Raw genomic sequence first — 57,578 nt, 5'->3', positions numbered from 1 at the left:
GACTTTACTTGTGGTGAGTTTAAGAAAAGATCATAAGCTTGAGAGGCGTCAAGCTTATGCTTCCACTATCGAGAACTTCGCACTGTCCAGTTTAAATGTATCAAGTGATTGGATGATATAAAAGTTGTATACAAGTATGTTTGTGAAATTTGGCTTTATTTTTTCATTTTTAAGATGGGGAGCCGTTATGGGTATGCTGGCCACTGTAAAATGAGTTGTTGTGGTCTGTGCGCATTTGGCCAGCTTTACTGTCGTAATAGTCAATATAAGAATGGCTATGAATCTTCTGTGACGTTTCAATGGGAACAGGTGCGCGCGAAAGAGGCTGACCTGATTATTATAAAAATGAGCAGGTCAGCTTAATGCCATCATATCTTAGGGATAATCATCACATCAGCCCATATTCGTGGGATATCAGGTCTTCATAGCTTTCTCGCTGGCGAATTAAGCGGCAGTCATTTCCTGATACCATGACTTCAGCCGGACGTACTCTGGAATTGTACTGACTGGCCATACTCATGCTGTAAGCACCACAGGAAAACACTGCAATCAGATCTCCGCTCTGCATAGGAGGCATCTGACGACCCAGAGCAAAATAATCACCGGTTTCGCAGATGGGTCCTACAATATCGGTACACTGTGTTTCCGTCTGCGCAGAAATCAGCTCACTCCAGTGGCCGTTAAACCCCTGACATGATGCAGGCCAGATCACATGATCGGCATTGTACAGAGTCGGGCGCAACAGTATATTCATGCCTGCATTCAGAATAGTGATCTCTCTGTCCCAGCCTTGTTTTACGTACTCCACACTGGTCAGCAGAATACCTGAATTGGCACTGATTGATCGTCCGGGTTCAATAATAAAGGTTTTTCCTTTGTTTCTGAGTCTCTGCAGGCGTTCGCTGATCTGCTCCCCTATTGATGAAATGCTTTGAGGCACGGTGTTATCGGTGTGGTAAGCCGCCGGATACCCGCCGCCAATATTCAACAGTTCAATTTTTGCTCCCTGACTTTCTACCTCATCAATCAGAGCTTCTACCCGGTCAATTGCCCGCAAATAGGTCTCTGTAGATGGGATTGGAGAGCCCAGATGAATGTGAATTCCGGTGATGTCGACAAATGGGTATAAATCAGAGCAGAACAGTACTCTGGCTCGCTCCAGCGGTACACCAAATTTGGTATGACGCCCCCCGGTACTGGTTTTTGCATGTGTACCTGCATCAGAGATATCCGGGTTGATACGAATAGCGGCTTTAACTGTACGACCCGCTTCTTCAGCCAGAGCTGCCAGTCTTTCAAGCTCCGGTTCTGACTCAATATTAAACAGGTATACCCCGGATTCAATGGCGTATCTGAGTTCATCGTGGGACTTGCCCACACCAGCAAAAACAATTTTATCTGTGGATACCCCGGCTTTCAGTGCCCGGAATAGTTCTCCGCCACTGACCACATCCATGCCGGAGCCCAGGGAAACAAGATGCTTCAGAACACTCAGATTACTGCAGCTTTTGATCGAAAAGCAGATCAGAGGATTGATTCCGGCAAAAGCAGATTCAAATGTGCGGTAATTCTCTGTCAGGGTTCGTTCTGAATAGACATAGGCAGGGCTGCCGAATTGATCGCAAATGCTCTGTGCTGATGTCTGTTCAACAAACAGTTCGCCGTTCTGGTAACTAAAGTGATCCATGGGGACTCCGGTATCTTTGCAGTAAAGCCTTTCTTTTACGTTTTACTCGCCGGGCAAGGGCTGCCAAACCAGTGTCAGCCAGTATAGGGAGCTGTATTGCATGTGAAAAATATCAATTTTTATATAGTCTATTCATAATTGATATGGATGTTTTCCTTGATGCAGGCATGGGCGTTCAAAAGACTGGATTATCCGTTAATCCATCAACATTAAGCTGGAAAAGTAAGATGAATCAGGCAGAGACAGATGAACTTTAAATTCAGGCAGGTTGAAATTTTCTGGGCGGTGATGACAACCGGATCGGCAACAGCAGCAGCAGAGATGCTGCACACTTCCCAACCGACGGTCAGTCGGGAACTGGCCTTATTTGAAAGAACCACACAGTTAGAATTATTTCGACGCCAGGCCGGTAAGCTGGTACCAACTGAGCACGGACTGATGCTGTTTGAAGAGGTTAAACGTAATTATGCCGGGCTGGAGCGGATAAAAAATGCGGTTGAGAGGATACGTAATTTTCAACAGTCAGGTCTGCAACTGACCTGTCTGCCTGCTTTTTCTGTCGCTTTATTGCCTGCGGTATGCAAGCGCTTTCGGCAGTATTATCCTCAGGCCAGTATCAGTATTACACCACTGGAATCTCCCGTGCTGGAAGAGGCTGTATCAACACAGCAATACCATATGGGTATTTCTGAGCATAGTATGCAACCGCCTGGGACTCAGACAGAAGTACTGATGAAGCTGGATCTGGTATGTGTCCTGCCAGAAGAGCATCCTCTGGCCTGTAAGTCTGTTTTGATACCGGATGACTTTCTGGCTCAGGATGTGATCAGCCTGGCGGCTTCAGATCCTTACCGGATAAGAGTTGATACTCTGTTCAGTCAGCTGGGCATTGAACGTAATCTGGTCATTGAAACGGACAGTGCCAGTGCAGTCTGTGCCTCTGTATGTCTGGGAGAGGGCATCGCTGTTGTGAATCCTCTGACCGCTTTGCACTATGTCGGGCAGGGGTTGGTTATTCGGCCATTTTCAGAGCAGATCGTGTTCTCTGTCTGTCTTATTCGTCCATTACACCGGCCATATTCCTCCGAAACTGAGTATTTTATTCAGGTGCTCAGAGAGTATTGTGAACAGGTCTGTATTCAGCTGGAGTCTTTGTGTTTTTCCCGAGGAAGATACGACGCAAATAATGGCTGATACACAGCAGAACAAAAATATATTGATATGCTTCCATCGCTCATCCGGAAAGAGTCTGCGCTTTTGCAGAGATATCTGTGTTCTGGCGTAGGTCATAGTCTGGGGTATTTTTTCAGTATGTTATGCGCAAATGTTACATAAATACAAATGGCTACTTTGTGACTACCCGGCGTTACCTGTTCGGGACTTGCTCGCTCAGGACAGTACATGAGAGTTCGCCCATTATTATCGGGCCAGCTGACAAGTGGAGTAGCTGGTTTTTCTAAGACACGCATAATATCAAGGAACTATGATCATGATGCTTACCCGAAATAATGATGTTCGCACTGAAAATAATAACGCGGCAATTGAGCCTGCTACTCTGGATCTGAAAGCTGGGCTGATTGAGCCTTTTCCAGTTGATGCCGAACCTCTGACATTGATGCCATTGATTGAGCCTTTTCCGGTTGACGCAGAACCTCTGCCATTGATTGAGCCTTTCCCGGTTGACGCAGAACCGCTGATCTTCATGCCGGTTGATGGAGGTATTCCAGAGCCTGTTGATGCTAATGGAATTATTGGTTCTTGTGTTATTTTCCCGGAAAGTGAAGAGATCCAGGCTCTGTATAAGCAACTGGATGAAATTTTTGGTACGCCGGATTTTGATCTGACTGAAGATGAACAGAAACAGGTTGATGCGCTGTACGAAAAAGCGAACGCATTTTTTGAACCGAATGATAATGGTGAGTGGCCAGTGTTGACTGAAGCTCAGGAAAAAGAGCTGGAAGCCATTTACGATCAGATTGATGATATTTATGGCATCGTTAATTATGACGACCTGAGTGAAGAGCAGCAGAAAAAAGTTGATGATATTTATGCCGAACTGGACAAGCTGTGGGCTGATCAGATTAATACTCTGCCAGTAGAGCCGATTGATGAGGAAGCTCAGGCTCTGCATGACCGTCTGGATGAAATTTTCGGCACTTACAAGCAGGAGCTGACGGAAGATGAACAGAAGCAGGTTGATGAGCTGAACAATAAGATTGAAGCGATTCTGTCTCCTGATAAAGATGGCAACTGGCCAGAACTGACCGAAGAGCAGCAGGAAGAGCTGAACGGTTTATATAAGCAGGTTGATAAAGTGTACGGTGTTGTTTCTTATGATGATCTGTCTGAAGAGCAACAGAGGGAGGTCGACGGTATTTACGACAAGCTGGATGCAATCTACCTGAAAGACCTGGATATTGATGGTTCCGATGGTCTGGTCACTATTCTGCCTGTATTTGATGAGAAAACTCAGGCTCTGTTTGATGAGCTGAATGAGATCTTTGGTACGCCGAAGTCAGAGCTGACAGAAGAAGAGCAGGCAGAGGTAAATGCTCTGAATGATAAAGTTGATGCGCTGTTGGCTCCGAATGATAGCGGTGAATGGCCAGAACTGACAGAAGAGCAGGAAACTGAGCTGAGCGGCTTGTTCAAACAGATTGATAAAGTATATGGCGTCGTGACGTATGATGATCTGACGGAAGCTCAGCAGCAGCGCGTTGATGCTATTTACGAAGAGCTGAGTGCTGAGCCTCTGATTACTGAAGAACCTGACTCAGATATAATCGATGGTGAGCCGGTAATTTCTGTTGTGAGTCCATTTGATAAGGATAAAGATGATCTGCTGAATCTGGATGATTTTGATTTCAGTAAGCTGGAAACGGTCTCTCAATTGAATACTGGCACAGACAATGACGATAACTGGATCGATTTCGGTATGTTTGAGTTTGTTGATAATGCTGATGGCCAGGAAATGCCTGGTATCCAGACGCTGGAGCTGACTGGTCTGGCTGACTTCGATTTCGATTTTGCTGGTTTCTGATCAGATCTGAACCAATGATAGCGGGTCAGGGGGCTTAAACGCTTTCAGCTAGTCCCAACAAAACTGTATCCGCTATTACAGGCATGGCTTACCTGTTTCATATCTGTACCCTGTGACTTCGGGTTGGCCATGTCTTTGTATATCTGCTCTGATAGTTCGTTTTGTCTCTGTTGTTTTTTGATCTGAGTAAATATTCCTCGTTATTTTTGCTGTTTTTTTGTTGATAATAATTCTTATTTTGTTTAATCTTAAATGACATTGATTCTCATTTGAGGGCGGGCGATGTTATTCCTATGGACAGAACACCACAGAAAGTTACTGGATATGTCTCCGGTAAAACAGAGTGAAACCTGGTTTGAATGGATGAATCTGGGGGCTTTGCATTACGATTTACAGCAATGGCAGGAAGCGATTCCTTATCTTGGTTGTGCGTTTGATCTGAGTTGTCAGCAGCTATGTCGTCACGGGTATAAGATGTCTGAACAGGAGCTTAAAAGTACGGCGACTCAGCTGACTTTATCGGCTATTTATCTTACTAATGCCTTTCAGCACTTTGGCAACCGGGATAAAGCCTGGTTTATTCTGGCAAAAGCGCTGAGGGTTCTGCATCAGGATGAACAACGGGTTAATTGGCAGACAGGGTGGGCGCAGGAGTGTGTGCAGGCTCTGGTCAATCAGGAACGGCACGAGGCTTTTTTTGAGCGTTATCTGAACCTGCCTTTTGCCAGCAGTTATCTTCATATGGAATCTCACTTCCACTGATATCATGACAGACAGATTATTCGGCTTATGGCATAACCGGTAACGTCTTCTCTTCCGATTTAATGAAAACAGAGGGGAAATGATCAGAGATTACCGGTAGCTTTCCCAGATTCGGTTATAGGTGCCATTAAAGCGAATAGTACGCAGCCCCTTATTGAAATCCTGTACGATATCTTCGATATCTGGTCGGTTGCGGGAAAAACACAGATAATAGGGCTGGCTGTTAAGCTCGTAATAACGGATATGCCGGGTTTCTGAATTCATGGCCATTCGATAGAGAATGATATCTCTGTAGGAGTAGATGGCATCCACCCGGTTAGCCAGCAGCAATCTGAGTAGTTGGGTGTCATCATTGGCTTCTACTGCACGAATATCTTTTTTATCCTGCAACTCCTTATGTACTGCATAGCCTCTGACGGCAGCAATACTCCGGCCTCTCAGGTCATCCAGTTGTTCAACGGTGTGAAAATCCGATTCTTCATTAATAAATATTCCCTGACTATGAAGCCCAAGCATATCGGAGTAGATAAAGCTTTTTCCCCGTTCTGGTCTGTAGGCACACCCGCATAATGCATCGGTTTGCCCCCTTTCTGCCATTTTCACGGTACGCTTCCAGGGGTAGAAATTAAAATCAACCTCCCGGCCTGCCACTGAGAAAGCAGCCTGTATGACTTCAAGATCGATACCGGAGTGAGGTTGTTTCTTATTCTTACTTTCTATTTTGTAAGGAGGGAACATAGCGCAAGCCATACTGACAGGGCGTTTCTCCGATGACTGGTTGAACTCCTCTAACTGATCCTCAGCTTGTGCAGGCGTGGATGTCGGGTTGAAAAGTAGCAGGCTATAAATGGCCAGAACAGATGCACACTTCCTCATAATATACTCCGGATATATGGCCGCTGTTCCGTGTCGCCAGTTATGTTTTCTTGCTGAATAAGTCTAGTCTGAAATAAGCTGCGTTTCTTCAGTTCAGACGTCCCTTTGCCCGTTAACATAATATAATAACAAGAAGTTTCATTTTTTATTCCGCTTTATTGAGCAGAATTTTGAAAGCTTGTATATGCTTGTAAATAAGGCATTTATTCTGAAATCTGTGGAGGCCTGTCTGGTATGGGGTTTTGGAAGGTTCGGATTATCCTCTTATCCGGGGGACAACCTGCTTCGGTGGCGGGAGGCTTCAAACAACGCGTTGCGGCATTATGCCGGCAAAGATCTGATGAGTCGGCGTATTATTGATCAGAAAAAGCAATTTAAAGTGCGTTACGATAATTACTATCAATGGTTTGGACTCTACGACAAATAATGTTCAGTAAACCAGATGTTCGTTTGTTTATCATCTTGAGCCTTATCACTTTTCTGATTATGAGTGGGTTTGTACTGGTACGCTATCAGCAAACCCGGGAACTGATGATTAGTAGCCTGGAAGAACGGGGTATGGCTGTTGCCAGTCGTGTCGCCTATGCGGTCAGGCCAGCAGTACAGGATTTGTACAACAAAGAACATGACGAAGCTTACTCTATTAGTATGGTATCGGCTATTCTGGATTCTGAAATGCACACGGAATTTGTGCAGGGTGTAATGGTGTATGGTAATTTTGGCCAGTTGTATGTCGGAAAAGTCCGGGCCGGGTATCAGGTTGAGACTTTTAATAAGACTATACATGGTGGCTTCTGGTCTTCTCTGAATAACAGAGTGGGTTATCCTGTGCAATCAGGCCTGGTGACTATCGGCCAGGTTGAGGTCCGGTACAAGGATGATGCGTTCAAGGATGATCTGTATCAGAGCCTTATGCTTGAAGTGGCACAGATACTGGTACTTGGGAGTATTTTGGTCGGTTCTTTATTTCTAAGCCTTCGCCATGCTCTGGTGCGGCCAATGCAGGCACTGGAAGTTAATAATAAAGCGATGGATGCGCTGACAGAGGCTGTCTTCGTTACTGATTTACAGGGGGCTCTTCTGGATGCTAATCCGGCTTATTGTGATATGACTGGCTGGCAATCAGATAATACGGAAGAAGCACCTGCAATTTACTTCTCAGGATGGCCAGAAGGTAATTTCAAAGAAGCACTGCGCTTGTTGAAACTCGGCCATGAAGGCTGGTCAGGAGAGGTTATTGGCCATCGGCATGATGGCAGAACTTTTCCGGCCTGGCTGAGCCTGAATCTGGTCGAAATCAAAAATACACAGAGTACTCTGGTTGGGGTCTTATCCGATATAACGGAGAAAAAGGAAACCGAGTCCCGTCTGCTATCCCTGGCGTACCTGGATACTCTGACTCAGATTCCGAACCGGCATTCTTTTCTGAGTCAGCTGGATGTTGAAGTGAGCAGGGCTGCCAGAGAGGAAAGCAGTGTCGGTTTAATCTATCTGGATCTGGATAATTTTAAGTGGATTAATGATCGTTATGGTCATGATATCGGAGACCAGGTCCTGATTGCGGTTACCCGTATCTTTAAGGAACGCTTGAGAGAGTACGATGTGTTATATCGTATTGGTGGTGACGAATTCACCATCATTATCACGCATTATGGCTCAGAACATGATCTGGCGGTTATTGGGAAAGATCTGGTTCGGCTGGCAAATCAGCCATTGCTCATTGGTCAATGCTCTGTCAGGCCTGGTGCCAGTGTTGGGATCTCCCGCTTTCCTGAAGAGGCATCCAGTGCCAGTGAACTGATTACCCAGGCTGATTCGGCCATGTACCAGGCAAAAGATTCAGGGCGTGCCCAGGTCAGATTTTATTCATCAGAACTGAATGAACTAAGGAAGAAACAGCAGCAAATAGAAGATAAATTGAAAGAAGCTATCCGCCAGGATGGTCTGCAGCTGCATTTTCAGCCAAAAGCCGATCTGACGGGAGATGACATCTGTTTTACCAGTGCTGAAGCTTTAATCCGATGGCAGAATCAGGGGCAGACGGTCTTTTATCCTGATGAATTTATTCCGGTTGCTGAGCGTACAAATCTGATTTGTGAGCTGGGTTACTGGGTAATACGCCGGGCGTGTCTCCAGATAAGCCAATGGAAGCAAGCAGGCTATAAAGGGGTATCCATTGCGGTTAATCTGTCACCTAAGCAACTGAGTGACCAGGGGTTGTTTCCATTTATTCAACGGCAGATTGAAGAGAATGGTATTGAGCAGGGGGAGCTTGAACTTGAAATTACAGAGTATGCGGTAGTGGAAGACTTTCTTGAGTCGGTTTCCCGGTTAAATAATCTTAAGCAACTGGGTATTTCTGTCACTATGGATGATTTCGGTACTGGCTATTCCTCTTTGAATTATCTGAAAAAATTGCCTATTGAAACTATGAAGATCGACCGGAGTTTTATCTCTCGTTTACCTGCAGCTCCAGAGGATTCTGCAATCGTTATTGCTATTTTTGCTATGGCTAAGGCACTGAATCTTAAGGTAGTGGCAGAAGGCGTTGAAACTCAGGAACAGCTGGATTTTCTCAGGCAGCATGGTTGCCACATGGCGCAGGGATATCTGTTCAGTCCTGCGCTGCCATCCGGTGAGTTTATACACTGGCTTGAGAATCACAGGCCGGATATATCAGAGGCTCGTTGAGTCAGCGACATAAGCTCCTCTTTCTGGATGATTATTTTTGTTCCGGTGCATATGAATGCCTGCAGAACGTTTTTTTTCCTCTATTCTGAATATTAATCATGGATGATTACCGGAAGCATTGGCTTTCTGGCCTGACTAGTTTTGTCGTGATGTCTTTCTGGAGTATCTCCTGCCAGTACCGATATTTCATTTTTCAGAGGATGTCTATGCCCCCTCAACACTGCGGGTACTAAGGTAACGGCTTCTATGCCAGATGACACCGATGGTATGAATTTTAATGTAATAGCGTATGTATTAAATGGGGCAGAGGAAAAACAGGCGCTTGAAGATAACTGGCTGAAGATATATCCGCGTTAGCGAAGGGTTAAGTATTCTGGACTGGTCTGGATGGCTGGTCGTTTTATTGATTGCAGTCCGGATGCAAAAATTCTGCTCTGAGGTGCTCTGAATATGCTGATCAGACATAAACTGATTCTGAATACTGCGATTGCTATGGGAGCAATGGCAGTGATGTATTCTCTGTTTACTTTTACTCTGAACAAAGTGGATGACCTTAATACAGGTAAAGTTTTTGCGCTTAAGCTGGAAGCGGACATGCTACAGCTCAGAAGAGATGAAAAGGATTTTCTGGCCAGAAAAGATACGGCATATCAGCAGAAATTTGACCAGAAAATCGAGTTGATGCAGGCAGATCAGAAAACATTGCAGGATATTCTGGAACGATATGAATTGGTTGTTCGGGAGTTACCTGAATTGCAACGTATTGTTCTGGATTATCAACAGCGATTTCATGAGGTGGTCGATGCTGTGGTTGAAATGGGGGTGGACCCTGAGTCGGGACTTACCGGAGATCTAAGGCAGGCAGTACATGCCATCGAGTCAGAGCTGAAAAAAAATGAGGCGGATTCAGTTCTGGTCACTATGTTGCAGCTGAGACGAGCCGAAAAAGACTTTATGCTTCGGAGTGATCTGAAGTATCAGGACCGGTTTAAAAAACTGATCGCTAAACTGAATCAACAGATAGCAATGCTTCCGGTCAGCAATGAAGAAAAGCAACGTTTGTCTGATCTTTCCAGTCAGTATAGTCAGAAATTTATGGCTTATATTGCTGGTGCGCAGCGGCTGGGATTAAGCAGCAAAGAGGGCTTACGTATGGCTATGCGCAGCACTGTACATAAGACAGAAGCTCTACTGGCAAAGACATTTGGGCAGGTGCAGCTTATGTTGAAGTCCAGTATTGACAGAGCTCGGCTGATTTCGATACTGGTTTTTTCAGGTATGCTGATTCTCAGCTCTGTAACGGCCTGGTTGATTGCCCGTTCAGTCTTTAATCCGATTAAAGCCATTCAGGGTTCTATAATGGATATTCATCAGAGTCATGATCTGAGTCTGAGAGTGAAAGAGCAAGGGCGTGATGAAATTACAGAAATGGCAAAAGCGCTGAATCAGATGCTTACCAGTTTTCAGAATGTGATTATCAGAGTGAACCATGCTGTGGACAAGATGAATCATTCTACCGGAGAGCTCTCAGAAAATGCAGGCCGGACGGCTAACGATATGGATCGACAATTGGCAGAGACCGATCAGGTGACCAGCTCAGTTACTGAGATGGTTAGTACGATTGAAGAGATTGCTCTGAATACTGAAAATACGGCAATGAAGGCTAATGCCACTCATAATAATGCAAAAGATGGGCAGGAGAAGGTTCAACAGGCTATAGATAGTATCCGGGTGCTTTCTGATCAGCTGGAAGGTTCAGGGCAAACTGTCAGCGATTTATCTGAGCAAAGTGAGACAATCGGATCGGTACTGGAAGTTATTCAGGGAATTGCTGAACAAACTAATTTACTGGCTCTGAATGCTGCAATTGAAGCGGCCAGAGCCGGTGAGCAAGGAAGAGGGTTTGCTGTGGTAGCTGATGAAGTGCGTGCTCTGGCAGGGCGTACTCAGGAGGCGACTCAGGAAATTGCTGTTATTATCGGATCACTTCAGGAAAAAACACAAAGTATTGTCCGGTTGATGGGCCAGTGCAGACAAAGAGGTTCAGAGAGCCGGGAGCAAGCCGCTCAGGCTGAATCTGTACTGATTGCTATTACCGGGGATGTAACAGAAATCTCTGATATGGCCACTCAGATTGCAACGGCTATTGAGCAGCAGAGTTGTGTCGCTAACGAAGTTGGCCAGAATGTGACTGTTATCCGGGATATTACCATTGATGCTTCGGCTGCCGTGCAGAAAAACTCTCAGGCCAGTGATGATATTTCAGCTCAGGCGGGTGAATTAAAGCAGGCCGTGTCTATTTTCAGAGTCTGAACAATCAGATGTGAACGGTGCTTGTAAAGAAATTAAGGGAGCTGCTGTTACTTGCAGCTCCCTGTGTCGTTTTACATTGGGGTAAACCGAACCAGAATGCCAAAGGCCGGATGATCGATGTAGTGGAGTTCTCTGCTACGCATCTTCCGGGTTTGTTTCATTGGAATGACCTGGCTGGTGCGAAAACTTCTCTGGCCATCTGCAGTTTCTGTCGCACTGAATTCTGACAGGTACAAGTTCGTCGATACATGGAGGTAACGGGCAATAGATATGCTGATAGTACCATCCAGTTCATACTGATTGCCAAAGCGTTGGCCGCCGCGAATACGGATGGGCAGACTTTTTCCTTTTCCACGTGCTGTCATATGCCAGGATTCATGGAACAGAATCCGATGATCGCCATTGCGCTTCAGGCGGTTGGCCTGGCCGTTAAGTAAATGGCGGTGGTTGGCATAGATGAAATACTCTGGTGTTGTGCCATTTTTCAGTGCGCGGATCTGTTTTCCGCTTAAAGGTGCCAGCCCCGTTGGTGCCGCAGAAACAGGCTGAGAAGCGATGGAATCCAGCTCTGACATACGGATATCAGAACGTTTATAGAGTGCCTGATAGTAAGATGGCAGTTCTATTTGCTGATTCTCTCGCCATTTCTCTGATAAACCGGGTTCTTTGTTTTCATAACTGAATACCAGTAACTCTGCGATATAGCGTCGCCCCTCATTATTAGCCGTCGCTGTCAGGGGAGTGCTGGCCAGTATCAGAGTTGTTAGCCAGGCGATGACTCGCAGAGTTTTATGGGTCTCTGTTTGGGTCACAATATTCAATCCTGAGTTTATTTCCATTCGGGTTATGCTGACTGAGGTGTCAGCTTCTTAATCAGGTCTTCCACGATCCGGAAACGGCTTTCAGGTTGTTTCATCAGATCGGTAAACTTCAGCTTGCTGGCGCCTTCCAGTTTAAAGCGCTGTGGAGCTGATTGTACCATTTTTACAATGGCCAGGGGTTCAACCTGTGTTTCTGCAGCAAACTCAAACATGCCACTTTCAGGCCCGCAATCTATCCGGGTAATGCCCAGATATTCTGCTTTAAGTTTGAGCTTTGTCTGATTGAACAGGTTTTTCAGCGCATCAGGCAGTAAGCCGAAGCGATCAATCATTTCGACTTGCAGCTCTTTCAGTTCGCTATCATCTCTGGCATTAGCAATTCGTTTGTACATAATCAGGCGGCTATGCACATCGGGCAGATAGTCATCGGGAATCAGAGCCGGGATACGCAGGTTGACTTCACTACCGGTGTGCAGAGGTTTATCCAGATCAGGCGTTTTCCCCTGTTTGATGGCCTGTACGGCTTTTTCCAGCATTTCCATATACAGACTGTAGCCGACCTGCTCCATCTGGCCGCTCTGACCTTCGCCCAGTAATTCACCGGCTCCACGAATTTCCATGTCGTGAGTAGCCAGAGTAAAGCCCGATCCCAGATCTTCTGCCTGAGAAATAGCATCCAGGCGCTTCTGTGCATCCGATGTCAGCTTTTTCCCTTCCGGGGTCATCAGGTATGCATAAGCCTGATGATGAGAACGTCCGACACGCCCTCTTAACTGATGCAGCTGTGCCAGGCCAAATTTATCGGCACGTTCAATAATGATGGTATTAGCGCTGGGAATATCGATGCCTGTTTCAATGATGGTAGAGCATACCAGTACATTGAAACGTTTATGATAAAAGTCTGACATCAGCTGTTCCAGCTGGCGTTCCGGCATCTGACCGTGAGCGACTCCAACACGGGCTTCTGGCACCAGAACACGCAGATCCTCTGCCGCATTTTCAATAGTTTTCAGGTCATTATGCAGGAAATAAAGCTGTCCGCCACGCAGGATTTCTCTCAGCACCGCTTCTTTTATCGTGGCTTTATCAAACGGCCGGACAAACGTTTTAACGGATAATCGTTTAGCCGGAGGTGTGGCAATAATCGACAAATCCCGAATACCGGACATGGCCATATTCAGAGTACGCGGAATGGGTGTGGCTGTCATTGTCAGAATGTCGACTTCAGAGCGTAAAGATTTCAGTTTCTCTTTTTGCTGGACGCCAAACCTGTGTTCTTCATCAATGATCAGAAGACCCAGATTGTCGAAGTTCATATCTTTCTGAAGCAGTTTATGGGTACCGATAATAATATCGACCTGACCCTTTTCCAGTTTTTCCAGAACGATTTTTTGTTCTTTGGCTGATTTAAAACGAGACAGCACTTCAACCTGCACCGGCCAGTCTGCAAAGCGATCACGGAAGTTTTCAAAGTGCTGTTGAGCCAGCAAAGTGGTCGGCACCAGAATGGCAACCTGTTTACTACTCTGAACGGCAACAAAGGTAGCGCGCATGGCCACTTCCGTTTTACCAAAACCAACATCACCACAAATGACCCGGTCCATCGGTTGCCCTGATGTCATGTCTTTAATTACGGCAGCAATAGCGGCCGCCTGATCCGGGGTTTCTTCAAAGGGAAATCCGGCAGCAAAAGCTTCATAGGACTGTTCCGGCATATCATGACTGAAACCTTTTCTGGCGGCTCGACGTGCGTAGATATCCAGCAGTTCTGCTGCAGTATCTCTGATCTTTTCGGCTGTCTTGCGTTTGGCTTTTTCCCACTGTTCTGTGCCCAGTTTATGTAATGGAGCATTATCATCGGTTCCACCTGAATAGCGGGAAATCAGATGCAGTGAAGCAACCGGTACATAGAGTTTTGCTCCATCAGCATATTCCAGGGTCAGAAATTCTGCTTTTTGCTGGTCGATTTCAAGAACCTGAAGCCCCAGATAGCGTCCGACACCGTGGTCAATATGTACAACGGGAGCTCCTTCCTTCAACTCCGTAAGACTGCGAATGGTGTATTCACCAACATCGGTTGCTTTTTGCTGGCGACGGCTCTGGAATACTCGCTGGCCAAACAGCTGACTTTCACTGATTAGTTCAATTGCAGGCTTTGTGCAATGGACTCCCGATAACAGAGGGGCGACACCAATACAGATTTTTTCGTCAGATTCACAGAAAGCCTGCCAGCTATCAACCTGAACAGGCCTGATACCGATGCGGGCCAGAAGTTCCAGCAAGGCTTCCCTGCGACCGGCAGATTCTGCGCAGAACAGAATCCGGTCCGGGCTATTATTAATATGTTGTTCCACCCTGGCCAGAGGCTGACTTTGCCGGGCATCAATGGGCAGTTCTTCTGGAGGGGTGAATGGCAGATTTATGTAGCCTGCTTTACTTTCATCCAGCGAATCGGTATGGGTCTGGATACGTGCAAAGCGCTTCAGGCGTGAAAAGAGTTCTTCAACGGGCAGAAATATATCTGCAGGGGACAGAATTGGTCGCTGGATATCATAGCGCCGGTCTTCATAGCGTCGTTCTGCTTCCTGGAAAAAATTCTGAGCCGGCTCTTCAGGGTGAGCAGTATTGACCAGCAAGGTGTTATCCGGAAAGTAGGAAAACAGATCGGCGGTCTGTTCAAAAAACAGAGGCAGGTAATATTCCAGTCCGGGCGAAGGGATGCCTTTAGTGACATCTTCATATAAAGGACACTGGCGAAAATCGATGTCAAAGTTGTCCTGGAAATTCAGACGAAACTGCTGAATGCCTGATTTATCCAATGGATATTCCTGCGCTGGCAGAATACGTATGCTATCTGTTTTCTCTCTGGAGCGCTGGGTTTCCGGATCAAAGGTTCGCAGTGTATCGATTTCATCATCGAACAAATCAATACGAATAGGCTGATCGCTTCCCATTGGAAACAGATCCATCAGGGAGCCACGTACAGTATATTCTCCATGACTATAGACATTGTCTACGCAATGGTAACCGGCCTGTTCCAGCTGGCGGCTCATGGCCTGAGCATCAAACTTCTGTCCGGCTTTCAGCAGAAAGGTGGAAGCGCTGATATAACTCTGCGGTGGCAAACGTTGCATCAGAGTAGATACCGGAGCAACCAGTACGCCTTTATTCAGCAGAGGCAATTGAAACAGTACCTTCAGGCGTTCCGATATAATATCCTGGTGGGGGGAGAACGCATCATAAGGCAGGGTTTCCCAGTCAGGCATGCGCAATACCGGGTAGTCAGCCGGCAAAAAATACTCCAGCAATTCTGCCAACTGTTCTGATTCATTCTGGGATGATGTGATGACGCAGACCAGGGAGGAATGTGTCCGGGCCAGCTGGCTGATAACCAGCGCATTTGCGCTGCCGGAGAGGTTGCCCCAATGGCGGGTATCTCCGGCTTTAGCCGGAATGGAACGACTGGAAAGCTGCAATTGCATGATGCCTGTCCATTGCTATTGATTGAAATCGAATGTGATGTTGAGCTTCAGAACACCGGCACAGGGAATATCCTGAAGACTGTACAAATAAATAGTACTCTGTGGCGTAAGTCTAAGGCGAGCTGCCGGAATGTAAAGAACTGAGTGTATCACTGGTATCGCTAATGTCTTTTTAAGCCATTCAGCTTTTAACGTGTGATAAACGATGACAGATCATTAAAAAGAGTTATCAGAAATGATTTAAATTGAATTTTTTTAATGCTCAGGTACCTGATTATCCTTCTGACGTTGAAAATTTACGTCTATAAATAGACTTTGGCAGCAAAATGTCGCTTAAAATTTGCCTCTTGGGGCAACTGCTTTCATAATACGCGCGCATTTTCGGTTGAGATTTTTTAGACTTTTAGTGAGGCCGCCCGTGAGTCAAGAAGTACTTGATAACTGTTTCCAGGATTGGCAAGAGCGTGAAGCTCTGGCTGAGGCTATGATTCCGCTGATTGGTCAGCTGTATCGTAAAAACAATGTTGTGACTTCACTGTATGGCCGCGCCATGGTGAACCAGTCTGTGATCCGTATTATGAAGGATCACCGTTTTGTACGTCAGGTAGAAGGCACTGAGCTGTCTGTACGCGATACTCACCCTATTCTGGAAACCATGGCTCGTCTGAACCTGGGGCCGGCTCACGTTGATATCGGTAAGCTGGCTGTTAAGTTCAAGAACGAAGGTGGTGATCTGGAGACTTTCCTGCGTAAAGAGCTGGAAAGTGCTGTTGACCAGCACCAGGATGGTGCTGATGCCGGTTATAAAGATGTTGTACTGTATGGTTTCGGCCGTATCGGTCGTCTGCTGGCGCGTATCCTGGTAGAAAAAGCGGGTGGCGGTAACAAGCTGCGTCTGCGTGCTATCGTTGTACGTGGTGGTAAAGAAGGTGATCTGCAAAAGCGTGCCAGTCTGCTGCGTCGTGACTCTGTACACGGTTCTTTCCAGGGCACGATCGCTGTTGATGAAGATGCAAAAGCACTGATCATCAACGGCAACTACGTTCAGATGATCTACGCAAACTCTCCTGCTGAAGTAGACTACACTACTTACGGTATCAACGACGCGATTGTTGTTGATAACACGGGCATGTGGCGTGATGAAGAGGGTCTGGGTCAGCATCTGGCGTGTAATGGTGCATCCCGCGTTCTGCTGACAGCACCGGGTAAAGGCGATCTGAAAAACATCGTTCACGGTATCAATAGTGATATCATCAGCGATGACGACAAGATCCTGTCAGCAGCATCCTGTACGACTAACGCTATCGTTCCGGTACTGAAAGCGGTTGAAGACAAGTTTGGTGTAGCGCACGGCCACGTTGAAACCGTACATGCTTTCACTAACGACCAGAACCTGATCGACAATTTCCACAAAGCGAAGCGTCGTGGTCGTGCAGCGCCGCTGAACATGGTGATCACTGAGACTGGTGCAGCGTCTGCGGCGGCTAAAGCATTACCTTCTCTGAAAGGTAAGCTGACGGGTAACGCGATTCGTGTTCCTACGCCAAACGTTTCCATGGCGATCCTGAATCTGACACTGGAAAAAGAAACTTCAGTGGAAGAGATCAACGATTACCTGCGTGATGCATCTCTGCACTCTGGCCTGCAGAAACAGATTGATTACGTACGTTCCCCTGAAGTGGTTTCTTCTGACTTTGTGGGTAACCGCCATGCGGGTATCGTCGATGGTGAAGCGACTATCGTTAGCGGTAAGCAAGCGGTTCTGTACGTATGGTACGACAACGAGTTTGGTTACAGCTGTCAGGTTGTTCGTATCCTGCAACAGATCTCAAATGTTCAGTTTCAGCATTTTCCGGCACGCTGATCTGAGCATCCGGTGATAATCTGATCATCGGAATGTTTCGTAAAGCCCATGTAGTTATCTGCATGGGCTTTTTTTATAAAAAAAATTTCATTACTAGAAAATGTCATTTTTTTGAGATATGGCAGATTTTCTCAGAAGATAGCACCACTTTTTTCCACGCTTTCGCTAAGCTGCAATTAACTGCTGCTAAAGTGCGGCAAAATGTCGCGGTAGTCAGTGGCAATGCCGTAATCAGGTCTTTATAATATGTGCGATTTTGGGGAGCGGTCCGGGTGGGCAGGCCCGTACTGGCTGAAACAGTTACTAAAAGACTGTGACACACAGAATTCCGAAGCTTTGTATTTTGTGCAAACGCTTCAAAAAAACCTTTGTTTTCAAATAATAACTAAGTGATTGGGCGAGACGTATGATTAAAATCAAACGTGGCCTTGATCTTCCTTTAGCCGGAGCGCCAGCGCAAAGCATTGACAATGCTACGCCTGTGCGCTCGGTTGCCGTGGTTGGCCCTGACTATGTAGGTATGAAGCCTACAATGGCAGTGCGCGTCGGTGACCAGGTTAAACTGGGTCAAGAGCTCTTCAGTGACAAAAAGACCCCGGGTGTGAAGTACACAGCCCCTGCGGCAGGCGAAGTGATCGCTGTTAACCGTGGTGAGCGTCGTGTTTTGCAATCTGTTGTGATTAAAGTAGCTGAGCAGGAAGAAAAAGTTCAGTTTGCTAAGTACGACCAGGGACAACTGGCCGGACTGGATCGCAACAAGGTTCAGGAAAATCTGATTGAATCAGGTCTCTGGACCGCATTGCGTACACGTCCTTTCAGCCGTGTTCCTGCACCAGGATCAACTCCGAACTCTGTTTTTGTAACCGCAATGGATACTAATCCGCTTGCGGCTGACCCCGCAGTGGTTCTGCAAGGACAGGAAAGTGATTTTCAGGCAGGCCTGAACGTACTGTCTAATCTGACAGACGGTAAAGTGTTTGTATGTAAAGCCGCAGGTGCTTCTATCCCGGTTCAGGCAGGTGGTTCTGTAGTGGTGGAAGAGTTTGACGGCCCTCATCCGGCTGGTCTGGCAGGCACTCATATCCACTATCTGGACCCTGTAAGCATTTCTAAAACAGTCTGGACCGTCGGTTATCAGGATGTAGTTGCGATAGGGCAGCTGTTCCTGACTGGTGAACTGAATACTGATCGTGTGGTGGCAGTAGCAGGCCCGGAAGCGAAAAATCCTCGTCTGCTGAAAACCCGTCAGGGTGCCAGTCTGGAAGACCTGTGTGCTTCTGAAGTGAGTGATCGCGCTTCCGTGCGTCTGATTTCAGGCTCTGTTTTTGGTGGTCGTACTGCTGAAGGTGCATTTTCCTTCCTGGGACGCTACCAGACTCAGGTGAGTGTGCTGAAAGAAGGCAATCACCGGGAGTTCATGGGCTGGATGTCGCCGGGTAAAGATAAGCACTCGATGCTGAATATCTATGTATCCAAACTATTCGGTCTGACGAACTATGCGCCTTCGACAAATACCAATGGCTCTGAGCGTGCCATGGTACCTGTAGGCACATATGAGCGTGTTATGCCTCTGGATATCCTACCAACTCAGCTGCTGCGTGCGCTGGTGGTAGGAGATATCGAAAGTGCAATGCAACTGGGTTGTCTTGAACTGGAAGAAGAGGATCTGGCTCTGTGTACCTACGTTTGCACGGGCAAATACGAGTATGGTCCTATCCTGCGTAACAACCTGACCAATATCGTGAAGGAGGGTTACTAATGGGCCTGCGTCAGATTCTTGACAATATGGAACCACACTTCCACAAGGGCGGTAAGTACGAAAACTGGTACGCTCTTTATGAAGCTGTGGACACCATTTTTTATGCGCCAGATTCGACTACCAAAACCACGGCTCACGTGCGTGATGGTGCGGATCTGAAGCGTATGATGATTACTGTGTGGATGTGTACTTTCCCTGCCATGTTCTTTGGTATGTGGAATGTGGGTTACCACGCAAATATGGGGATGGCTGAAACGGGTATCAATGCGGCGGATGTAGAAGGCTGGCGTCACGCGTTTATCAGTGTGCTGGCAGGTTATGACCCTGCTAGTCTGTGGGATAATATGATCCACGGCGCTATGTATTTCCTGCCGGTTTATGCCGTAACTTTCGCTGTTGGTGGTTTCTGGGAAGTACTGTTCGCGATGAAGCGCGGACATGAAGTTAACGAAGGGTTCTTCGTAACTTCGATTCTGTTCGCACTGACTCTGCCGCCAACCATTCCTCTGTGGCAGGTCGCACTGGGCATCAGCTTTGGTGTTGTGGTTGCTAAAGAGATCTTTGGTGGTACCGGTAAGAACTTCCTTAACCCTGCTCTGGCAGGTCGTGCCTTCCTGTACTTTGCATACCCTGCGCAAATCTCGGGTGATGCAGTATGGACTGCTGTAGACGGTTACACGGGTGCAACTGCACTGGGTGTTGCCGCTGCTGGTGGTATGGAAAGCCTGGCTGAAACGCTGACCTGGTGGGATTCCTTCCTGGGTGTAATGCCGGGTTCTATGGGTGAAACGTCGACTCTGGCCATCATGATTGGTGGTGGTGTTCTGCTGGCGACCCGTATTGCTGCATGGCGCATTGTTGCTGGTGTACTGATTGGTCTGTTTGCCATGAGTACTCTGCTGAACGTTATCGGTTCTGATACTAATCCTATGTTTGCGATGCCGTGGTACTGGCACCTGACTCTGGGTGGTGTCGCATTCGGTATGTTCTTTATGGCAACAGATCCGGTCTCAGCTTCTATGACCAACACCGGTAAAATCTGGTTTGGTATCCTGATTGGTGTAATGACAGTGATGATTCGTGTGATCAACCCTGCATTCCCTGAAGGTATTATGCTGGCTATTCTGTTTGCTAACCTGTTTGCACCGTTTATTGACCACTTTGTGGTTCAGGCTAACATCAAACGGAGAATGATGCGCAATGTCTAGTAGCAATGATTCTATCAAAAAGACGCTAACGGTAGCGCTGCTGCTGTGTATTGTCTGTTCCGTGATTGTCTCGGGAGCAGCAGTTGCACTGAAGTCTCAGCAGGCTGCTAACAAAGACCTTGACCGTAAGACCAATATCCTTGCGGCAGCAGGTCTGCTGGAGCCGGGTAAAGATGTTGACGAGCTCTTTTCCCAGATTCAGGCTCGTGTCATCGACCTGAACACCGGTGAGTACACTGATGCAGTTAACGCTGAAAGCTACGATCAACTGAAAGCCGCTAAAGATCCTGCGATGTCTAAAGCACTGTCTAACAGTGAGGATATAGCAGGTATCAAGCGTCGTGAGCAATTTGCTACAGTCTATCTGGTAGAAAATGCCGGTAAACTGGAGCGTATCATCCTGCCTGTACGTGGTTATGGTCTGTGGTCCACTTTGCACGGCTTTCTGGCACTTGAGGCTGATGCTAACACTGTGATTGGTTTAGGCTTCTACCAGCACGCGGAAACTCCGGGTCTGGGTGGTGAAGTAGATAACCCTAAGTGGAAAGCACTGTGGCCTGGCAAGAAGGTATTTGCTGAAGGTAGCATGAACCCAGAGCTTCATGTGATTAAAGGTGCGGTTGACCCGGCAGCTTCTGGTGCTGAGTACAAAGTTGACGGTCTGTCCGGTGCAACTCTTACCAGCCGTGGTGTAAGCAACCTGGTTCAGTACTGGGTAGGTAGTGAGGGCTTTGGTCCTTACCTGAGCAAAATTCGTAAGGAAGGAGTATAAAGATGGCTGATACTCCAAAGGGTATTCTAACGAGCCCTATTTTCGCTAATAACCCTATTGCACTGCAGATTCTGGGTATCTGTTCCGCTTTGGCGGTAACCAGTAACCTGGGCACGGCTGTAGTGATGGGTGTGGCTGTATCTTTAGTTACAGCGTTCTCGAGCATGTTTATCTCTATGATCCGTGCTCATATCCCTAACAGCATTCGTATTATCGTACAGATGACCATTATTGCGTCTCTGGTAATCGTTGTTGACCAGCTACTGAAAGCTTACGCTTACGAAACCAGTAAGCAGCTGTCGGTATTCGTGGGGCTGATTATTACCAACTGTATCGTAATGGGGCGTGCTGAAGCTTATGCCATGAAAAATGGCCCAGCTATGAGCTTCATCGATGGTATCGGTAACGGTCTGGGCTATACGGTAGTTCTGCTGTTTGTTGGCTTCATTCGTGAGTTGTTTGGTTCTGGTAGCCTGTTCGGCATCCAGTTGCTGGAAAAAGTGAATGATGGTGGCTGGTATTTACCAAACGGTATGATGCTGCTGCCTCCATCTGCATTCTTCATCATTGCGGGCTTTATCTGGCTGATCCGTACTTATCAGCCTGCGCAGAATGAAGAGGCAGAGTTCAAGATCTGTCCAAATACTCAGGCTAAGGAGGCCGTATAATGTTTGAATACTACTTAAGCCTTCTGGTTAAGGCGGTATTTGTTGAAAACATGGCCCTGGCTTTCTTCCTGGGTATGTGTACCTTCCTGGCAGTTTCGAAAAAAATTGAAGCGGCCTTAGGTCTGGGTATTGCGGTTGTTGTTGTATTGGTGATTACCGTGCCGGTAAATAACCTGATCTATAACAACCTACTGCGTGAAGGCGCATTGGTCTGGACCGGTATGGAAGGTGCTGAATCGATCGATCTGAGCTTTCTAGGTTATCTGAGTTATATCGGCGTAATTGCCGCGATGGTTCAGATCCTGGAGATGTTCCTCGATAAGTTTGTACCTGCACTTTACAACGCGCTGGGTGTATTCCTGCCGCTGATTACTGTGAACTGTGCGATTCTGGGTGCGTCTCTGTTTATGGCAGAGCGTGACTACAACTTCGCAGAGTCTGTAGTATACGGTGCGGGTGCTGGTATCGGTTGGGCGCTGGCGATTGTTGCGCTGGCAGGTATCCGTGAAAAGCTGAAGTACAGTGACGTGCCAAAAGGCCTGGAAGGTCTGGGTATCACGTTTGTAACGGTAGGCCTGATGTCTCTGGGCTTTATGTCCTTCTCAGGTGTACAGCTGTAATCACAGTTAACGGAAACTCAGAACAAAAAGGTTCAGAACATGGTTGATTCACAACTTATTGTGCTGGGCGTGGTTATGTTCACCATCGTAGTAGTATCTCTGGTACTGGTGATTCTGGCTGCACGCAGCAAGCTGGTTAATAGTGGCGATGTCACTGTAACCATTAACGGTGAGCAGAAAATCACCACCCCTGCGGGTGGTAAGCTGCTTCAGACTCTGGCCGCAAACAATATCTTCCTGTCATCCGCGTGTGGTGGTGGTGGTTCTTGCGCTCAGTGTAAATGTATTGTTTCTGAAGGTGGTGGCTCTATCCTGCCGACGGAAGAGTCTCACTTCACTATGGGTGAGAAGAAAGAAGGCTGGCGTCTGTCTTGCCAGGTTCCTGTTAAACAGGACATGGAAGTAGAAGTTGAAGCCGACGTCTTCGGCGTGAAGAAGTGGGAGTGTACGGTTGAGTCTAACGACAACGTAGCGACCTTCATTAAAGAGCTGACCCTACGTCTGCCTGAAGGTGAAAACGTTGACTTCCGTGCCGGTGGTTACGTTCAGCTGGAAGTACCGCCACACGAAGTACACTATAAAGATTTCGACATCGGTGAAGAGTATCACCCGGATTGGGATAAGTTCGATATCTGGAAGTACGTATCCAAGGTTGATGAGACCATCATCCGTGCATACTCCATGGCGAACTACCCGGAAGAGAAGGGTATTGTTAAGTTCAATATCCGTATCGCTTCACCACCTCCGGGTCGCGATGATCTGCCACCAGGACAGATGTCTTCTTACGTATTCAGCCTGAAGCCAGGCGATAAGATCACTGTATCGGGTCCATTTGGTGAGTTCTTCGCCCGTGATACCGATAACGAGATGGTCTTTGTCGGTGGTGGTGCGGGTATGGCGCCTATGCGTTCCCACATTTTCGATCAGCTGAAGCGTCTGAATTCTAAGCGTAAGATCTCCTTCTGGTATGGTGCACGTTCTATGCGTGAAGCCTTCTATGTAGAAGAGTTTGATCAACTGCAGGAAGAGAATGAAAACTTCAAGTGGCACCTGGCCCTGTCTGATCCTCTGCCTGAGGATAACTGGGATGGTTACACGGGCTTCATTCATAATGTACTGTACGAAAACTATCTGAAGGACCATGATGCGCCTGAAGATTGTGAGTACTACATGTGTGGACCACCTATGATGAACGCAGCGGTTATTCAGATGCTGCTGAATCTGGGTGTAGAGCGTGAAAACATCCTGCTTGATGACTTCGGTGGTTAAGCGATGAGCAGCAAACTATTTGCTGCACGGACCATCCCCTTTATGGGGATGGCTCCTGTGCTCGACATTCTGACCCGAACGATTAAATCTGGCTTTAAGCGTCCGGGTTTTCAGGAAGGGCCGGTTCTTATGGGACTGGCCTTTCTTATTATGGCCCTTCTGTTAACGGGGTGTGAATCTTCTCCTGAACCCCAGAAATTTTCCGGTCACATCATGGGGACAACCTATAATGTCACTGTGGTTATGAAGCCGGAAAAAGAAAAGATTGCTGCTCTGGCTGAGGGTATGCATCAGGTACTGGTGGATGTGGATCGCAAGATGTCGACCTATAAGCCGGACTCTGAACTTTCCCGTTTTAATAAACTACTTGCTGGTGAAGCATTGATTGTATCTGCTGATACCGGGCTGGTGGTACAGAAAGCACTGGAATTGTCTTCTGACAGTGATGGTGCTTTTGATCCTACCGTGGGGCCTCTGGTCAATCTCTGGGGATTTGGCCCAGACCTGCGACCAGATCGACAGCCTGATGAGAAGGCTCTGTCTGAAGCTTTTGAACGAGTAGGATATCAGGCGGTTTCCAGCAGAATACTCGGAGATGGCCGATACCAGCTGAATAAATCTAAAGATATCTATCTGGATCTGTCGGCTATAGCAAAAGGTTATGGGGTTGATAAAGTCGCCGACTATCTGATGCAGCAGGGATATACTGCGTTTCTGGTTGAAGTTGGTGGTGAGATACGTGTTAATGGCCTGAAGCCAGGCAATAGTCGCTGGCGTATTGCGATTGAAAAACCTGTGTCCGATGGACAGGTTGTACAGAGCGTGATTGGTATTACAGATATATCTGTAGCGACTTCGGGTAGTTATCGGAACTATTTTGAGGAAGATGGTCAGCGTTTTTCTCATACTATTGACCCGGAAACAGGACGGCCAGTTACCCATAAACTGGCTTCAGTCACCGTTTTGCATGAAGACTGCGCATTGGCCGATGCTCTGGCAACCACTCTGATGGTGATGGGGCCAGAGAAAGGCATGGCATATGCCAGGAAAAATAAACTTGCTGTTTATATGCTGGTCAAATCTGATAATGAGTTCCGGGTTGATCAGACGCAGGTCTTTTCTGATCTGGTGCAGATGCAATAGTCGGAATTTTAGATAGAAACAAAGAGGCAGCAAATATGACTACAATGATCTTAGCTTTGATTGTCGTGGCGTTATTAATGACAGGTATGGCCGTTGGCGTTCTTTTCGGACGTAAACCTATTGCTGGTTCATGCGGAGGTATGAGTGCCATTGGTATGGTGGGTGACTGCGATATATGCGGTGGTAATAAAGATGTCTGTGAAACCGAGCAGGAAAAGAAAGCGGCTCAGAATAAGTCAGAGATGAATATGGATCTGGCTTATGATGCAACGCAGAATGATCGCGAGAAAAAATAAGTACAGAATAAGACACGCAATAGTAACTTTAGATATAACAATCACATATAAGCAACATACCGTTGGCAGGCTGTGATATGCCGAGTCATTACTTTTCAGCTGGGATTGCCGAATTGCTGAGAAGTGGCTTTACCCGGCGAAAGCATAATTGCTGGCTGTGACCAAAGAGTCCACATTAGAAGACACAGGCACAGTCAGGTCTGGCACGACACTTAGGGAGTTATTCAGCGACGATGGCGGTTTATAATTACGATGTAGTGGTGATAGGTACGGGGCCCGCAGGTGAAGGTGCTGCAATGAATGCAGCCAAGCACGGTAAACGTGTCGCTGTGGTCGAAATGCAGAGTTCCGTTGGGGGAAACTGTACTCATAAAGGAACTATTCCTTCAAAAGCACTGCGTCACGCAGTGAAGCAGATCATTCAGTTCAATACGAACCGCATGTTCCGTGATATCGGTGAGCCTCGCTGGTTCTCCTTTCCAAAAGTACTTGAACGTTCCCAGCGGGTTATTGAGCGTCAGGTTCAGCTGAGAACCAATTTTTATGCTCGTAACCGGGCAGATGTGTACTTCGGCAAAGCGCGCTTTATTGACTCGCACACTGTGATGGTACGTGACCCTCATAATGGTACTGAAGAGCTGAGAGCTCAGAAAATAGTTATCGCTACAGGGTCACGACCATATCTGCCTGCAGATATTAACTTCCGTCATCCCCGTATCTATAACAGCGACTCAGTTCTGACTCTGGGCCATACGCCTCGTCGCCTGATTGTTTATGGAGCAGGTGTTATCGGTTGTGAGTATGCTTCTATCTTCAGCGGTCTGGGAGTAAAAGTTGATCTGATCGATAATCGGGATCGTTTGCTATCGTTCCTGGATGATGAGATCTCTGATGCTCTGAGTTATCATCTGCGCAACAACGGTGTGCTGATTCGTCATAATGAAGATTATGAGAAGGTTGAAGCAGATGAGCAGGGCGTTACCCTATCTCTTAGATCAGGTAAAAAACTGCGTGCAGATGCCTTCCTGTGGTGTAATGGCCGTACTGGTAATACCGATGATATCGGTCTTGAACTGGTTGGACTGGAACCCAATAGCCGTGGGCAACTGGAGGTGGATCAGCATTATCGTACGGCCATCGGCCACATCTATGCTGTGGGTGATGTGATTGGCTGGCCAAGCCTGGCCAGTGCGGCATACGACCAGGGGCGCTCAGCGGCAGCGGATATTCTGGAAGATGATGAGTTCCGTTTCGTTAATGAGGTGCCTACCGGTATTTATACCATTCCGGAAATCAGCTCTGTTGGTAAGACTGAAAGAGAGCTGACAGAAGCCAAAGTGCCCTATGAAGTAGGACAGGCTTTCTTTAAGGATACTGCTCGTGCTCAGATTACAGCTGAGACGCAGGGTATGCTGAAGATTCTGTTCCATCGCGAAACACTGGAGCTGCTGGGGATTCACTGCTTTGGTGACCAATCGTCAGAGATTGTTCACATTGGTCAGGCTATTATGAATCAGCCCGGTGAGAACAATACGATTCGTTACTTCCTGAATAATACTTTCAATTATCCGACAATGGCTGAAGCGTATCGTGTCGCTGCGCTGAATGGTCTGAACCGTATCTTCTGATAGGGCTTCACTGGCTCCAGAGCTGTTCGCCAGCTCTGGGCCTTCTCTCTGACTTGCAATACTCCCCTGCATATACTGGCTATACTTCAGAAAATACTCTCCTGTTTCTGACGGAGGAAAGCACTCATGTTTAATCTGGGGTTTATCGTACAGATTCTGTTATTTTTCCTGCTGATTATATTTTTTGGCAGTAACATCATAGAGTTTGCACAGCATATGTTCAGAACCTGGTAAGGTCATGCGTGGTAACTTTGTATCGGGTTATGCCTTTTTTTCAGGGGCAGCCGGGTCGTTCTGAAATATTCTCAGGCTCTTTTCTCTGTAACACTATGTAACTCTTCTAGACTTAACAGATAGCCCTGAAATTAAGTCGGAGGGAGCAATGTATACTCTTGCAGAAGTTATGATGAATCTGGATACAGGAAATCTGGACTGGAATGACAGCGATGACCCTGATGGAATGAAAGAGCCTGTACTGGATGTCAGCCACTTCTGATTATACCGGACAGCCACAATATTGTTGTGGCTGTTCTTGCTGGTGTCTGATGGGGCAATGCTCAGATCATAAGCCAATTAACAGAGTAAATCGCTGACGTTGTTTGCCAAAACTGGCCATTTGGCTGAAATTCTCCATCTTCAGGGGAACTGCAATGTTATCTGTGACAGTATGCATTTTTTCTTCGTCTGGCTCAGGATCACTTACATAGACATAGTGTTCATCTGCCTGCGTAACTGCGACCCAATGCGGTACTTTTTGTCGGTTCAGCTGCCAGGTACTGACCAGACTGATTGCAACCATACCATTGTTCAGGTGTTGCTTTAGCATGTCCGGTGTCAGATTTTCCTGAAGCACAGTGATATCTGTCCGATCAATTTGTTCCATGAAGTCCTGATGCACACTATGCATAATCTCTTTTTTATGTCGATCCCTGACAGTGTCGATAAAAGGAGTGTCCACTGTGCTGGCATGGATAAGTACTCTGAACCCTCTTTTCCAGGCACTGATAGCCAGCCCGTAGGGCGAGCATCCTCCATGCCCTGATTGCATGAAAATAGTTGTTGCTTCACGCCATATCCGCAGTTCTTCACTCAGAGTCATGTCAAAGCCCGGGTCCAGGCTTTTCATTGCAATCATTAATGCGCTGGGACCACAGGTAAAGTCGGTTTGTTGCTTATAGTAAGGCAAATTCACCGGGGTTGGTCTGATGGCTCTGATCAGGTGTTTCTCCATTCTCAGCGCATCACAACCATCTGCATAATAGTTTCGTATTGTGCTGAATGTTCTGAAGCCGAGCCGTCTATACAGTTCCAGTGCAGGCTGATTATCAGTGCGTACTTCCAACCTCAGAAAGACACAGCCGTGCTCAATAGCATAGCGTTCTGCGTTACTGATCAGTTGCCTGGCACAGCCCTGGCCTCTGGCTTCAGGTGCCAGTGCCAGAGAGTACAGTCGGGACAGGCAGGTTCCTCGCCTGAGTAACACAATACTATAACCTTTTAGTTGCCCCTCTTCTTCTACAACTTCAACTCTGGCTGTTGGAGCTCCGATAAAGTGACTGAAGCTTCGTCTGGATAGCCTGTCTTCTGCAAAGCATAGTTCTTCCAGTCTGATTAGTGCGCTGATATCAGCCTTTGAGGCTTCCCGGTAATTCATCTTCAGTGACTCCCCAGTAGTGCATCGACAGATATACCTACAAGCTGGCGGAAGCGACTACTTACACTGTATTGCCAATGAGGATCTGAGGGGCAGAAATGCTCGAGCATGAGCTGCTTTCTCTTTTCTTCATCGCTGTACATATCTATCTTGTTCCACTCATACTGATCCTGACAGAGCAGGTCAAACAGAGCATCATTACCAAATGAACCCATTTCGTAAGTCAGGAAACAGCCCCGGTTTCCGATTACTTCATGAAAGAAAAAGTCGATCAGGCCGGTTTTGGGTACTGAAAACGAATTACCCCGTGCAGAATGACTTACCTGATAACCAAACCAGCGATGTGACAACTTATCACCAGCACTATGCAAAGGATGGTCACTGATTAATTCGCCATAACCATATGGGCCGAGTCCACTGTGAATATCCAGTACAACGATGCGCTTTGCGTGAGCCAGTGAAAGCGTTGACAGACCGCTGACCAGGGTGTTATTACCCCAGGAGGGTCTGATTCCACCATAGAACAAGCCATCAGGCGAAGAGTACTGACCCGAAGAGATAGCTTGCTCATAATCTCTTCTGCCTAGCTCTTTTTCCCATTGATGGAGTTTTGCCTGCCGTACTTCTCTGTCTGATAATAAATCGGCCTCAATCAGTCTATACCCTGTGTTGTCCGGAACAGGTGTCCGAAAGTCAACAAAGTTTCGGTTCAGATCAATATTGTGATGATCCGTCCTTCTGTGCCAGGCATAACCCCAGGGGTTAAGAGAATGGATTAGCAGAACAGCCAGTTTACCTTGCTGCAGTAGCAGTTGAACCAGGTCTGGTAATATCTGCCGTTGTAGCCCTGATCCGGCAAAACCTTCAATTCCATGGGTACCTGAAATCATTACCAGAACTGAGGGAGCACGATTTTCTCCCAGCCATAGCCAGTCCGAACTGAGTCTTTCTCCTGATGGCCCTGATACCGGATAATTAAAGTGCAGGATCTGGCCGGGAAGGTTATCCAGAGCGGTATTAGCAAGAGATAGAAACTCCTTGCGGGCTGAAGAAAAAGATAAAGCAAAGTTGTTCGGTACAACCGGAGTTTTTAGCACAGGCATAGTCACGCCTCAAAAAAAACATAGTAATTAACGCAAATGTTTAATAGGCGCTGGGGCCTTCTGATGGGGCGCTTGATGGGCGTTGGGCCAGCATGGGGTCAGCGAGTGGATAATAAGTCTGCTTATTTATGGGACGCAATGTTTTTTTTAGTCAGATATGAAAAAGACTTGCCTGAGGGGCTGGTTCAGGAGCACACTGCGCGCATTCTTGTAAAGTATACCTGCCCCTGTGGGGGAGCAGGATTATCCATAGCCTTCTGTTTCAGGGATTATGCGCTATGTCTTCGCTCTATATTGTGGTCGAGAATCTGAAAGACTGGAAGCCTTATTACTCCAGCCCGGATTTGATTACCTTTGATGATTATATGGCCTTGCCGGTTAAAACCAGGCAGCGTGCCCGCGTAGTTAACTTATGTCATAACTATCGTTACCTGAGTCGGGGATATTATTGTTCTTTATTGGCAGAAGCGCGTGGGCACAAGGTGATCCCTTCCGTTCAGGTGATCAATGATCTGGGTAAAAAATCGCTGTATCTGATGCAGCTTGAGCGTTCTGTTCCCCTTGAAAAAGGGCTGGAGCTTATATCAGAGACTGGAGAATATACGTTCAGAGTGTATTTCGGTGAAACCGGTTCCAGCGCGTTTAAGGCTCTGGCTCGTCAGATTTTTGAACGCTTTCCGGCTCCGGTGCTTGATGTTTCTATGACATACAAACAGAGCTGGCAGCTGAACCGGATTCGCTGTGTGGGGCTTTCTGATATTCAGAGCGAAGACGACCAGCTGTTATTTGCTCAGGCTCTTGAGCGCTTCAGTCATAAAATATGGCGCAGTAAAAAATGGCGAAAACAGACCCGGTTTGATCTGGCTATTCTGCATAACCCGGATGAGTCTCTTCCTCCTAGCGACCAGAAAGCCCTGAGCCTGTTTGTAGATGCTGCCCGTCGGCTGGGTATCTCAGCGGAACTGATTACCCGGAAAGATTACTCCAGACTGGCGGAGTTTGATGCGTTATTTATTCGTGAAACAACGGCAATAGATCACTATACCTACCGATTTGCGCGTAAAGCTGAAACAGAAGGTCTGGTCGTAATTGATGATCCCGAATCGATTCTGAAATGCACCAATAAGGTGTTTCTGGCTGATTTGTTGCGAGTAAATAAGGTGCCTTCACCGGCGACATTGATTGTATCAGATAAAAGAACGGCAACTCTGGACGATCTGGAACAGAAACTGGGCTACCCTATGGTATTGAAGATCCCGGACGGTTCTTTTTCCAGAGGGGTAGTCAAGGTGGATAATCGTACTGAGCTTGTGGATTCAATGGCATCTCTGATGAAAAAGTCAGCTTTGATTCTGGCTCAGGAGTTCATGTACACCGATTATGACTGGCGAATAGGTATCCTGAACAACCGGCCGATCTTTGCTTGTCGTTACTATATGGTTAAAGATCACTGGCAGATCTACCAGCATGGCTCAGAGGCGACCGCTTCAGGCTGTTCTGAAACGCTTCCTGCGTATGAGGTGCCTGCACCTGTGCTGGATGCTGCGATGAAGGCCTGCCGTTTGATTGGCAATGGTTTGTATGGTGTTGACCTGAAACAAAAAGGCGATAAGGCTTATATTATAGAAGTGAACGATAATCCGAATATTGACTCCGGCATTGAAGATGACTGGCTGAAAGAAGAGTTATATATGTTGATTATGCAGGAGTTTCTGGTGCGTCTTGAAAAAAGAGCCAACGGCCAGAACTGAAAATTGAGGTAGAGATGAGAATAGTTTTTTTGTTTCTGATGATTGTGCTGTCGGGGTGTACCCAGCTGAAAGAACAGGCTGAGAATGCTCTCAGAAAGCCGGAGATCGTTGATTACTCGCTGAGTTTGCAGTCTGTTAGCTTTGAAGAGATGACGCTGATGACTGAGCTGAAGGTAAGTAATCCGGGGCAGATCAATCTGGCAATGTTGCCTTCTGATTATCGGATTCTGGTCAATAACCAGTCTCTGGTGTCGGGGACTTTATCGAATCTCCGGTTACCAGCCGGTCAGGTCAGTGAGATTAATGTGCCGGTTACAATAAAGTTTTCAGATCTGAAACCTTTATTGAAATCCGTAGAGGGACAGCAGAATGTTAATCTTCGATTAGACTCTTTACTTAAGGTTCAGGGGCCACTGAACATGCAATGGACAGAATCCCTGTCACTGGAAAAGCAGCTGCCTGTACCTCAATGGCCGGTGGTTGGTGAACCTGGAATTCAGATTGAACAGATGAATCTTTCTGGCTTCAGAGTTCTTGTTCACTTACCTGTTATGAACCCGAATAGTTTCGGGATCAGTCTTAACGGGTTAAATGCTCTGGTTAGTGTCGGACAGATGGATGCATTCAATGTCAGTATTGCTGAGCCGTTGCAAGTTGCTGCTGGCTCTGAAACCCGAGTGGGTATTCCGGTTGAACTCTCCTGGAATCAGGCTTCCAGAGCCTTATTATCTTTGCTTCAGTCCGGCAGACAACCTGATATCCGGGTAAAGGGGAACTGGGAGCTGGAGGGGACTTTGCCAGGTTTTAAAGTACAGCAAGGTACATTTGAGCTATAAAGCTATACTGTTGCATATGCTGGCCGGTTCGGGGGCGGGGTATGTCGATTACAGCCGCCCTTTATCAGGGCGGCAGTTCAATGGAAAGTGCTTTATATTTCTGGTTATCAAGAACCGCAACGTCGGCATGCGGTTCTATACGAATAGCATCGTGTTGATATCAGGGGGTCAGGTGTCGCTTAGCCAGATCTCCATAGGCATCAATCCGGCGATCACGGAAGTATGGCCAGATACGGCGAGTATCCTCCGTGCGTTGTTTATCGATTGTTGCCACTAACAAGCAGGACTCTTCATCTGCGTGCTGTAGAAACTCACCCTGTGGGCCGGCAATAAAGCTGCCTCCCCAGAACTGAATGCCTTCACTTTGAGCGCTTGGGTCAGCTTCATGGCCAACACGGTTAGCGACCATGACTGGTAAGCCATTAGCCACAGCATGTGCGCGCTGAATAATGGTCCAGGCATCCAGCTGTCGGGTTTGCTCCGCAGTGTCATCGCGAGGGTCCCAGCCAATAGCCGTTGGATAAAGCAGTATTTCTGCACCAGCCATTGCCATGAGGCGGGCTGCTTCCGGATACCACTGATCCCAGCACACCAGTACACCCAGTTTTCCTACGCTGGTTTCAACAGGGCTAAAACCAGGACGGCCGTCATTAAAGGTGGCATCGCCAGGCGTGAAGTAAAACTTCTCGTAGAAACCAGGGTCATCCGGGATATGCATCTTGCGGTAGTAGCCTGCCAGCGTGCCATCTTTTTCAAACACCACTGCGGTATTGTGATACAGGCCTGGCGCACGTTTTTCAAAAATTGAGCCGACAATCACCATCTGTAGTTCTTTAGCCAGCGCTGCCAGTTTCTGACTGGTTGGGCCGTCTAATGGTTCGGCCAGGTCAAATAATTCTGTATCTTCTGTCTGGCAGAAATACTGAGTCGCATGCAGCTCTTGCAGTAAAGCCAGCTCACACCCCTGAGCGGCGAGATCTCTCAGGCCCTGTTCGCTGATTGCCAGGCTTTGTTCTTTATCATTAAATGCCTGCTGTTGTACCAGGCCAACTTTTAACAGGCCTGTACCATTTTCAGATGAACTCATGCTAAGACTCCTTCTGGCAGTTGCATCGTCAGGCAATGCAGGCTGCCATATTGCTCTACAATGGGACGACAATTAATGGCCAGAATGTCATGTTCGGGAAAAGCGATCTTCATCCGGGAGATGGCCAGCCCATCTTTTTCCTGATCGCCATAAATGGGCAGCAGCACTGCACCATTGATGATCAGAAAGTTGGCATAAGTAGAAGGTAAGCGGTCACTTTCTTCACTATAGCAAGCAGGTGCCATTGGCAGGGGAACCAGTTTGTAAGGCTTGCCCTGATAATCTGTAAAGGTTTTCAACTGGGCTTCCATCGCCTGTAGTGCGGTAAAGTGCTCGTCATTACTATCCGTGCACTGAACATAGGCAATAGTATGAGGGTCACACAGACGAGCCAGAGTATCAATATGGCTGTCGGTATCATCGCCTGCCAGGTAGCCGTGATCCAGCCATAGAAAACGCTCCAGACCAAATTTCTCTGCCAGCAGAGTTTCAAGCTGTTCCTTGCTGAGATCCGGGTTGCGGGTCGGTGCCAGCAGACACTCGCTGGTCGTGAGCAGAGTACCAAAGCCGTCAACCTCTATACTGCCGCCTTCCAGTACTATATCCAGGGTTTCCATTTCGCAGGCAAAAGCATTTTTCTCCGCCAGCCGCTCATTGATCTGAGTATCCAGAGCAGCGTCAAATTTATTGCCCCAGCCATTAAAGGTAAAATTCAGTAGCACAGGTTTCTGATGACCGTCCTCATTGGCTTTGAGAACGGTAATCGGGCCATGATCCCGAGCCCAGGTATCATTGGTCGGAATAACAATAACAGATAACTGTGTGTCCAGATTCAATGCCTGAAAATGTTGCTGAATCTGTTGTTGTTTTTCTTCACTGGCAACGCTGATCAGTACCTTCTCTCTATGGGCAATGGCCTCTGCTATTTCAAAGAAAACAGGCTCAACCTGTTCCAGAAAAGGTGCCCAGTCGCTGTCAGCATGGGGCCAGGTCAGCATAACGCCACTCTGTGGGGCCCATTCGGGTAACAGTCGATAAGCACTGGCTTGATTGATGGGAGTACTCATTAATTTATTTTACCTGATAAGTCCGAAACGGAGATCAGACTGCAACCTGTGATGGTTTCTGTAGTCTTATCTCTGCATTCTGCTATGGCATGATGCAGACATGACAACAAAAGCCTGTTCTGTTAAATGGCGAACTCTAGCAGACAAAACGCTATTGTCCACAGATTTAATAAGACTGGCGTATTCAGACAGGTTGATTGTCCGGTATACGGTATTCAGGCAGATGACGTTTCTTCAGTTCCTTATGTTACCGACTACAGAACAGCGTCGCTTTCCCGTATGATGTGCCCTCAGCCTGAAACAGGTATTTGATTGAGTCGGACACGATGTTAGACAAAATTCCTTTTTTTATCGGATTACGATATACCCGTGCAAAGCGGCGTAATCATTTCATCTCTTTTATTTCACTGACCTCTATGGTGGGTCTGACCCTGGGGGTTGCCGTTCTGATTCTGGTGCTGTCCGTTATGAACGGTTTTGACCGGGAGTTGCGTCAGCGCATTCTGGGCATGGTGCCCCATGCAACGGTATTTTCTCAAAGCAGCTTTCAGGACTGGCCTGAAGTCGCACTGGAACTGGAAAAAGACGAACGCATTATTGCTGCAGTGCCCTATGTGAAGGCTCAGGGAATGTTTTCTGCCCGGGGTAATGTGCGGGGTGCTTTGGTTAATGGCGTGCTGCCTGAGCAGGAAGGTCGTGTTTCGATTATTGATCAGCACATGAAGTATGGCAGCCTGGATGATCTGAGACCCGGAGAGTTTGGCATTGTACTGGGAGATCTGCTGGCTCGCTTTCTGGGAGTCACTGTTGGCGATAAAGTAACTCTGATGGTACCAGAAGCATCGATTACTCCGGCAGGTGTGTTTCCCCGTATGAAGCGTTTCACTGTGGTGGGGATGTTCAGTGTTGGTGCTGATCTGGATGGCAGCCTGGCGGTGGCTCATCTGCAGGATATGCAGACTCTGATGCGTCTGGGTGATGATATTCATGGTTTAAGGCTGCAGCTGACGGATCTGTTTGATGCCCGCCAGGTGGTCTGGGAACAACTGCAGGATATGCCAAGGCATATGCGTGGTAGTGACTGGACCCGAACCCATGGCAACCTGTTTCAGGCGATCCAGATGGAAAAACGTATGATAGGTCTGTTACTGACCATTATTATTGCTGTGGCTGCGTTCAATATTGTCTCTACTCTGGTCATGGTGGTGACCGATAAGCAAGGTGATATTGCGATTCTCAGAACACTGGGCGCGACACCAGGTATGATCATGGGCATCTTTATTGTACAGGGGGTGGTGATTGGTCTGACAGGAACTGCCATTGGTACAGGGCTTGGTGTACTGGCTGCCCTGAATGTCAGTGACTTCGTCGCCTGGGTTGAACAGTTATTTGATATTCAGTTCCTGGACAGTAATGTTTACTTTATCAGCTATCTGCCTTCTGAACTGCGGATGGATGATGTCTGGATTATTGTCAGTTCGGCTCTGGTGATGAGTTTCCTGTCTACTTTATATCCCGCCTGGCGGGCGTCCCGAATTCAGCCTGCGGATGCGTTGCGTTATGAATAATACCGGTATAAATCAGCATGCTGCTGAGCAGACGATGAAAGTGTCTGCAGATAAAGAGCCTGTGCTGGAATGCATTGATCTGGCAATGGTGTACAGCAATGGTCCGGAAGAGATTCAGGTGCTGAGTCAGCTTAATTTCAGGGCGTATCGAGGCGAGCGTGTGGCGATTGTTGGCAGCTCTGGTTCTGGAAAAACCACGCTGCTGCATCTGTTAGGCGGGCTGGATAAACCCTCTTCAGGTCAGGTTGTGATTGATGGCCAGGATCTGAGTGATATGAAAGATGCACAGCTGGGGCGTCTGAGAAATCGGTCGCTGGGTTTTGTGTATCAGTTACATCATCTGCTTCCTGAGTTTACAGCACTGGAAAATGTGTTTATGCCTCTGCTGATCAGAGGCCGTAAACGGAAACAGATATTATCTGATGCCCGTGCGCTGTTAAGCCGGGTCGGACTGGAACAGCGTATGGATCATAAACCCTCAGCATTATCGGGTGGAGAGCGCCAGCGTGTCGCGATTGCCCGTGCGCTGATTTCTGATCCGGCCTGTGTTCTTCTGGATGAACCTACAGGGAATCTGGACCCTAATACGGCGGAATCGGTGAATCAGCTAATGCTGGATATTGGCCGGGAACATAATACCTGCTTTATCACCGTGACTCATGATCTGGCTCTGGCACAGCGTATGGATCGGGTTTTTCGTCTGCATCTGGGGCAATTACATGAGCAGGAGATTGTTAATGGGACACTATAAGATGAATTATGGCAAAACAGCACTACTGACATCGCTGGTAATAACAGCAAGTGCTGTACAGGCTGATGTCAGTGGAGAGGCTTCAGTTACGTCTGCTGAAAAGATTGCGCCAGAACAGGCTGCCACATCGGCCCCTACTGCTCTGAGAAAGCGTATCGCTGAGGAGCGTCAATTGGCTGAGAATCCGCTGATTTTTTTGCCATACCGGGCAAACTTTTTTCTGCCTGCCAGTTATTACAGTGGTCATGAAGCTTCAGAAAAAAATCGTGGACGAGAGTACAGCCCGACAGAAGCTCATTTTCAGCTCAGCCTGAAATTTCCGATAGATAAAAATATTTTTCTGGAAAAAGATGCCCTGTTTGCAACCTATACTCAGGAGTCGTTCTGGCAGATATATGAAAGTTCTGCGCCATTCCGTGAAAGTGTGTATGAGCCTGAAATTATCTACAGGGCCAGCACTGAATACGAGTTATTTAAAGATCTGAATCTGGAAGCGGTAACCGTAGGGTTGAATCATCAGTCCAATGGACAGGGAGGCGATCTGTCCAGGAGCTGGAACAGGGCATTTATTGCCGGTATGTTTGCCAGTGGCGATTGGGGAATTGCTTTGAAACGTTGGTTCCGGATTCCAGAATCTGAAAGCGATGATGATAACCCGGATCTGGATCGTTATGTTGGATTGACTGAACTGGGCATGGCTTACAGTAAAAACGGCCATGTGGTGACGCTGCGTTCTCGAAACCATCTGGAAAGTGGTTTTGAGCGTGGGAATCTGCAGCTCAGCTGGAGCTTTCCGATTGGCGAGCGTTATAAGGGCTATATTCTGGCACGAACCGGTTATGGTGATACTCTGGCTGATTACAGAGAGAGAAATGAGCGTATTGGTATCGGTATTTCGATTAACGATGTGCTGTGATCGTCTCAGGAATGTGTGGTTATGCCGGTAACAGGCATAACCACACATCGGAAAAATAACTGAGACAGGTAACGTGTTAATGCTAAAGCGGATTAACCATTATTTTCCGGTTTACTCTTACGAGTACGCCAGCTTTTATTGACATGCCAGCGCCAGAGCAGGTGAATACCAAAATAGCTGAGTACGGCAAAAACAGCTCCGGTGACTGCCGAGCCAAAGTATAATGGCCACCAGGCTTCTGCAATCAGATCGCTGAGCCAGTCCAGAGTTAACTCATCTGGCATGGGTTGCGCTTCCACACCTAACAACCATGAACCTACCAGATACGTACCATAAAACATGACTGGCATTGTGATCGGGTTAGTAATCCATACCAGTCCCACAGATATAGGCAGGTTACAGTGCAGGAGAACGGCACCTGCAGCAGCCAGTACCATCTGAAAAGGCACCGGAATAAAAGCAAAGAAAATCCCTACCAGAAAGGCTTTAGCAACGGAGCGTCGGGTCAGATGCAGCAGACCCGGGTCCTCCAGCAGTTTGCCAAGGAAGCGCAATGATTTCTGTTCCTGAAGCTTTTTAGGATCAGGCATGTATTTCTTGATGATTCGTCTTGGCATGTTTATGGTCACCTGTAGAGAGCGGATTATTATCCACATATTTGATCTGTCCACCAGTGAGACAGATCAGTACATCACGCCGACAGGGAGGTCAGATGATGTGGATTCTTGTTATTATTTCGGGTCTGGTTGCCGGAAGTCTTGATCACGACTGGCCGCCAGCAGAAGTTTTATTGTTTTTGTTATGGTTATCTGTAGCATTATGGCGCAGCGCTTCCCGTACCTTCTCATTGCTGATTTTATCCTATCTTTTCAGTAGCCTGCACCTTTCATATCAGCTACATCAGACATTACCGGTATGGCTGGCTGGCCAGGATCTGCAGGTATCAGGTCAGGTTACGGCAGTTTTGCCTTCCTTATCCGGGCGCCAGAGATTTTTATTCCAGGTTGAGCACTGCCAGTTAGTAAAAACAGGTGAACCCTGTCACTTTCATGGTCTGATACGTTCAGGCTGGTACCAGAAAGAGGGAAATGAGCCTGTCAATGCGTTGAGGTCAGGTGATCATTATCAGTTTCAGGTTCGCTTATTTCCTGTCAGAGGCTTTATCTATTCCCCGGTGAATCTGTATCGGTTGAAGCAATGGAGTCAGGGTATCTTTGCCCGTGGTTATGTCAGAGCAGAGGTTCGGCATCATGTCCAGAGCAAAGATTCCGGATATTTCAATTCGATACTTCACCGCTGGCGTTCACTGGGGCTGGAACGTATTGATCAGGTATCTCAGGATACAGAATATATCAATAGACAAGCCTCTGAACCCGACAGGTCTGGTACGTCACTGGATGGGATGCCTGTCTATGCTCTGATGCAGGCTTTGCTGGCCGGAAACAAGGCGTATATTTCAGACCAGCAGTGGTTATTACTGCAGGATACCGGCACGGTACATCTGGTCGTTATTTCTGGATTGCATCTGGCTGTGCTGATGTTATTGGGTGTTAAAGCCGGGCATCTGCTGCAGTCGTCAGGACGCTATGATCGCTGGTGGTGGATTATTCTGTTTCAATGCCTTCCGGTGATTCTGTTGTTACCAGCCCTGAGTCTGTGGCCTGGTGGTGTCGCGGTGCAGAGAGCTTTACTGATGCTGGGGATATGGATAGGTCTGAATATGTTACTGATCAGCCCCTCGCCATGGAGAGTTCTCTGGCTGGCAGTGATTTTTCTGCTGATGTGGAACCCGTGGCTGATTTTTCAGGCGGGCTTTTATTACAGTGTGGCAGCTGTTTTTCTGCTGCTGTTTTTTACCGGAATGGTACGTAGCAGGACTTTTCGCCTGTATCAGCTGATACATATTCAGCTGGTGCTGTTTATCGGTTTATCTGGTATGCAGTACATCTGGTTTAATCAGTCTGCTCTTAGCAGTCTGTTGGCTAATTTACTGGCTATTCCACTGGTGACCCTGGTCATTCTGCCTCTGTCTTTACTTATTCTGGTATTTCCGGCTGATAACCTGATGTTTGTACTCAATGAGTCTGTACAGCTGTTCTGGCAGTGGCTTAAGTTTTGTCAGCAATGGACGGTTTACTGGCCCGGAAGCGCTCTGAGCGGCATTTTTCTGTTTTGTTGCGCTCTGGTCTTAGCTATTCCGGGGGTAACCGGGCGAGCCCCCTGGCTGGTTATAGTGTTTCTGGTATTGTTCTTCCGTTCCGATACCCGGAAAAGCACTCCGGGAATATTCCGGGCTGATGTACTGGATATTGGGCAGGGATTATCGGTGTTAATTTCTACCGGGGATTATCGGCTGCTATACGATACCGGGCCTGGGTTTCGTTCTGGTTTTGCGCCCATCCAGCTGGCTCTGCTGCCCGAACTGAAACGCCTGCGCCAGGCTGGCGCTGTGGCATATCCGCTTAACCATCTGGTTATCAGTCATGATGATAATGATCATAGCGGTGGCCTGAGTCGTCTGGAAGGCTGGTATCAGCCTCCGTTTTATACCGGCCAGCCCAAACGCTTTAATAGTGTCTCCTCCAAAAACTCCATAAATGAAAATGCTGGATCTGAATATCGGGCTGACAACCAGAATTATCAACGATCTGTGTTGTGCTATGCCGGACATCACTGGCAGGTTAATCAGGTACGGTTTGAGTTTTTGTTTCCTGAGCCGGGTGATCGTCAATTAAAAGCATCTGATAATAATCGTTCCTGCGTGTTGAAAGTTTCTTCTGTGGTGCATCCTGATCTGAATCTGTTGCTACCCGGCGATATTGATTATTCCGTTGAATCAAAACTGGTTAATCTGTATGGCGATCAGTTGCAGAGTCAATGGCTGGTTGCCAGTCATCATGGTAGTCACACGGGGAGCAGCGCGTTATTTCTTAACACTGTATCACCGGTTGGTATCATTTATTCTGCTGGTTATAAGAATCGCTTCGGACATCCGGCTGCAAAGGTACAAAGAAGAAGCCGGCAACTTGGCATACAACAGTACACGACCTCTGATATGGGATCTGTTTCATTGTTGCCGGAGGTGACTGGTACTGAGGCTCGTTTCCGGGTGGAATATGTGCAACAGCAACTGCCTCTCAGATGGTTATGGAAGAAATAGTCAGTAAACAACCGGGGTTTCTGTTTATGAGCCAGGGGACGATGGTGTAAACTAGCCGGATTCTTATGGCCCGACTGATCTGGACAAGGACATCTCTTGGAACTGTTTTTAACTGCTGGTGGCTGGCTGATGCTACCGATAATAGTTTGTTCTGTTGTCGCTATTGCTATCATTCTTGAGCGTTTCTGGAGTTTAAGAAAAAGCCGTATTGCTCCGGCCGGATTAAGGCAGGAGGTACTGAGAGAAGCATTAGTGACGACCTTATCGCCGATGCAGTTGCTGGAACTGGAGCGACATTCGCCTCTTGGAAAACTCTTTGCCAGTGGTTTACGCAATAATCAGTATGGTCGCGAGATCATGAAAGAGGCGATCGAAGAATCTGCAACGGCTGTGGTGCATGAACTGGAGCGTTTCCTTAGCCTGCTGGGGACGATTGCCGCCATTACACCTTTGTTAGGGTTGCTGGGTACCGTTTTGGGCATGATTGAAGTGTTTGCCGTGATTATGGAGCAGGGCTCCGGGCAGGCATCTGTGCTGGCTGGAGGTATCTCCAAAGCATTGATTACAACCGCGGCCGGGCTGGCTATCGCTATTCCTGCACTGCTGTTTCATCGCTTTTTTGAGCGGCGGGTAGCAGAACTTGTTGTTCATCTGGAGCAGGAGTCTATTCATCTGGTTGAGCAGTTGCATGGTCAGCGTGCTTATGACGATGCAGATCTGAATGTCAGGCCAACCGGGGCAACACCGAAAACACATCTTCATGGGCAGATGGAGCCTGAAGTTTATAACGGGGGCGATAAGTGAAGTTCAGGCGTAGCCATACAGAACCGGTTTCTCTGAATATGACTCCATTGATTGATGTGGTGTTTCTGCTGCTGATCTTCTTTATGGTATCGACCACTTTTGATCGTCCTTCAGAACTGAAACTGCAGTTGCCTGAGGTGACTAATGGCAGTGAAATACCTGCATCTGCGCAATCCGTTATGTTGATTTCCATTAAAGACAATGGTCAGGTTTTTCTTAATGAAAATGCCGTTACCTATTTACCTGATGCTCTCGATGCATACCAGGATGAACAGGCTCGGCCTGATCTGGTTCGGGTCATGGCAGATGAAAGAGCATTGCATCGGGATGTGTCCGGTGTACTGGATGCATTATCCGGAGCCGGGTTAACGAATATAAGCTTTCAGACTCTGGCTGCCCGTACGCATAGTAAATAATCAGCTGGTATATATTTTTATATTTAAGACGTTTCTGCCTGAGTCATTCTGGCTGGAAATCTGACCGTTAATATCCGGGATATTCCCGATGCAGTAACAGGATAATGTTTTGTCCGAAGAACATTCAAAACCCTTATCTGATGATAAGGACAGCGTCACTCGTATCTATTTTCGTTTACTGGGTTATGTCAGGAGTTTTACCGGTGCATTTGCTCTGAGTATCCTGGGGTATATCATCTACGCAGCTTCCAGCACGGCCTTCGCGGAGCTGATGAAGTATCTGGTGGATTCTATCGAAACCGGAGGCTCTGAATTCCGGGTGCTGTTTCCTACCTTATTGATTGCTGCTTTTGCCTGTCGTGGTGTAGGCAGTTTTCTGGGTATCTACTTTATGGAAGTCGTCGCCAGAGGCGTCGTCCATAAACTACGTTGCCAGTTATTTGATAAATATCTGGCTTTACCCATCCATTATTTTGATAGCCAGTCGTCCGGGCATCTGATTTCACGTCTGACATTTAATATCGATCAGGTGACGAATGCTGCCTCCAGTGCTGTAACGGTACTGATTCGGGAGGGTATTTTTGTACTGGGTCTGCTGATCTATCTGTTTTATAACAACTGGCGTCTGACCCTCATTTTTATTGCCCTGACCCCTCTGATTGGTCTGGTGGTTTCTTACGCCAGTAAGCGTTTCCGTAAGATCAGTCGTAAGATCCAGAAATCGATGGGCGATGTCACTCACGTTGCCTCAGAGGCAATCAGCGGATATCAGGTAGTACGTGGATTTGATGGCATCGAATACGAGCGTGAGCGTTTTTATAACGCCAGTGAGCATAACAGGCGCCAGTTTATAAAAATGGCTGCTACCCGAGCAATGAGTACACCTGTGGTTCAGGTGATTGTAGCTATCGCAATGGGCATTCTGGTCTGGCTGGCACTGTCACCGGATGTGATGGGGGAGATGACCCCTGGGGAGTTTATTGCATTTATTACTGCTGCATCGTTAATGGCTAAGCCTATTCGCCAGCTGACAGAAGTGAATAATGTGATTCAGCGGGGCGTTGCTGCCGCTGAAGATCTGTTTCAGCAGTTTGATTGCCCCAATGAAGAAGATCATGGTCAGAAAACACTGACCAGAGCCAGGGGAGACGTCAGCTTTAATAATATTTCTTTTACTTATCCTGAAGCGGATAAAGTAACGCTGAAGAATATCTCTTTTAACGTTAAACCCGGACAAGTTGTGGCTCTGGTTGGGCGTTCAGGCAGTGGTAAATCCAGCCTGGTGAATCTGATTCCTCGTTTTTACCAGTTAGATAGTGGTGATATTCAGCTGGATGGCCACTCTCTGAGTGATATTGCTTTAACGGATTTACGTAAGCAGATCGCTATGGTGACCCAGCAGGTCACTCTGTTTAATGACACTGTAGCGAACAACATTGCTTATGGTCAGCCGGATGCGACTCGTGAGCAAATTGAGGCTGCAGCACAGGCGGCTTACGCTCTGCCATTTATCGAAGAGTTACCTCAGGGGCTGGATACAGAAGTGGGTGACAATGGTGTTCTGTTATCCGGAGGTCAGCGTCAGCGCCTGGCGATTGCCCGCGCTATTCTGAAAGATGCACCAGTGCTGATTCTGGATGAGGCGACCTCGGCACTGGATACAGAGTCTGAGCGCTATATTCAGAAAGCACTGGATGGTGTGATGGCTAATCGGACCACCTTTGTGATTGCTCACCGCTTATCAACCATTGAAAATGCTGATGTCATTATGGTGATGGATAAGGGCGAAATTATTGAAAGCGGGCACCATGCTGAATTACTGGAAAGAAAAGGGGCTTATGCCCAGCTGCATGCTATGCAGTTTTCTGAAGTGAAAGAGCCAGCTGTTTCTGATGATGATGTCAGTGAGGCATCCCGTTGAAGGTGTTGCAAGATGCCTGGTACAGTCGGGCGCGCTGGCCTTTATTGCTCTGGCCTCTGGAAAAATTATATCTGGCTCTGGCGGCACGGGATCAGAAAAAGAAGCTGCAAAAACAGTGGCAAGCGCCTGTCCCCGTCATTGTTGTTGGTAATATTACAGTCGGTGGTACCGGCAAGTCCCCTTTAGTGGCTGCTCTGGTCGATTATCTGAAGCAGAAGGGGTGGAAACCCGGTGTTATCAGTCGGGGGTATGGTGGAAAAAGTGATCATTACCCTGTTCTGGTAACACCGGAGACTGATACCGGGGTTGTGGGTGATGAGCCCGTCATGCTGGCAGGGCAGACCGGAGTGCCTGTTGTGGTTGATCCGGATCGCTCCAGGGCCGCACGTTATCTTTTATCTGAGACCTCCTGTGATCTGATTATCAGTGATGATGGCCTGCAGCACCTGAGTCTGGGGCGGGACTTGGAACTGGTGGTTATTGATGGCCAGAGACAGCTGGGTAATCAGCATTGTTTGCCTGTTGGGCCTATGAGAGAGCCTGCTTCAAGACTGAAAACTGTTGATTACATTGTCGTTAACGGCAATGGCTCACCCGGGAAATATTTTGATAAGACACCGGTTCAGATGTCACTTAAACCGTTGCAGTGGCGACAACCTGTTTCCGGTGAGTGTCTGGAGATTGGTCAGAGGCCTTTTCATCATTCTGTACGCGCCATTGCTGGTATCGGTAATCCGCAGCGTTTTTTCAATACGCTGGAACAACTGGGGCTGACAGTGTCAGGGCAGTCTTTTCCTGATCATTATTATTTCTCCAGGGATGATGTAGCTGCCAATGGAAGCCCTGTAGTGATGACTGCTAAAGATGCCGTGAAGTGCGCAGCCTGGCTAACAGAAGAACATTGGGTGCTGGATGTGAGTGCCGCTGTCGATCCGGTTATAATGCAGGATATTCATCAGAAATTATTGACCATTCAGAAAGAGAAAACTAATGGATAAACAACTGGTTGCACTTTTAGTATGTCCTATTTGTCAGGGGCGCCTGACATATAAAAAAGAGCAGAATGAACTGATTTGTAAAGTGGATGGTCTGGCCTTCCCTATTCGGGATGATATCCCTGTGATGCTGGAAAATGAAGCGCGTATTCTGACAGCCGATGAGCGTCTGGAAAAGTAACTTGTATCCCCGGCAGGTCTTCCTGCCCGGCCCATTCAGGAGATAGTGATGCCTTTCACTGTAGTTATTCCAGCCCGTTATGCTTCCTCTCGTCTTCCAGGCAAGCCGTTACTGGATATTGCTGGTAAGTCGATGCTGCAAAGAGTGTATGATCAGGCGGCTAAAAGCGAAGCTGAACGTATCATCATTGCCACAGATGATGAAAGAATTAAGCAGGTTGCTGAAAGCTTCGGGGCTGAAGTCTGTATGACGTCTCCTGAACATTCGTCAGGTACTGACCGGTTGCAGGAAGTTGCCAGTCAATGTGGTTTTTACTCGGATGATATCATTGTTAATGTTCAGGGAGATGAACCCCTGATTCCTCCACGCCTGATCAATCAGGTGGCGCATAATCTGGCAGCTGATCCTGCTGCTGGCATTTCGACGTTGTGTGAGCGTATTTCTGACGTTAGTGCGGTGCATAATCCTAATGTGGTGAAAGTGGTGACTGATCATCAGGGCTATGCACTTTATTTCTCCAGAGCAACCATCGCCTGGGCAAGAGATGCTTTTGCAGATCAGTCTGATCAACTGCCGCCTTCTCCTTTATTCCGACACATTGGCTTATATGGTTACAGAGTAAAAATGCTGAATGACTTTGTGCGCTGGTCTCCTGCACCGATTGAACAGGCTGAACAATTGGAACAATTGCGGGCATTATGGAATGGTGTACGTATTCATGTCGCCGAGGCAGATGAAGATCATCCAGCCGGAGTGGATACTCCTGAAGATCTGGAGCGAGTACGGGCGCTGGTATCTGAGGCTCCATAAGCTTTAGTGGCTTTTATTGTCGGGTAGAATAAATCTGATGGTGGTTTTAAGCTGAAACGTTTTCGGATGCCTGTGTTCTGCTAGCCGGGTTGAATGTAATTTTCTGTAATAGAGTGACGCTTCAATTACTTATATCCTTACGCCATGACATAAGATGCGTGTAACCCGATTCAGGGTGTCGCTGTCTTCTCTTTGTATACTGGTTAACTAACCTGCCGTTATGCAGATTGACTACCGGAGTCTGAGAATCATGGATGCTGAGAACAGCCATCGTGAACTACCATCTGATTATTCAGGTGAGGCTTATATTCTGTTAAACCCTTATTGCAAAATAGCCAGAGGCGCTCTTGCTCTTCTGGTTGTCAGCTTTTGTCTGACGGTAACAGATGGGGTTGAGGCCATTTTTCTGGACCCTGTTACTCTGGCTGTCGTGTTACTGATTCTGTTTATTACGCCTTATGCTCGCCCTGAAAGACTGAATGCAGATGAGTACGCCAGTCAGACTTTTCGTCTGGTATTATTTCTTGCCTTAATATCCGTTGCTTTCGTTTTTTGTGCTTTTAAGTATGCCAGTTTCCTATCGGATGTATTACTGGTAAAAGCGGCTTTGGTGACGGTTGCGACTATGTGTTCCTGTCTGATTGATCTGTTCTGGTTTACCCTGATTCCTTCTGCCAGAGAATCATGAGGCTATATACCGGTGGTCGTGACAACATCTCTGATGACTTTGCTTTATAATCGCAGAAACTCTCTCTGTATATGGATTTTATCTGCATGAAAGATGATAAAGCGATCTCCGTACTTTTTGTTTGTCTGGGAAATATCTGTCGTTCGCCAACGGCTGATGGCGTTTTTCGCGGCCTGGTTGCCAGAGCAGGCCTGGATGAGCAGATACTGGTTGATTCAGCCGGAACCGGGGCCGGACATGCCGGAAACCCTCCTGATTCCAGATCTCAGGCTGCAGCTGCAGAACGAGGCTATGATCTGAGCAAGCTCAGAGCGCGTCAGGTAACCGAAGATGATTTTCATCGTTTTGATCTGATTCTGGCGATGGATCAGGCTAACTACAATGGGCTGATGAATCTGCAGCCTGTCAATAGTAAGGCTCACCTTGATATGTTTCTGAGTTGTGCTCCCGAGCTGGGAGTCAGAGAAGTGCCCGATCCTTATTATGGTGGGGATGATGGCTTTGAGCTGGTGCTTGATCTGGTAGAAGCTGCTGGTGAAAAGTTATTGGATTCTCTGAGAAGGCAGTACCAGTTGTGACCGGGTTTGAGGAATTAATGTCAGTTTTGCCAGAAGGAATAAAAGCCGATGCAGAGCTGAAGAGTATGAATACTCTGGGGTTTTCTGCCAGGGCTGGTTTTCTGGCTAGCCCGGATTCTGAACAGAGTTTACGCTCAGTACTGGAGTTTGCCTGTCAGTATAACCTTGCTGTACTGCCCATTGGTGGTGGCAGCAATCTGATTGTGGACTGTGATCCTCCGGTATTACTGATCAGAATGGCGAATAACCACATTCGCTATTCAGAGTGTGAAGATGATAAGGTTCTGTTAACGGTTGGAGCGGGAGTTTGCTGGCATGATCTGGTGATGGATTCTGTTGCCAGAGGGTACTTCGGGCTTGAGAATCTGGCGCTGATTCCAGGGATGGCAGGAGCTGCACCTATTCAGAATATCGGAGCTTACGGTGTAGAGTTATCTGATCGTCTGGTATGTGTGAGAGGTCTGTTTATTGATTCTGGTGCTGCGTTTGAACTCAGTCAGCAGGAATGTAATTTTGCCTACCGGGATAGTATCTTTAAGAAACAGCTGGCAGGTAAAGTGGTTATTACTGAGCTGGAGCTTAAGCTTAGTAAAAGTCGCGCAGACGTTGTTCTGGCGTATGGTGATCTTGCTGCAAGAATGACTGACGCAGAAATAACTCCGGCAAATATTGCTGATGAGATCTGTAAAATCAGGAGTAGTAAGTTACCGGCTCCTTATAATCCCGGAAATGCTGGCAGTTTCTTCAAAAACCCTGTTGTTGATCGGATAACAGCCGAGCAGCTGCGAGAGCATTTTCCGGATATACCTGTATATCCTGTAAAAGGCAGGGAAGCTTCTGAGATGAAGCTTGCCGCTGGCTGGCTGATTGAGCAGTGTGGGCTTAAGGGGTTCAGAGCAGGCTCTGTCGGTGTGTATGATAAACAGGCTCTGGTGCTGGTGCATTATGGACAGGGTAGTGCTGAAGAGCTTTTAACGCTGGCTGATTATATTCGTAGCCGGGTGTTGGAGAAGTTTTCAGTCACTCTGGAAATTGAACCGCCAAAGTTGAGTGATTTAATCCGCACGATCTCCCCTTGATACAGATAATAACGGCACTGATCAGTCATATCTGATTGGTGCGTTTTTCTCATACTGCTCCGCCTCAGAGCGCTTTACTTCTGGTAACGCTTCATTATTTTGTCCTTAAGTATTCACCTGGCTGAAACCTCATTTTCATTTGCTCCTGACAAGGTATAGCTACAGGTAAACAACATCAAAGGTGATGTATGAATGCACGGACCCAACCTGAAAAGCTGAATATCTCTGTTGAAAGTGTTGTACTGAAATCTGCCTCCAGAAAAGAACCTGAGTCTGCTCCTGTGTTGAAACATATGGAACAACTGAAGTGTCAGCTTCAGGAGCAATTAGACAGTCTGAATACGGTGGTTGATTCTATGCAGAGAATCAGTTCTATCATGGAGCGTATGGCTGATAATCGTTATAAACTGAATACCGGTGCTAAAGATTCAGCAGTTGGGGAGCCTGAGGGGCGGTCTGTAAGAGGGAAGTTTGGTAATCAGAGCGGGCATCACCCTCCAGGCAAAAGATAGCGGCCAGTGATTTGTTGTTTTAGTTATCTGAATATGAAAAAGGCCAGCTCATTGAGCTGGCCTTTTGCTTGTTGCTTAATCTTCCGTGGATTCAGAAGAATTAAGCGCCGGGTCGACCGGTTGTTGTTTAGCCTGTCTTGGGTCGTTATGGACCCGACCGCCGCCAGTACGGCGTGTTCTGGCTTTCTTCACTGACTTTTTAGGCTCAGGGCGAGGTGTTTCGCCTGCACCTGCTCCTTCTCCGGGTTTAATGACCGGAATTTTCAGCTCAACTGTACCTGTCTCGACAGCCACTCTGGCTCGCTGTTTACGACTCATGCGTTTTGGGCGAGAAGGTGTGGCTGCAGGCGGCTGTGTAGCGCTTGCTGTATTTGCCGCCACTACCTCACCTGCAGGTTGCTCAGTCACTTCGGAAGTGCTTTCTTCTGCAACAGATACTGGAGGTGTCGCAACGGCTTCAACAGCAGATTCTGCTGGCTGCTCTTCCTGAGTGGCTACTGCCTCATTTGACAGTTCAGCAGTGTCTGCATTTTGTTCTGATGCTCCATCAGCTGCAGCAGTCGTTGCCGGAGCCTCGGTTACTTCTTGTACCGGGGCAGCTTCTGATGCGATTTCTACAGAAGCGGCGGTTGCTGTTTCTGAATTGTTTATCACCTCAGAGGCCTGAGCTTCATTGCCTTCTGCTTCTGTCGTGTTGTCAGCAGATGTCGGAAGCTCAACGCCTTCAGTCGGTGGCGTGTCATCCGTTGTTACCGAAGCTTCCGGAGTTGCACTGGCTTCTGGGGCTTCAGCAACGGTTTCGACTGTCTCAGGCTCACTGGCCGTTTCTGCTACAGGATGTTCTGTGCTCTGTACCGCTTTCGGTTGTGTCTCGTCTTGTGCAGACGTTACCACTTCCGTAATCGTTGCTACAGGTGCCTCAGATGACTGCTGATTATCATCAGGTGCTACTTGTGTTACTGGCGCTTCGTTCGCAGGTGCTGTTGATTCCACTGACACAGAGTTTTCATCCTGAGTAACAGGCTTGTTTTCTGCTGTTGTCTCTGTGGCTACAGCTTCTGTAGCAACCGTGGCTTCTGCTGATTCAGGCTGATCATCCTGTTGAGCGGCGATAGTCGCTTCAGCTTTAGCCCAGATTGCACGTGCGGCATCTGAGGAAACTTCGGCATTTTCTGCTGTTGTCTCTGCAGGCTTGCTGGCTTCTGGTGCTTTCGGCGCTTCAGCTTGTACTGATTGAGGCCCTTTTCTGACCGCTTTCTCAACAGCTTCTGTTTTTTCCGAAGCTTGTGCTGCAGCTGGTTGAGCTGTTGTTGCTTGCTCTGGGGTCTCAGAAGTGGTTACTTTTTCAGTACCGGTTGCTGGATTTTCAGTGCTATTGTTACTCTTTTCCTCATTATTGCGATTACGGCGACGTCTGCGAGGATTATTGCGAGTTCGCTTATTTTTCGGACGTGCTTTTTCACTGTCCTGTCCGGTGTTTTCCTGATTCTCTGTGCTTTCTGTCGCGTTATCCGTTCTTTCTTTCTCTTCTTTTACGCGACGGCGGTCATTGCGAGGCTTCTTCGGCTTATCGTTATTGCGCTTTTCCTGATCGCCATTGTCATCCGCTTTTTTCTCGTCTTTGTTATCCCGACGATCATCGCGTTTGTCTCGGCGAGGCTTACGCTCATTACGACGGCGAGAGCGCTGTTTGTCATGGCGCTTTTCTTTCTGGTGCTCGCTTTCTTTATTCTTAGCTTCGTCTTTGTCTGCTTCAGCAGAGGCGTTGTCATTACCACCAAAGACTTTTCCCAGTGCTTTAAATAGTTTGCTGAAGAAGCCTTCTGCTACTTCTGCTCCTTTCTGTTCTTCAGGTGCAGGAGCTGGTGCTGGTGCTTTAGGTGCTACACTGCGAACCGCCGCTTTCTGGCGCTCAGCTGGCTTAGCGGGTGCTGCCGTGTCTTCTTCTTTTTCAGGCTGAGTCAGATTAATTTCGAAGCTGGACTCTTCACCTGTAGCATCCAGGTGATCATCGCGCAGACGAACGACCTCGTAGTGAGGTGTTTCCATATCTGGGTTAGGGATAACCAGTACGCCGACATTCTGACGGGCCTCAATGTCCGCCAGGGTGCTGCGCTTTTCATTCAGCAAGAAGGTTGCTACGTTGACTGGCAGAATCGCCCGGATCTGAGCGGTTCTGTCTTTCATGGCTTCCTCTTCGATCAGACGCATGATCGATAGAGCCAGTGACTGTACATCACGGATGGTTCCCTGGCCTTCACAGCGAGGGCACACCACACCACTGGTTTCACCCAGAGATGGACGCAGGCGCTGGCGGGACATCTCCATCAGGCCAAAGCGTGAGATGCGTCCGATCTGTACGCGAGCCCGATCGACTTTCAGAGCATCGCGCATGCGGTTTTCAACTTCACGCTGGTTCTTAACCGGCGTCATATCGATAAAGTCGATAACAATCAGACCGCCGATATCTCGCAGGCGAAGCTGGCGTGCAATTTCATCGGCTGCTTCAAGGTTAGTATTCAGTGCTGTTTCTTCAATATCTCCACCACGAGTAGCGCGTGCTGAGTTGATATCAATGGAAACCAGGGCTTCTGTGTGATCGATAACGATAGAGCCGCCGGATGGCAGCTTAACTTCACGCTGGAAGGCCGTTTCGATCTGGCTTTCAATCTGGAAGCGGCTGAACAGAGGAACAGGATCTTCGTACAGTTTGATCTTGTTCTGGTAGCCCGGCATCACCTGCTGGATAAAATTCATCGCTTCAGTATGAACTTCCGGGTTATCAATCAGAACCTCGCCCACATCCTGGCGCAGGTAGTCACGCATTGCGCGGATGATAACGTTACTTTCCTGGTAGACCAGAAACGGAGCTGAACGTTCTTCTGCAGCGCTCTTGATGGCATCCCATAACTGCAGCAGATAGTCCAGATCCCATTGAAGTTCTTCAGCGCTACGGCCAACGCCTGCGGTACGAACAATCACGCCCATATCAGATGGCATCGTCAGCTGGTTCATCGCATCGCGCAGCTGAGTACGGTCATCACCCTCAATGCGGCGGGAGATGCCACCGGCACGGGCATTGTTTGGCATTAGTACCAGATAGCGTCCGGCCAGGCTGACAAACGTGGTCAGCGCGGCACCTTTGTTGCCTCGCTCTTCTTTATCGACCTGTACGATAACCTCTGTGCCTTCTTTAACCACATCCTTAATATTGATGCGACCACTGATCTCAGATGGCTTTTTAAAGAAGTACTCTTTTGAAATTTCTTTCAGAGGCAGAAAACCGTGGCGCTCTGCGCCAAAATCAACAAACGCAGCTTCCAGGCTGGGTTCAATACGCGTAATACGGCCGCGATATATGTTGGCTTTTTTCTGTTCCCTTGAGCCAGATTCGATATCCAGATCATATAGTCTCTGGCCATCAACAAGGGCAACACGCAACTCTTCAGGCTGAGTTGCGTTAATCAGCATTCTTTTCATTAAACTATTCGGGTCCTTGGGACACCCAATACCGGTTCATCCGGAACAATCGTTGGTGGAACAGAAATCAAGATTTTTATGCGTGCGCTATGCTCTTCGCTTAAAGACGATTATGCAGGTCTGTTGGCTTCTGCTGTCATCAGGTCTTCGTTGCCTGGCAGCAAAAGCTGAAAAACATACTGGTGGCAAGGTACAGGGCCGGGCGACTACATTATGATGACATCCGGACACAGGCAATCGGCCTGTGCGGCATAACTCCAGCCGTTCCGCGAGACTCACCGGACACGAAACATAAGTTGATCCGTTGGCACAGAATGATTGTCTGGGTGTGCTGTTAACGGAAAAGCGAGCTGAAAAAACTCAGCTCGCATTCAAATTTTAATCTGTTACCATCACGCTTTTTTGCGGAGGTAAGGCCTGATTTACCCGCCAATACTTTCACACGGGCTGGATGACATTTGCGATACTATTTCAGGCGGTCTGCAATATAGCAGTTATCACGCAAACCATCAATTTGATTTGAGCAAGCTGTGGATTAACTGTGGGTTAGCGGGTCCATTTTCCGCGATGGTTGCCTGGTTGTCGAACCGGAAAAAATGTATACCTGCTGTTTATATTTCTGTTAATTGTACGTTGCTGAACAAAATACTGCCGGGAGGCTATGTGTCTGAAAAGACGAATTCGGTCCAGTTTGTCACCATTGATGCCAGTCACGACGGCCAGAGGGTTGATAATTTTCTGATCACTTATCTGAAAGGTGTGCCTAAAAGCCTGGTATATCGAATTATTCGAAAGGGTGAAGTACGGGTCAATAAGAAGCGTGTTAAAGCGGTTTATCGACTTCAATCTGAGGATGTTGTCAGAATTCCACCCGTACGTGTCGCGGAAAAAACGGAAGATATTCCGGTGAGCGACGGGCTGGCACAGCTGCTCAGGGAGAGTGTGCTACAGGAAACTGATAACTGGCTGGTGATAAATAAGCCTCATGGCTTATCGGTTCATGCGGGTTCAGGTATTAAGCAGGGGCTAATTGAAGCCTTAAGACAGGTGCGTGAAGGCGATAATTTTCTTGAACTGGTGCATCGCCTTGATAAAGATACTTCGGGATGTATTCTGATTGCTAAAAATCGCAAGAGCCTTAATTTTCTGCAACAGGCGCTGAAAGATAAAGCGTTCAGTAAAAAATACCATGCGTTAGTAACTGGACGCTGGCCTGATAAAATTGTTCAGGTGAGTCAGCCTTTGCTGAAGTCCGGTGATCAGAGTGAAAGAATGGTTCGGGTCAATGTTGCTCAGGGTAAAGAAGCGATCACTCGCTTTAAAGTGCTGGAGCGATTCAGTCGATGTACCCTGATGGAAGCTGAGCCGGTGACCGGCAGAACCCATCAGATTCGTGTACATGCCCAGTTTACCGGCCACCCTTTAATTGGGGATGTGAAGTATGGCAACAAACAGGCAGATTCCGCTTTTCAGCAGAAAGGCTTTTTCCGAATGTTTTTGCATGCTGCCAGTCTGGGGTTTCCTGATCCGGATTCCGGTAGCGTTATCAGGGTGAGTGCGCCTCACGATAAGGCAATGAAAGATCTGTTAAAACAATTGCATAAAGAGGCGGGATGATGAAATACCCTGTTGTCATTTTTGACTGGGATGGCACTTTAATTGATTCTGAGGCCCGGATTGTGCTGTGTATGCAAAATGCAGCACTTGATGTCGGCTGGCAGCCTGCGCTGAGCTATGAGTCCGTACGCGATATCATTGGCCTGGGATTGCCTGAGGCTATTCGAACGCTCTGTCCCGGCATAGATGAATCTCAGCTGCAATTGTTAAAAGAGCGTTACTCCTGGCATTTTCTGGAGGCATCAGATCAGGCGATGCCTCTGTTTCCTGATGTAGAGGAAGGGCTTAAGCGCCTTCAGACTGCGGGGTGCCGGCTGGCCGTCGCCACAGGTAAAAGCAGAAGAGGGTTGAATCAGGTTTTTGAAGAGACGGGATTGGCACACTATTTTTCTGCGTCCCGGTGTGCCGATGAGACCCGTTCGAAGCCAGACCCTATGATGCTTAATGAACTGTTGCACGAAATGCAACTCAAGGTGTCTGATGCGGTGATGGTCGGAGATACTGAGTTTGATATGGCGCTGGCTGAAAATGCTGGTATGGACCGTATCGCCGTAAATTACGGAGCCCATCACCCGGAGCGTTTGCAAAAATATCATCCGGTTTTTACTGCAGACCAGTTTTCTGATCTGGTTGACTGGCTTCTTGATGTATCGCGTCGATAATCGTCCAGATATCGGCTGAGGTGGAAAAATGAGTGAATCGAACTGGAAAGAACCTCCATTAAAAGCAGATGCTTCTCAGCGTCAGGCGGCATCGGTGCGTAATTCGTCCCGCACCGCAAAATCTGGTGCTGCACATACCGGGCATCTGATGGAAAAATGGTTAATGGAAACCCTGAAAGAACAACGCCGTGCTCGTCGCTGGACGCTGTTTTTCCGTTTTGCACGCCTGATTGTGGTCGTGGTTGTGATCTTTATGTTCTGGCAGAAATCATCTGATTCGATTGAATTACCTGCTGGCGAACATGTGGCCGTGGTTGATGTGTTGGGCGCTATTGGTGATGAGCAGCCAGCTAATGCGGATTTTCTGATTCAGGGATTGCGATCTGCATTTGATGATTCCGGAACAAAAGCCGTTATTCTGAATATTAACAGTCCGGGTGGCAGTCCTGTCCATTCCGGTGAAGTGTACGATGAGATTATCCGTCTCAGGGCAAAGCATCCCGATACTCCGGTTTATGCTGTTATTCGTGATATTGGCGCTTCCGGGGCTTACTATATTGCTGCCGGAGCGAATGAGATCTATGCCAACAGAGCCAGTCTGGTCGGGTCGATTGGTGTGGTCTCATCCGGGTTCGGTTTTACAGGGCTGATGGATAAAGTCGGGGTTGAACGTCGTGTCTTTACCTCCGGTGAGAATAAGGCTTTTCTTGACCCTTTTACCGATATGAGTGAACAGCAGGCTGATTTCTGGCGTTCGGTGTTGAGCCAGACTCATGAGCAGTTTATCCGCGCTGTTAAAGAAGGCAGAGGGGATCGCTTGAATGATGATCCGTCAGTGTTCAGCGGGCTGGTCTGGAATGGTGAGCAGGCCAGGGAGATGGGGTTGATTGATGGTCTGGCGAGTATGCGTCAGGTGGCTGAAGATAAGGTGGGTATCGGTCGTCTGGTCGATTTTACTCCGGAACCATCGCCGTTGAAGCAGCTCGGACGTGAGTTTGGGGTGCAGGTTCAGGCTGCGTTACGTAATATGGCAATCTATTAATAAAGATTAGATTCAGTTGAATGGCATGTGTCCGATAACACCTGGCAGGTCGCTGCCTGGCAGGTGTTGTTCTCTGATAGGTGGGATCTCAGATGATGGCGTGTCTTCAGGTTGTGCTGCTATGATAGAGGGTCTGTGCCTTCATTGCGCAGCATGGTGGTAAGAGCAATAAGAGGAAGGCCAATCAGGCTGTTCGGATCTCTTCCCTCCAGGGCTGAAAACAGAGTGATACCTAGCCCTTCAGATTTAAAGCTGCCTGCACAATCCAGTGGTTGTTCTTTTTCAATGTATGACAGAATTTGCTGATCGCTCAGTTCTCTGAAATGAACACAAAAAGGCTCCACATGGCTTTGATGCTGGCCTGTCTGGCTGTTGTACAGGCATAGTCCGGTAAGAAACGTCACGCTTTGTCCATTGAATGCTTTTAACTGCTGAAAAGCATTGTCTTTGGTGTGTGGTTTTCCGATAATGCGCCCGTTATGGGTTGCGACCTGATCACTGCCTATAATCAGATGAGCGGGATAATGTGTGCTCAGAGCACTTGCTTTGAGCAAAGCAAGGCGTTCTGTAAGCTGCTGTGCCGTTTCATCCGGGAGTGCTGTTTCGTCAGTATCCGGGCTGGCCTGGATAAATGACAAGCCTAGTTTCTCCAGTAGCTGCTTTCGGTAGCGAGAGGAGGAAGCAAGAACAAGTGGGAGCATTAGATGAATCCTTGTCGATAATCGCAACGTCGATAAATATTTGGTGTTCTTTTTATTCTATCCTTTGACAGTTGCGGGTCATATCCCTATTATTGCGCGCTTATGTTTGGTGACCGACTTCCAATTACGATCGAGCCGTACAAATTAGCCCGGGATGCAGGTTTTATCGAGGGGGATATTCCTCTCGATAAATGCGAGCGGGTGATCAGTGCTCTGGCTGATACGCAAGGGCATTGCCATGTACGTCTTGAGTTCGATATCGACCCTCAGCGGATACGCTTTATACGGGGTAAGCTGAAAGGCCAGTTAATGGTCAGTTGTCAGCGCTGTATGCAGCCGATGCCTATTGATGTCGATAGCGAATTTTTGTTAGCGATTGCTTCTTCTGATGAAGCGGCTGCTAACTTACCGAAACAGTATGAACCGCTGATCGTCGAAGACGAAAAGCTGGAACTCTTACCTGTGATTGAAGATGAGATTCTGCTGACTCTGCCAATCACATCGTATCACGATGAGGGTGAGTGTTCCGTTTCAAGTGAAATGCTGGTTTCAGGTGATGTGGAAGAAGCGCAACCTGAAACTAAACCGGAAAATCCTTTCAGTGTGCTGATGCAGCTGAAGGACAAACGTTAACTGCAACCTCTAGTTGTATTAGGAGTGAGTTGTCATGGCTGTTCAACAGAACCGTAAAACCCGTTCTAAGCGCGGTATGCGTCGTTCTCACGATGCGCTGACTGTATCTGCGCTGTCTGAGGACAAAACCACTGGTGAAACCCACCTGCGTCACCATGTGACTGCTGATGGTTTCTACCGTGGTAAGAAAGTTGTGGACAAGGGCGAAGAGTAATCTGGCTCCCTTGTGCTAATCGCTATTGATGCGATGGGCGGGGACTTCGGTCCCCGTGTCACAGTGCCTGCCTCGCTTCGGGCGCTGAAAGAAAACCCTTCTCTGTATATTCTTCTTGTCGGTGACCAGGCTCAGATCTCAGCCTGTTTGCCTGAACACTCTGCTTACCTGTCACGAATTGAAATCTGTCATTCCGATATCAGTGTTGCTATGGATGAAAATCCGAAAAGTGCATTGAGACATTATAAAGGATCATCTATTCATCTGGCTGTACAGTCTGTGGCAGACAGGAAGGCGGATGCCTGTGTCAGTGCGGGAAATACCGGTGCGCTGGCAGTGATTAGTCGCTATCTGTTGAAGATGTATCCCGGAGTCAGTCGACCTGCTATCTGTACTTTGTTACCGTCCCGAGCGGGTGAATGCCTGATGCTGGATCTGGGGGCTAATCTGGCA

At 47.7% G+C, this 57,578-nt stretch carries 49 protein-coding genes (1 of these 49 only partly in view); 38 read left to right on the top strand and 11 right to left on the bottom strand.

Features of this window, described 5'->3' with window-relative positions; all coding sequences use genetic code 11:
- Positions 1 to 388: 388 nt before the first annotated feature.
- Positions 389 to 1,687: a diaminopimelate decarboxylase gene (gene lysA / locus H4O21_RS12980; RefSeq protein ID WP_182809294.1), complete on the bottom strand. Its 1,299-nt coding sequence runs from the start codon at positions 1,685 to 1,687 to the stop codon at positions 389 to 391.
- 246 nt (positions 1,688 to 1,933) lie between these two features.
- Between lysA and H4O21_RS12975 the strand changes: the two genes are divergently transcribed.
- From H4O21_RS12975 to H4O21_RS12965, 3 genes are all read left to right on the top strand, one after another.
- A complete protein-coding gene (locus H4O21_RS12975; protein WP_182809293.1) occupies positions 1,934 to 2,881 on the top strand; it encodes a LysR family transcriptional regulator in 948 nt (315 codons plus the stop codon).
- A 295-nt stretch (positions 2,882 to 3,176) separates the two neighbouring features.
- Positions 3,177 to 4,727: a hypothetical protein gene (locus H4O21_RS12970; protein WP_182809292.1), complete on the top strand. Its 1,551-nt coding sequence runs from the start codon at positions 3,177 to 3,179 to the stop codon at positions 4,725 to 4,727.
- Positions 4,728 to 5,009: 282 nt separating this feature from the next.
- On the top strand, positions 5,010 to 5,489 hold the full coding sequence (locus H4O21_RS12965) for a hypothetical protein (protein ID WP_182809291.1): 480 nt from the start codon (positions 5,010 to 5,012) through the stop codon (positions 5,487 to 5,489).
- Between the two features lie 90 nt (positions 5,490 to 5,579).
- Here H4O21_RS12965 and H4O21_RS12960 read toward each other — a convergent pair whose 3' ends face one another.
- Complete coding sequence (locus H4O21_RS12960) at positions 5,580 to 6,365, bottom strand: substrate-binding periplasmic protein (RefSeq protein ID WP_182809290.1); 786 nt, start codon at positions 6,363 to 6,365, stop codon at positions 5,580 to 5,582.
- A 184-nt stretch (positions 6,366 to 6,549) separates the two neighbouring features.
- On the opposite strand from H4O21_RS12960, the gene H4O21_RS12955 reads away from it, so the two are divergent.
- From H4O21_RS12955 to H4O21_RS12945, 3 genes are all read left to right on the top strand, one after another.
- Entirely contained in the window at positions 6,550 to 6,792 is a 243-nt protein-coding gene (locus H4O21_RS12955) for a hypothetical protein (RefSeq protein WP_182809289.1), read from the top strand.
- 23 nt (positions 6,793 to 6,815) lie between these two features.
- Positions 6,816 to 9,056, top strand: coding sequence for a putative bifunctional diguanylate cyclase/phosphodiesterase (locus tag H4O21_RS12950; protein ID WP_182809288.1), 2,241 nt, complete (start codon positions 6,816 to 6,818; stop codon positions 9,054 to 9,056).
- A 450-nt stretch (positions 9,057 to 9,506) separates the two neighbouring features.
- A complete protein-coding gene (locus tag H4O21_RS12945; RefSeq protein ID WP_182809287.1) occupies positions 9,507 to 11,369 on the top strand; it encodes a methyl-accepting chemotaxis protein in 1,863 nt (620 codons plus the stop codon).
- Between the two features lie 71 nt (positions 11,370 to 11,440).
- Here H4O21_RS12945 and H4O21_RS12940 read toward each other — a convergent pair whose 3' ends face one another.
- Together H4O21_RS12940 and mfd are read right to left on the bottom strand one after the other, a co-directional pair.
- Entirely contained in the window at positions 11,441 to 12,181 is a 741-nt protein-coding gene (locus H4O21_RS12940) for a CsiV family protein (RefSeq protein WP_182809286.1), read from the bottom strand.
- A 32-nt stretch (positions 12,182 to 12,213) separates the two neighbouring features.
- Entirely contained in the window at positions 12,214 to 15,672 is a 3,459-nt protein-coding gene (mfd, locus tag H4O21_RS12935; protein WP_182809285.1) for a transcription-repair coupling factor, read from the bottom strand.
- Positions 15,673 to 16,090: 418 nt separating this feature from the next.
- Between mfd and H4O21_RS12930 the strand changes: the two genes are divergently transcribed.
- The 10 genes from H4O21_RS12930 to sthA all read left to right on the top strand — a co-directional run bounded on the left by H4O21_RS12930 (position 16,091) and on the right by sthA (position 26,899).
- Positions 16,091 to 17,536, top strand: coding sequence for a glyceraldehyde-3-phosphate dehydrogenase (locus H4O21_RS12930; protein ID WP_182809284.1), 1,446 nt, complete (start codon positions 16,091 to 16,093; stop codon positions 17,534 to 17,536).
- A gap of 406 nt (positions 17,537 to 17,942) precedes the next feature.
- Positions 17,943 to 19,295 (top strand): Na(+)-translocating NADH-quinone reductase subunit A, encoded by a 1,353-nt coding sequence (locus H4O21_RS12925; RefSeq protein ID WP_182809283.1) that lies wholly within the window; start codon positions 17,943 to 17,945, stop codon positions 19,293 to 19,295.
- Positions 19,295 to 20,503, top strand: coding sequence for an NADH:ubiquinone reductase (Na(+)-transporting) subunit B (locus H4O21_RS12920; RefSeq protein ID WP_182809282.1), 1,209 nt, complete (start codon positions 19,295 to 19,297; stop codon positions 20,501 to 20,503). Before H4O21_RS12925 ends, H4O21_RS12920 begins: the two co-directional genes overlap by 1 nt.
- The gene (locus H4O21_RS12915) at positions 20,496 to 21,275 is read left to right on the top strand and encodes a Na(+)-translocating NADH-quinone reductase subunit C (protein ID WP_182809281.1); all 780 of its coding nucleotides are present in this window, start codon (positions 20,496 to 20,498) and stop codon (positions 21,273 to 21,275) included. Before H4O21_RS12920 ends, H4O21_RS12915 begins: the two co-directional genes overlap by 8 nt.
- 2 nt (positions 21,276 to 21,277) lie before the next feature.
- Positions 21,278 to 21,943, top strand: a complete 666-nt coding sequence (locus H4O21_RS12910) for an NADH:ubiquinone reductase (Na(+)-transporting) subunit D (RefSeq protein ID WP_182809280.1) — start codon at positions 21,278 to 21,280, stop codon at positions 21,941 to 21,943.
- On the top strand, positions 21,943 to 22,563 hold the full coding sequence (nqrE, locus tag H4O21_RS12905) for an NADH:ubiquinone reductase (Na(+)-transporting) subunit E (RefSeq protein ID WP_028300361.1): 621 nt from the start codon (positions 21,943 to 21,945) through the stop codon (positions 22,561 to 22,563). The genes H4O21_RS12910 and nqrE overlap by 1 nt, the downstream gene beginning before the upstream one ends.
- 39 nt (positions 22,564 to 22,602) lie before the next feature.
- Positions 22,603 to 23,832 (top strand): NADH:ubiquinone reductase (Na(+)-transporting) subunit F, encoded by a 1,230-nt coding sequence (gene nqrF / locus H4O21_RS12900; RefSeq protein WP_182809279.1) that lies wholly within the window; start codon positions 22,603 to 22,605, stop codon positions 23,830 to 23,832.
- A gap of 3 nt (positions 23,833 to 23,835) precedes the next feature.
- A complete protein-coding gene (locus tag H4O21_RS12895; RefSeq protein ID WP_255487294.1) occupies positions 23,836 to 24,975 on the top strand; it encodes an FAD:protein FMN transferase in 1,140 nt (379 codons plus the stop codon).
- Positions 24,976 to 25,010: 35 nt separating this feature from the next.
- The gene (gene nqrM / locus H4O21_RS12890; protein ID WP_182809278.1) at positions 25,011 to 25,271 is read left to right on the top strand and encodes a (Na+)-NQR maturation NqrM; all 261 of its coding nucleotides are present in this window, start codon (positions 25,011 to 25,013) and stop codon (positions 25,269 to 25,271) included.
- 233 nt (positions 25,272 to 25,504) lie between these two features.
- A complete protein-coding gene (sthA, locus tag H4O21_RS12885) occupies positions 25,505 to 26,899 on the top strand; it encodes a Si-specific NAD(P)(+) transhydrogenase (RefSeq protein WP_182809277.1) in 1,395 nt (464 codons plus the stop codon).
- Positions 26,900 to 27,461: 562 nt separating this feature from the next.
- Here the strand turns inward: sthA and H4O21_RS12880 are convergent.
- Positions 27,462 to 28,553, bottom strand: coding sequence for a GNAT family N-acetyltransferase/peptidase C39 family protein (locus H4O21_RS12880; RefSeq protein WP_182809276.1), 1,092 nt, complete (start codon positions 28,551 to 28,553; stop codon positions 27,462 to 27,464).
- 2 nt (positions 28,554 to 28,555) lie between these two features.
- A complete protein-coding gene (locus H4O21_RS12875; protein ID WP_182809275.1) occupies positions 28,556 to 29,656 on the bottom strand; it encodes a DUF2817 domain-containing protein in 1,101 nt (366 codons plus the stop codon).
- A gap of 278 nt (positions 29,657 to 29,934) precedes the next feature.
- Between H4O21_RS12875 and H4O21_RS12870 the strand changes: the two genes are divergently transcribed.
- Together H4O21_RS12870 and H4O21_RS12865 are read left to right on the top strand one after the other, a co-directional pair.
- Positions 29,935 to 31,407, top strand: coding sequence for a RimK family ATP-grasp domain-containing protein (locus H4O21_RS12870; RefSeq protein WP_182809274.1), 1,473 nt, complete (start codon positions 29,935 to 29,937; stop codon positions 31,405 to 31,407).
- 14 nt (positions 31,408 to 31,421) lie between these two features.
- On the top strand, positions 31,422 to 32,243 hold the full coding sequence (locus H4O21_RS12865; RefSeq protein WP_182809273.1) for an LEA/WHy family protein: 822 nt from the start codon (positions 31,422 to 31,424) through the stop codon (positions 32,241 to 32,243).
- A gap of 160 nt (positions 32,244 to 32,403) precedes the next feature.
- Here the strand turns inward: H4O21_RS12865 and H4O21_RS12860 are convergent, their stop codons facing one another.
- Both H4O21_RS12860 and H4O21_RS12855 read right to left on the bottom strand, forming a co-directional pair.
- The gene (locus H4O21_RS12860; RefSeq protein WP_182809272.1) at positions 32,404 to 33,330 is read right to left on the bottom strand and encodes a carbon-nitrogen hydrolase; all 927 of its coding nucleotides are present in this window, start codon (positions 33,328 to 33,330) and stop codon (positions 32,404 to 32,406) included.
- Positions 33,327 to 34,397: an agmatine deiminase family protein gene (locus H4O21_RS12855; protein WP_182809271.1), complete on the bottom strand. Its 1,071-nt coding sequence runs from the start codon at positions 34,395 to 34,397 to the stop codon at positions 33,327 to 33,329. The genes H4O21_RS12860 and H4O21_RS12855 overlap by 4 nt, the downstream gene beginning before the upstream one ends.
- A 326-nt stretch (positions 34,398 to 34,723) precedes the next feature.
- On the opposite strand from H4O21_RS12855, the gene H4O21_RS12850 reads away from it, so the two are divergent.
- Genes H4O21_RS12850 through H4O21_RS12840 form a run of 3 tightly spaced genes read left to right on the top strand, consistent with a single transcriptional unit; the run spans position 34,724 to position 37,632 of the window.
- The gene (locus tag H4O21_RS12850) at positions 34,724 to 35,965 is read left to right on the top strand and encodes a lipoprotein-releasing ABC transporter permease subunit (protein WP_182809270.1); all 1,242 of its coding nucleotides are present in this window, start codon (positions 34,724 to 34,726) and stop codon (positions 35,963 to 35,965) included.
- A complete protein-coding gene (locus H4O21_RS12845) occupies positions 35,958 to 36,716 on the top strand; it encodes an ABC transporter ATP-binding protein (protein ID WP_220495648.1) in 759 nt (252 codons plus the stop codon). Before H4O21_RS12850 ends, H4O21_RS12845 begins: the two co-directional genes overlap by 8 nt.
- Positions 36,703 to 37,632, top strand: a complete 930-nt coding sequence (locus H4O21_RS12840) for a phospholipase A (RefSeq protein ID WP_182809268.1) — start codon at positions 36,703 to 36,705, stop codon at positions 37,630 to 37,632. Before H4O21_RS12845 ends, H4O21_RS12840 begins: the two co-directional genes overlap by 14 nt.
- Before the next feature lie 92 nt (positions 37,633 to 37,724).
- Here the strand turns inward: H4O21_RS12840 and H4O21_RS12835 are convergent, their stop codons facing one another.
- Positions 37,725 to 38,249, bottom strand: coding sequence for a DUF2062 domain-containing protein (locus tag H4O21_RS12835; RefSeq protein ID WP_182809267.1), 525 nt, complete (start codon positions 38,247 to 38,249; stop codon positions 37,725 to 37,727).
- 95 nt (positions 38,250 to 38,344) lie between these two features.
- Between H4O21_RS12835 and H4O21_RS12830 the strand changes: the two genes are divergently transcribed.
- From H4O21_RS12830 to H4O21_RS12780, 11 genes are all read left to right on the top strand, one after another.
- Complete coding sequence (locus tag H4O21_RS12830; protein ID WP_182809266.1) at positions 38,345 to 40,792, top strand: DNA internalization-related competence protein ComEC/Rec2; 2,448 nt, start codon at positions 38,345 to 38,347, stop codon at positions 40,790 to 40,792.
- Positions 40,793 to 40,921: 129 nt separating this feature from the next.
- Positions 40,922 to 41,596 (top strand): MotA/TolQ/ExbB proton channel family protein, encoded by a 675-nt coding sequence (locus tag H4O21_RS12825; protein ID WP_182809303.1) that lies wholly within the window; start codon positions 40,922 to 40,924, stop codon positions 41,594 to 41,596.
- Positions 41,593 to 42,012: an ExbD/TolR family protein gene (locus H4O21_RS12820; RefSeq protein WP_182809265.1), complete on the top strand. Its 420-nt coding sequence runs from the start codon at positions 41,593 to 41,595 to the stop codon at positions 42,010 to 42,012. Before H4O21_RS12825 ends, H4O21_RS12820 begins: the two co-directional genes overlap by 4 nt.
- A 109-nt stretch (positions 42,013 to 42,121) precedes the next feature.
- Positions 42,122 to 43,933 (top strand): lipid A export permease/ATP-binding protein MsbA, encoded by a 1,812-nt coding sequence (gene msbA / locus H4O21_RS12815; protein WP_220495647.1) that lies wholly within the window; start codon positions 42,122 to 42,124, stop codon positions 43,931 to 43,933.
- 2 nt (positions 43,934 to 43,935) lie between these two features.
- Positions 43,936 to 44,931, top strand: coding sequence for a tetraacyldisaccharide 4'-kinase (gene lpxK / locus H4O21_RS12810; RefSeq protein WP_368737551.1), 996 nt, complete (start codon positions 43,936 to 43,938; stop codon positions 44,929 to 44,931).
- Positions 44,924 to 45,109 (top strand): Trm112 family protein, encoded by a 186-nt coding sequence (locus H4O21_RS12805; protein ID WP_182809264.1) that lies wholly within the window; start codon positions 44,924 to 44,926, stop codon positions 45,107 to 45,109. The genes lpxK and H4O21_RS12805 overlap by 8 nt, the downstream gene beginning before the upstream one ends.
- Before the next feature lie 48 nt (positions 45,110 to 45,157).
- Positions 45,158 to 45,919 carry a 3-deoxy-manno-octulosonate cytidylyltransferase gene (gene kdsB, locus H4O21_RS12800; RefSeq protein WP_220495645.1) on the top strand — a complete coding sequence of 254 codons (762 nt, stop codon included), beginning with the start codon at positions 45,158 to 45,160 and terminating at the stop codon, positions 45,917 to 45,919.
- Positions 45,920 to 46,169: 250 nt separating this feature from the next.
- On the top strand, positions 46,170 to 46,607 hold the full coding sequence (locus H4O21_RS12795; protein ID WP_182809263.1) for a hypothetical protein: 438 nt from the start codon (positions 46,170 to 46,172) through the stop codon (positions 46,605 to 46,607).
- Positions 46,608 to 46,693: 86 nt separating this feature from the next.
- Positions 46,694 to 47,185: a low molecular weight protein-tyrosine-phosphatase gene (locus tag H4O21_RS12790; protein WP_220495644.1), complete on the top strand. Its 492-nt coding sequence runs from the start codon at positions 46,694 to 46,696 to the stop codon at positions 47,183 to 47,185.
- Between the two features lie 26 nt (positions 47,186 to 47,211).
- Positions 47,212 to 48,264 (top strand): UDP-N-acetylmuramate dehydrogenase, encoded by a 1,053-nt coding sequence (gene murB, locus H4O21_RS12785; protein ID WP_182809262.1) that lies wholly within the window; start codon positions 47,212 to 47,214, stop codon positions 48,262 to 48,264.
- Between the two features lie 188 nt (positions 48,265 to 48,452).
- Positions 48,453 to 48,776 carry a hypothetical protein gene (locus tag H4O21_RS12780; RefSeq protein ID WP_182809261.1) on the top strand — a complete coding sequence of 108 codons (324 nt, stop codon included), beginning with the start codon at positions 48,453 to 48,455 and terminating at the stop codon, positions 48,774 to 48,776.
- 75 nt (positions 48,777 to 48,851) lie between these two features.
- Here the strand turns inward: H4O21_RS12780 and rne are convergent, their stop codons facing one another.
- Positions 48,852 to 52,256, bottom strand: a complete 3,405-nt coding sequence (gene rne / locus H4O21_RS12775; RefSeq protein ID WP_182809260.1) for a ribonuclease E — start codon at positions 52,254 to 52,256, stop codon at positions 48,852 to 48,854.
- A 663-nt stretch (positions 52,257 to 52,919) separates the two neighbouring features.
- Here rne and rluC point away from each other — a divergent pair.
- Genes rluC through H4O21_RS12760 form a run of 3 tightly spaced genes read left to right on the top strand, consistent with a single transcriptional unit; the run spans position 52,920 to position 55,577 of the window.
- Positions 52,920 to 53,873 (top strand): 23S rRNA pseudouridine(955/2504/2580) synthase RluC, encoded by a 954-nt coding sequence (rluC, locus tag H4O21_RS12770; RefSeq protein WP_182809259.1) that lies wholly within the window; start codon positions 52,920 to 52,922, stop codon positions 53,871 to 53,873.
- Positions 53,870 to 54,535, top strand: coding sequence for an HAD family hydrolase (locus H4O21_RS12765; protein ID WP_255487292.1), 666 nt, complete (start codon positions 53,870 to 53,872; stop codon positions 54,533 to 54,535). The genes rluC and H4O21_RS12765 overlap by 4 nt, the downstream gene beginning before the upstream one ends.
- Positions 54,536 to 54,563: 28 nt before the next feature.
- The gene (locus H4O21_RS12760; RefSeq protein ID WP_182809258.1) at positions 54,564 to 55,577 is read left to right on the top strand and encodes a S49 family peptidase; all 1,014 of its coding nucleotides are present in this window, start codon (positions 54,564 to 54,566) and stop codon (positions 55,575 to 55,577) included.
- 119 nt (positions 55,578 to 55,696) lie between these two features.
- Here the strand turns inward: H4O21_RS12760 and H4O21_RS12755 are convergent, their stop codons facing one another.
- Positions 55,697 to 56,278, bottom strand: a complete 582-nt coding sequence (locus tag H4O21_RS12755; RefSeq protein ID WP_182809257.1) for a Maf family protein — start codon at positions 56,276 to 56,278, stop codon at positions 55,697 to 55,699.
- Between the two features lie 102 nt (positions 56,279 to 56,380).
- Between H4O21_RS12755 and H4O21_RS12750 the strand changes: the two genes are divergently transcribed.
- The 3 genes in view from H4O21_RS12750 to plsX are tightly spaced (at most 34 nt apart) and all read left to right on the top strand, a layout consistent with a single transcriptional unit that may run on beyond the window.
- Positions 56,381 to 56,911: a YceD family protein gene (locus tag H4O21_RS12750; RefSeq protein WP_182809256.1), complete on the top strand. Its 531-nt coding sequence runs from the start codon at positions 56,381 to 56,383 to the stop codon at positions 56,909 to 56,911.
- Between the two features lie 34 nt (positions 56,912 to 56,945).
- Positions 56,946 to 57,125 (top strand): 50S ribosomal protein L32, encoded by a 180-nt coding sequence (gene rpmF, locus H4O21_RS12745; RefSeq protein ID WP_182809255.1) that lies wholly within the window; start codon positions 56,946 to 56,948, stop codon positions 57,123 to 57,125.
- Between the two features lie 12 nt (positions 57,126 to 57,137).
- Positions 57,138 to 57,578 carry the beginning of a phosphate acyltransferase PlsX gene (gene plsX, locus H4O21_RS12740; RefSeq protein ID WP_368737550.1) on the top strand. The gene runs 555 nt beyond the window's last position, so the window shows 441 of its 996 coding nt (coding positions 1-441); its start codon is at positions 57,138 to 57,140; its stop codon lies off the right edge, out of view.

This window comes from Oceanospirillum sediminis, from assembly GCF_014164585.1.
GTDB classification, from domain to species: Bacteria; Pseudomonadota; Gammaproteobacteria; order Pseudomonadales; family Halomonadaceae; genus Oceanospirillum; species Oceanospirillum sediminis.
The sequence above is the reverse complement of the archived record's forward strand: the minus strand, read 5'-3'. Positions and strand labels throughout refer to the sequence as shown.

What these genes read in the sequence shown, in the direction of transcription:
- lysA (WP_182809294.1), bottom strand. Translation starts at nt 1,687, where the DNA reads ATGGATCACTTTAGTTACCAGAACGGCGAACTGTTTGTTGAACAGACA.
- H4O21_RS12975 (WP_182809293.1), top strand. Translation starts at nt 1,934, where the DNA reads ATGAACTTTAAATTCAGGCAGGTTGAAATTTTCTGGGCGGTGATGACA.
- H4O21_RS12970 (WP_182809292.1), top strand. Translation starts at nt 3,177, where the DNA reads ATGATGCTTACCCGAAATAATGATGTTCGCACTGAAAATAATAACGCG.
- H4O21_RS12965 (WP_182809291.1), top strand. Translation starts at nt 5,010, where the DNA reads ATGTTATTCCTATGGACAGAACACCACAGAAAGTTACTGGATATGTCT.
- H4O21_RS12960 (WP_182809290.1), bottom strand. Translation starts at nt 6,365, where the DNA reads ATGAGGAAGTGTGCATCTGTTCTGGCCATTTATAGCCTGCTACTTTTC.
- H4O21_RS12955 (WP_182809289.1), top strand. Translation starts at nt 6,550, where the DNA reads ATGCTTGTAAATAAGGCATTTATTCTGAAATCTGTGGAGGCCTGTCTG.
- H4O21_RS12945 (WP_182809287.1), top strand. Translation starts at nt 9,507, where the DNA reads ATGCTGATCAGACATAAACTGATTCTGAATACTGCGATTGCTATGGGA.
- mfd (WP_182809285.1), bottom strand. Translation starts at nt 15,672, where the DNA reads ATGCAATTGCAGCTTTCCAGTCGTTCCATTCCGGCTAAAGCCGGAGAT.
- H4O21_RS12925 (WP_182809283.1), top strand. Translation starts at nt 17,943, where the DNA reads ATGATTAAAATCAAACGTGGCCTTGATCTTCCTTTAGCCGGAGCGCCA.
- H4O21_RS12920 (WP_182809282.1), top strand. Translation starts at nt 19,295, where the DNA reads ATGGGCCTGCGTCAGATTCTTGACAATATGGAACCACACTTCCACAAG.
- H4O21_RS12915 (WP_182809281.1), top strand. Translation starts at nt 20,496, where the DNA reads ATGTCTAGTAGCAATGATTCTATCAAAAAGACGCTAACGGTAGCGCTG.
- H4O21_RS12910 (WP_182809280.1), top strand. Translation starts at nt 21,278, where the DNA reads ATGGCTGATACTCCAAAGGGTATTCTAACGAGCCCTATTTTCGCTAAT.
- nqrE (WP_028300361.1), top strand. Translation starts at nt 21,943, where the DNA reads ATGTTTGAATACTACTTAAGCCTTCTGGTTAAGGCGGTATTTGTTGAA.
- nqrF (WP_182809279.1), top strand. Translation starts at nt 22,603, where the DNA reads ATGGTTGATTCACAACTTATTGTGCTGGGCGTGGTTATGTTCACCATC.
- H4O21_RS12895 (WP_255487294.1), top strand. Translation starts at nt 23,836, where the DNA reads ATGAGCAGCAAACTATTTGCTGCACGGACCATCCCCTTTATGGGGATG.
- nqrM (WP_182809278.1), top strand. Translation starts at nt 25,011, where the DNA reads ATGACTACAATGATCTTAGCTTTGATTGTCGTGGCGTTATTAATGACA.
- sthA (WP_182809277.1), top strand. Translation starts at nt 25,505, where the DNA reads ATGGCGGTTTATAATTACGATGTAGTGGTGATAGGTACGGGGCCCGCA.
- H4O21_RS12880 (WP_182809276.1), bottom strand. Translation starts at nt 28,553, where the DNA reads ATGAATTACCGGGAAGCCTCAAAGGCTGATATCAGCGCACTAATCAGA.
- H4O21_RS12875 (WP_182809275.1), bottom strand. Translation starts at nt 29,656, where the DNA reads ATGCCTGTGCTAAAAACTCCGGTTGTACCGAACAACTTTGCTTTATCT.
- H4O21_RS12870 (WP_182809274.1), top strand. Translation starts at nt 29,935, where the DNA reads ATGTCTTCGCTCTATATTGTGGTCGAGAATCTGAAAGACTGGAAGCCT.
- H4O21_RS12865 (WP_182809273.1), top strand. Translation starts at nt 31,422, where the DNA reads ATGAGAATAGTTTTTTTGTTTCTGATGATTGTGCTGTCGGGGTGTACC.
- H4O21_RS12860 (WP_182809272.1), bottom strand. Translation starts at nt 33,330, where the DNA reads ATGAGTTCATCTGAAAATGGTACAGGCCTGTTAAAAGTTGGCCTGGTA.
- H4O21_RS12855 (WP_182809271.1), bottom strand. Translation starts at nt 34,397, where the DNA reads ATGAGTACTCCCATCAATCAAGCCAGTGCTTATCGACTGTTACCCGAA.
- H4O21_RS12850 (WP_182809270.1), top strand. Translation starts at nt 34,724, where the DNA reads ATGTTAGACAAAATTCCTTTTTTTATCGGATTACGATATACCCGTGCA.
- H4O21_RS12845 (WP_220495648.1), top strand. Translation starts at nt 35,958, where the DNA reads ATGAATAATACCGGTATAAATCAGCATGCTGCTGAGCAGACGATGAAA.
- H4O21_RS12840 (WP_182809268.1), top strand. Translation starts at nt 36,703, where the DNA reads ATGGGACACTATAAGATGAATTATGGCAAAACAGCACTACTGACATCG.
- H4O21_RS12835 (WP_182809267.1), bottom strand. Translation starts at nt 38,249, where the DNA reads ATGCCAAGACGAATCATCAAGAAATACATGCCTGATCCTAAAAAGCTT.
- H4O21_RS12830 (WP_182809266.1), top strand. Translation starts at nt 38,345, where the DNA reads ATGATGTGGATTCTTGTTATTATTTCGGGTCTGGTTGCCGGAAGTCTT.
- H4O21_RS12825 (WP_182809303.1), top strand. Translation starts at nt 40,922, where the DNA reads ATGCTACCGATAATAGTTTGTTCTGTTGTCGCTATTGCTATCATTCTT.
- H4O21_RS12805 (WP_182809264.1), top strand. Translation starts at nt 44,924, where the DNA reads ATGGATAAACAACTGGTTGCACTTTTAGTATGTCCTATTTGTCAGGGG.
- kdsB (WP_220495645.1), top strand. Translation starts at nt 45,158, where the DNA reads ATGCCTTTCACTGTAGTTATTCCAGCCCGTTATGCTTCCTCTCGTCTT.
- H4O21_RS12795 (WP_182809263.1), top strand. Translation starts at nt 46,170, where the DNA reads ATGGATGCTGAGAACAGCCATCGTGAACTACCATCTGATTATTCAGGT.
- H4O21_RS12790 (WP_220495644.1), top strand. Translation starts at nt 46,694, where the DNA reads ATGAAAGATGATAAAGCGATCTCCGTACTTTTTGTTTGTCTGGGAAAT.
- H4O21_RS12780 (WP_182809261.1), top strand. Translation starts at nt 48,453, where the DNA reads ATGAATGCACGGACCCAACCTGAAAAGCTGAATATCTCTGTTGAAAGT.
- rne (WP_182809260.1), bottom strand. Translation starts at nt 52,256, where the DNA reads ATGAAAAGAATGCTGATTAACGCAACTCAGCCTGAAGAGTTGCGTGTT.
- H4O21_RS12765 (WP_255487292.1), top strand. Translation starts at nt 53,870, where the DNA reads ATGATGAAATACCCTGTTGTCATTTTTGACTGGGATGGCACTTTAATT.
- H4O21_RS12760 (WP_182809258.1), top strand. Translation starts at nt 54,564, where the DNA reads ATGAGTGAATCGAACTGGAAAGAACCTCCATTAAAAGCAGATGCTTCT.
- H4O21_RS12755 (WP_182809257.1), bottom strand. Translation starts at nt 56,278, where the DNA reads ATGCTCCCACTTGTTCTTGCTTCCTCCTCTCGCTACCGAAAGCAGCTA.
- H4O21_RS12750 (WP_182809256.1), top strand. Translation starts at nt 56,381, where the DNA reads ATGTTTGGTGACCGACTTCCAATTACGATCGAGCCGTACAAATTAGCC.
- rpmF (WP_182809255.1), top strand. Translation starts at nt 56,946, where the DNA reads ATGGCTGTTCAACAGAACCGTAAAACCCGTTCTAAGCGCGGTATGCGT.